Here is a 55,650-nt window from a genome sequence, read left to right as displayed (position 1 = left end):
ACCGCCGGCGCCTCTTCGAAGGTTTGCGAGGCGAAGGTTCGCACCTCGAAGCCGGCGCGCGCCAGACGCAATCCGAGATCCGCGTCCTCGGTGACGTTGAACGCGTCCCAGAAGCCGATCGCGCGCAGGGCCTCGATGCGGAAATGGTTCGACGTTCCGCCAAGGAACAACGGCATTCCCATCGATGCGAGCCCTCTGTTGTAGACGTCGAAGAGCGCCGCATATTCGAGGGCGAACATGGCGGTCATCCAATTCAGATCCCCATTGTCGATGACAAGGCTCGCCTGCAGACAGGCGACGTTCGACGGCAGGCCGGCGAAAAGCGTCGCCGCGTGGCGCAACTGGCGCGGCTCCGGCAGGTCTTCAGCGTCGAACACGGCGACGAGCGATCCGCGGGCGAGCGGCATGGCGAGGTTGAGGGCGCGCGGCTTGGTGCGCGGCGCGCCCTCCGGCGCGACGACGATCTCGTGCGGCGCGCGCGGCGCATGCGCCCGCAGCGCCGCGGCCGTGGGCTCATCATCGGCTTCGATGACGAACTTCACGTCGAGCTTCGCGCGCGGGTAATCGAGACGGTCGATCGCGCGGGCGAGTTGGCGCGCGACGGCGGCTTCCTGATAGAGCGCCAGCACAATCGTGTAGACCGGCAGCTGCGCGTCGCTGGCGAGCCGCTCGGGCTCGTCGCATCGTTGAAAGCTCGCCGCGCAGGCGAACAATCTCAGGAAAACGCCACAAAAGAAGCCGCCGGCGAGCGCCAAGGCGCTTACGAGGCGCAAAAGGAAAAAGGGCGCAAAAAGACTCGCGATCAATGCGACGAGCGCGACGAGCAGGCTCTCCACCTGTCGGCGTCGAAGCCCGCCGCGCACGCACAACTCTCGGTCGACGCGTTCGACGAGAACGGTCGCGTCGCGCGCGGCGTTGGCCGGATCGACGCGGCGCGCCGCCTTGAGAAAGCGCGTGCGCGTGGTGATGACGAACAGCGGCCGTCCTCTCGACGCGCGGCGCGCGTTCATCAAACGCGATACGCCGCCGCCGCTCGGCGCGAACAGCCAAAGAAAGCCGCTCGAAGAATCGCGGATCCGCGCATAGCCCAGCCCCGCGGTCGCGAGCCCTGACGGACAAAGGTCAATCGCCTCGTCGGCGAATTCCACGTCGAGATGCTTGGCCAGCGCGCGGTAAAACACGTCTTCGGAGACGAGTCGTTCGGCAAGCAGCGCTTCATCGGCGCAAACGCCGTGGCGGCGCGCGGTCGTCGCGGCGAAGCGCAGCACCTCCTCCGGCACGCCATGATCCGCAAGAAATGCGATTTCGACCGGAAGGGAGCGGACAGCGGCCGCGCGCGGCGGCGGCGCCCGGCGAAGCATGGGGGAGTCGACGAGCGCCCGGCGACCGACGGGCTGACGAAAATCGTCCTTGATCTGGGGAGCCGACGAAGCGACACTATCGATTGGAATAAAATTCATGCAATAAATCCGGCAAGCGCAAGCAGCCTGCGAGCGACTATCGACCTCAAGCAAGGGCCACGCAATAATTTTATGCGCCGTATGAAAAAGCCGCGCCGCTTCGCTTCGCTTCGCGCGGCGCTCGCCGCATTGTTCCTGACGTCTGGCCTCGCAGGTGCGGCGGCCGACAACGCGCCGACTCCCGGCGCGCCCCAAGCGCAAAGCCCGGCTGTGGCGACGACGCCGTCATTCTGGGATCCGAACCGCACGCCGGAAAAGCCGGATCTCTCGGGATTGCGTCAGATCCGCTTCCTGACGGAGGACGACTATCCCCCGTTCAACTTCCTGCTGTCCGACGGACAGGTTGCCGGGTTCAACATCGATCTCGCCCGAGCGATCTGCGTCGAGCTGGATATCGCCTGCACCATCCAGAGAAGGCGGTGGGATCTGCTCATTCCCGCGCTCAACGACAATAGCGGCGACGCGATCATCGCTTCGCTGGCGATCAACGATGAGACTCGCGGCCAGGTCGATTTTTCCGGCCCCTACATGCTGACGCCGGGCCGCTTCGCCATGCAGACGGACACGACCCTGAAGTCCGCCTCTCCCGCCGCCCTTGCCGACCGCCCGGTCGCCGTCGTCGCCGGCTCCCGCCACGAAGCCTTCCTGAAGGCGTTCTACCCGCGCTCGACCCTGGTGACGTTCGAGACGCCCGCCCTGGCCCGCAATGCGCTCAAGAACGGCCGGGTCCAGGCGCTGTTCGGGGATGCGATCTCCCTCTCCTACTGGCTGAACGGCGCAGAGGCGGCGGGCTGCTGCGCCTTTCGCGACGGCCCCTTCACCGATCCGAAATATTTTGGCGAAGGCGTCGGCATCGCTGTGAAAAAAGGCAATGCGCCGCTCCGCCACGCGCTCGACTATGCGCTGGCCCGCCTCGCCCAGCGGGGCGTCTTCGGCGAGCTTTACTTAAAATATTTCCCGGTCGGACCGTTCTGATCTCGCGCCGCTCAGAAGCAGAGCGATCGCGCCGCGCGCCCGTCCGATGGCGGCGTCGAGACTGCGCGCCAGATTGACCGCGCTCGGATCCCCGGCGCGGAGCGCCTCTTCATAGGACTCGGCCGCCCGCCCGACCTCAAAGGCGCCGACCGCGCGCGCCGAACCCTTGATCGTATGCGCCAGACCGATGCGCCAGTCGGCGTCGCCGAATGCGGCGGGCGCCCGCAAACGCTCCGCGAATTGCCCCGCCTGCGCCTCGAACAGCCCCAGCAGCTCGCATTCGAGCTCATGGTCGCCGAAGGTCTGGCGCGACAGATGGACCAAGTCGATCGGCGGCTCCGCATCGACGCTGGAAAACGGCTGCGTTTGAGCTTCGCAGTTGAGAAACGTCGATTCCGCCAGTTTCGCCATCCCCATTCCTAATTCCCCTGATATTTACCGCATCATCGACCGTTTTGAAGGTCGTCGGATATGCCGGCCGAACGGCCCCTAACGTGGAGACTGGCGCTTCGAACCTGAAGGGAGCGTTAACGAAGTTTCCCAATACGACTCCCGCGCATGTTTCAATTGCCCGGGAGGGGCTGTAAAGTTTGGTTAATCTTTACTCACCGGCGGTCGCTGAGCGGCGGGCCGTGGAATCGGCCGGACGACACGCGTCCGCGCCGGCTGGAGAGGGCGAATGGCGACATCGGGAAAGATTCAGGACGCGGCGTCCGCCGCTCTGACGGCGATGGAGGAGGCGCTCGATCTTGGCGCCATGCCGGACGCCGCCGGGGCCGCGGATGAGGCGAACGATCGATCCGGCCCGGGCCAGAGCCAGAAAGCGGACGCGCATGCCGGAGACCACCGGAAGTCGGCGCTCGGCGAGCAGCCGAACCGGGCTCAGCAGCAGCACGGCGCCATCGCGCCCGCCTTTGCGCCCGCAAACGACGACCGGCGCACGGTCGGCGAGTTGCGGCAGGCGCTGCAGATCAAGCCGAGCGGCTCGATCATGGCGGTCACCTTTGCTTCGATGGCGCTCTGGACCGCCTGTTGGGCGCTCTACGCCTTTTTCCATCAGGGCGAGATTCTCGACGCCGACGCCTCGATGCTGGCGCCGAAGCCGGTTTTGACTTTCGCCGCGCTGATCGCGCCCCTCGTCTTTCTCTTCCTCACCGGCTTGATGGCGCGCCGCGCCCATGAGATGCGGCTCATCGCCAACTCCATGACGGAAGTGGCCATTCGCCTCATCGAACCGGAGACGGTGGCCACGGAGCAGGTCGTCTCGCTCTCTCAGGCGATCCGGCGGGAAGCCGCCTCCATGGGAGACGGCATTGAACGCGCCCTGGCGCGCGCCGGCGAGCTCGAAGTGATCGTGCGCACCGAGGTCACGAATCTCGAACGCTCCTACACCGAGAATGAACGGCGCATTCGGCTGCTCATCGACGAGCTGACGCGCGAACGCGAAGCCATCGTCGTCAACGCCGATAACGCGCGGACGGCGCTGTTTGGCGCGCGCGAGGCGCTGTCTCAGGAGCTCGCCACGACTTCGGTTCACCTTGCTGAAGCGGTAAGCCAGGCGGGCGCGCGCGTCGCCTCCTCGCTCGGCTCCAAAGGCGAAGAAATCCGGGGCGTCCTCGAAGAGGCGGGCGACGCCTTCGAGTCGACTCTGGCGAGCCACGGCGAGCGCGTGCTGATCGCGCTCAATCAGACGGGCGACGAAGTCGCGCAGAAAGTGTCCGGCGCGAGCGACGACGTCAGCCGCCGTTTCGCCGACGGAATCGAAGAGGTCGGCCGCAAGCTGGAAACCGCCGGCGACGCCATCGCGAGCGATTTCGGCGCGCGCAGCGCCGAAATGCTCGAACGCTTCGAAGAGCTCGGCGCCGGCCTCTCCGACGCGGTTGGCGGCCAGGGAGAGCGGATCGTCGCGCAGCTCGCCGAGACCGGCTGCGCAATTCGCGAAACGATCGAAACGCAGGGCGGCGCTTTTGAGCGCTCCGTCGCGGAAACCCAGGAACGTCTCCAGGCGAGAGTCACCGAGCATGTCGAAAACGCCAAATCGACGTTCGAAACTGCGGAAACCCGCATCGTCAGCCTGCTCGAAGACACGCATCACAAGGCGCAGAACGAATTCGAGGTGCGCGGGCAAACGCTTCATGACGCGATCTCGCGCAGCCTGAGCCAGAGCTCGGCGCAACTCGTCGATCAGGTCGACGCCTTGCAGGAACGCTTCGTCTCCCTGGCCAGCGAAGCCGTGTCGGCGATCGGTCAGCACGGCGACCGCGTCAACGAAACCCTTGCGGAGAACTTTCACGCGTTCGAACAGACGGTGCTCGGACAGGGCGGCGACATCGCGCAGCGCATCGCCGAACGAGGGCTGCAGATCGAGACAACTCTCGCAGAGCGCCTCGCCGCCTTCGAGGACGCCGTCGTGCGCAACAGTTCGGAAGCGGCCATGCGCGTCGCCGAACATGGCGACCACGTCAGCTCCGTGATGTTGGACGGTCTCGCCGCCTTCGAGGAGACATTTGCGCGCCAAGGCACGGACGTCGCCTCGCAGGTCGCCGAGCACAGCGAGCGCGCCGCGAGCAAGGTCACGGCCCAGCTCGCCGCCTTCGAAAGCGCGATCGCCCAGCGCAGCCAGGAGATCGCCCAGCGGAGCCAGGAGATCGCCCAGAGCGTTGACGAAAACAGCGAGCGCGTCACGTCGGCGATCTCCGCGCAGCTTTCCGCATTCGAAGAATCCGTCAATCGTCGCAGCGACGAAGTCGCCGAGCGGGTCGGCGAGCAAAGCGAACGCGCGACCACGACATTGTCGGCGCAGCTCGCCGCCTTCGAGGAAGCGGTCACGCAGCATAGCGACGACGTCGCCGCGCGCGTCAGCGAACATGGCGAACACGCGACGTCGACCATCGCCGCCCAGCTGGCCGCCTTCGAGGAGACCGTTGCGCGGCACAGCGACCAGGTCGCCGCGCGCGTCGACGAACATGGCGAACGCGCGACGTCGGCGCTTACCTCGCAGCTTGCGGCCTTCGAGGACGCGGTCGTGCGCCACAGCGACGACGTCGCCCATCGCGTGAGCGAAGAGAACGAACGCGCGACATCGACTCTGGCCGCTCAGCTGGCCTCCTTCGAAGACGCCGTCACGCGGCGCGGAGAACAGCTCGCGCAGCGCGTGGGCGAGCAAGGCGAACGCGCGACGGCGACGCTCACGGCGCAACTCGCCGCCTTTGAAGAGGCGGTCATTCGCCAAGGCGACGACATCGCGGAACGGGTCGGCGAACGCGGGGAACGCGCCGCCTCGGGCCTTTCGGCGCAACTCGCCGCCTTCGGAGACGCCGTCACCCGGCATAGCGAGGAAATCGCGCATCGCGTCGGCGAACACAGCGAACGCGCGACGGCGGCTTTTTCGCAAGGGCTCTCGACCTTGGAAGACGCGGTCGCGCGGCAGGGCGAAGAATTGGCCTCGCGGGTCGCCGCGCGCACCGAGCGCGCCGCCGAGGACCTTGGCGACAAGCTCGCCGCCTTCGAAGACGCCGTCGCGCGCAACAGCGGACAAGTCAGCGACTCTGTCGCACAGAGTCTCGAGGCGATTGAGAACGTGCTCGTGCGGCAGGGCGGCGAGATCGCGCAACGCCTGGCGACGCATGCGGACAGCGCAGAACTCGGCCTCACCGACAAGCTCGGCGCCTTCGAAGACGCCATCAAGCGTCACAGCGAAAGCGTGGCGTCGGTGGTCGGCGAACATGCGACGCGCGTCGACGAATTGCTCGACGAGCGGCTCAATGCGCTCGAGACGGCGGGCATGCTCGTCGCCAAGACCATGGAGACGACGCGCGAGCTGGCGCTGCAGGAATTCGAGACGCACGGCGCGGCGTTGAGCGACAAGCTGCGCCAAACGGTGGCCGACGCTTCTTCAGCGCTCACCGAAAACGCCGCGACCATGCATGATCGTTTCGCAAATACGGCGAGCGACGCCGTGCTGGCGATCGCGACCCAAGGCGAACGGCTGCACGAACTGCTGGACGATCGGTTCGGCGCCTTTGAGGACGCCGTCCTGTCGGAAAGCAAGCAAGTCGTGAATTCGCTCGCCAACCATGGCCAGCGCATCGCGGCCACGCTCGGCGAGCAGCTGACGCAATTCGAGAATGCGCTGCTGCGCGACGGCGGCGAACTCGCCGACCGGGTCGGCGGCCACGCCGAACGGCTCAGCGCCGAACTCACGCAGCGCCTGGCGGTCGTCGAGGGCGTGAGCGGCGGCCTAGGCGGTCAGCTCGTCGACAATCTGACGACGCAGGCGGTGGATGCGGCGGCCCGTTTCGACGCGCAGGCGCAGAAGATCGCCCATGACATCGACGACCGGCTGCAGTCGCTCGATGAAACCATTCGCATGCAGGGCGGCGCGCTCGTCGACCGGCTCTCGGCGCAGGTCGAGCACTACAACGACCGTATTGGCCACAACTCTCGCCATTTCGCTGACGAGATCGACGCCAGACTGGCCCACATCGACGACACGATCGAGAGCAAGGGCGGCCATCTCGTCGAAAAGCTCAGCGTGCGCGCAGTCGACATCGCTTCGACGATGTCGACCAAGATCGACGCCTTCGAAAGCGTCGCCAACGCGCGGACGATGGAAGCGGCGGAGCGCATCGACCAGCTTGTCGGACGCGTTGACGCCGGCCTCGGCATGGGCGGCCAGTTGCTCCAGGAGGCGCTCGCCAAGCACGCGTCTGAAGTGGCGCGGGTGATGGAAGACGGCGGACGCCAAGTCATGCAGGCTCTGGACGCCAAGATTAAGGACGTCGACTGGGTGCTGCTGTCCCGCTCCAGCGAACTCGCTCAGACATTGGCGGTGAAGACGGAGGAGATCAACGAGACTCTGGGAGGCCAGGCCAAGGAGCTGGAGTCGACTCTCGACAATCGCATCGAGCTTTTCGAGACCAATGTCGTCAGCCGGCTGAGCGCTGTGTCTTCGGAGATCGACGAACGCGGCCGACTGGTCGTCGACACGATCAGCGCGAGGCTGCAGGACATCAAGGACATCATGGCCGGCGCGCGGCACGAGTTCGATACGGCTCTCCATGCGCAGTCCGACGATCTCGGACAGTCGCTCGCCGAACGAATTGCGGAAATCAGCAACCTGCTCGATGCGCGTCTCACGCAGATGCATTCGGTGCTCGACGCGCGCGGCGGCGCCGTTGCGCAAGAATTGACGACGATCGGCGATCTTGTGACGAGCGCCGTCGAGAACAGCAGCGCCGCGCTTGTCTCAAGCCTCGGCGTCAAGCGCGACGAGCTTGCGGACGCGCTCGACGCCTCCCGCGAGGCGCTGGCGCTGACATTGGAAACGAGCGCGCAGACCTCGGTTGCGGCCCTGCTCGAGACCAATGACCGGATTCGCGACGAGCTGCCGACCCTGCTCGACTCGCTTGGTCAGACGAACGCCTCGCTGCACGCCATCATCGGCAAGGCCGGCGGCAATCTCGCCACGCTCGAAGAGGAGCTCGGCAAGCGCATCGCGGAATTCCATGGCGCGATGAACGAAGCCTCGGCGCAGGTCGAGCATGTCAGCGCGGTGGCCGGCGACTCGATGCGCGACGCCTCCGCCATCGTCGACGCGTTGGACGAACGGCAACACACGCTGGCGCAGAGCGCGGAGAAACTGGCGCAAAGCCAGCAGGCGCTCGACGCGGTCCTGGCGTCCCGCCGACATTCGCTCGAAGAGCTGATGAGTCTCGTCGAGGGTCGCCGCGCCGAACTCGAAAACGCGACGACGAAGTTCGGGGAGCTGATGGATCGTTCGTTCCGCTCGATCGAAGAGCGTTCGCGCGATCTTGGAGGCGCGCTGAGCGAAACGTCACGGCAGACCGCCGATCTGATCGAGGCGCGCTTCGCGGCGGTGCGCGCCGCCGCGGAAGGCGAACGCGAGCAGACGTCGGAAGCGCTGCGCGCCGCCTTCTCGCAAGCCAATGACGAGATCGTCCGTCTGTTCGGCGACGCGCGCTCGAAATTCGACGCCGCGACAGACGAGATTCGCGGCCTCGCGCGCGACATCCATCGCGAGATCGAGGAAACGCGTGAGGAAGTGCGCCGCGGCGCGACCGAACTGCCGCGCGAAACCGCCGAACAAGCGGCGGCGCTGCGACGAGTCGTGGGCGATCAGGTGAAGGCGCTGAACGAACTCACCGACATCGTTGCGCGTTCGGGCAGAGTCTATGACATCGCCGAACAAAGCGCGCCGCCGCGACGCGCTAGCGCCGATCAGACGGCGCGCCCCGAGGCCGCGCCGGCGCGCGCCGCGCAGAATTCAGCAAGCGCGCGGGAGCCGCACGGAGGCTGGCTGAGCAATCTCCTCGAGCGCGCGTCCCTCGACGACGCGCCGCAACAGCCGCGCGCGGCGCGGTCGCTGGCGACGGCGGGCGCGCTCGACAGTCTGACGCTCGACATCGCGCGCATGGTCGACAACGCCGCCGTCGCGGAGCTGTGGCGCCGCTATCAGCGCGGCGAGAAAAACGGGCTTTTCGGCCGGCGTCTGTATACAGCGCAGGGCCATCAGACGTTCGAGGAAATCCGTTGCCGCTATCGCGTCGATCAGGAATTCCGCACGACCGCCGATCGCTACATCGCGCATTTCGAGGATCTGCTCGTCGAGACAAGCCGCGACGATCGCGACGGCTCGAAATCGCTCGACCTGCTGACGGCCGACGCGGGCAAGGTGTACACAATGCTCAGCCACGCGTCCGGACGATTCGAATAGCCTCTAGCTCATTCGAAGTCTTCCGGCGGCGCGGCGCCGATGCGCGCTTCAAAGGCGGATTCGGCGCGAAGATTTTCCAGGTCGCGGCCGATGGTCGCGACGGCCAGCAGCCGGTCGCCCGTGAAGTAAGACGCCATGCAATCGGCCGCGGCCGGATCGCCTGAAAGCTCCAGCCGATCCCACGATGCGGCGTGTCCGACATAGGCGATCGCCTGATCGTAATGCTGGCTCCAGAAGAAGGGCGCGGCGTCGAATTTTTCTTTGCGTCCGAGGATATTGCGCGCGGCGGTCTGCCCCTGACGCTCGGCGACCACCCAATGTTCGACGCGAATCCGCTCGCCGGTGATTTTGTCGGGCCAGCTCGCGATGTCGCCCGCAGCGTAGATATCCGGCGCGCTGGTCAGCAGATAGTCGTCGACGAGCACGCCGCGATCCACGGCGAGGCCTGCGGACTGCGCCAGCGCGAGATCCGGCTTCACGCCGACGCCGATGACGACGAGATCGGCGTCCAGGGTCGCGCCGCTCTTCAGATTAAGCGTCCGCGGGCCGATTTCGGTCGCCGTATCCTCGAGATGGAACACGACGCCGTGGCTCTCATGCAGCTTTTTCACATGCGCGCCGAGTTCGGGGCCGAGAATGCGCGCCATCGGTATGGCTTCCGGCGCGATGACATGCACGTCAAGATCGCGCGCGCGCAGCGCCGCCGCCACTTCGAGGCCGATGAAGCTTGCGCCGATGACGGCGATGCGTCGCGCGCTTGCGCAGGCGGCGATGATCCGGTCGGCGTCGGCCCGCGAGCGCAGATAATGGACATGGCTCCGTTCGGCGCCCGGAATCGGCAGCTTTACCGGAAACGCGCCCGTCGCGAGAAGCAGCGCGTCATAGGTGAGCGCCGATCCATCCGCCAGCGTCAGGCGCTTACTGGCCGGCTCGAGCAATTCGACGCGCTGTCCCAGACGCAGTTGGACGCCGTTGTCGCGATACCAGGAGGGATCGCGCAGCGGCAGCCAGTCGGGCTGAGCGGTTCCCGCCAGGTAGTCCTTGGAGAGATTGGGACGATCGTAAGGTTCGGCCGAATCGGCGCTGATCAGATCCAGAATTCCGTCATAGCCTTCGGCCCTCAGCATCTGTGCGGCGGCGAAACCCGCCGCGCCGCCGCCGACGATCACGACGCCCCGCGGTTCAACCGCGCCCTTCCGTTTCGCCGGCTCCACCTGAGGGATCTTTTCGCGGGCGAATATCTTTCCGTCGGCGCGCTCGACGCGCCATCGCGGCAGCGGATCAAAGGCCGGCGCGCGCAGGGCGCGCCCGCTGCGCAGACTGAAACAGGCATGATGCCAGGGACATCGAACCGAGCCGCCGACCACGAGCCCGTCCGCCAAAGGCCCGTGGTAATGCGTGCAATGTGCGCCGAGGACGAAGAACTCGTCGCCGTGTCGCGCCATTATGGCGTGCTCGCCCGTCACATGCCCCGGCAAGGGACGGTCCTGGGGCACATCATCGGGAGCGACGCCCTGCGCAAAGTCAAGGCCCTCGGGGTGACTGCGCCCCTCTTCCGCCATGTCGCTCTCCTGTCACGGTCAGCGGCGCATCTGCGCGCCGGACTATTGTCACGCTTCCCTACAAAGGGCGGCGCTCGAGGACGGACAAGCCCGGGTCAGGGATCGATTCGGATGCTGATTCGATGGAAAGGAGACACGGATTGTTGCCTTCCACACATTAGACCCTCGCGAATTCAAGGGAAGGACCGCTGGCGCCTTAAAAAATTGTGACATTGCCGCCACACTGATTAGAACAATTTTTCGTCAGGGGCGATTTTGCCTAGCAATTGGGCATTTGCGCGGACCTTGGACTTGAACGGAACTTCGCTCGCGAGTGATATCAAAGCAGATTTCGCCTCCAGACGGAGTTCCCAGCAATGAAGTGGTACTATCTCTCGACCGTGGCTGCTCTCTCGTTAGCAACCAGCATCACGAGCACAGCTCACGCTCAGTCGAAGCTGATGGAGGTCGATCCGACTCTTATTGAAGAAAATCAGCCCGCGCCGCCGCCCGCGCCCAGGACCGCGACCAACGGCAAGATTGTCAAAGGCCCGGCCGTTCCCCCGCCCCCGCCAGCCTGGATCGACACTTTGACGGTCGACGGCTACATCGAGGCCGGCATTCCGATCAACTTCAATCAGCCGTTCAACAAGATCAACTGGGGGCACCTCTATACGGACCGCGCCAACTGGCCGACGTTCAACGGCGCGGTGTTGACGATTCAGCGTCCGCTCGACCCCAAGGCCGAGGACTATGACTTCGGCTTTAAGTTCCAGGGCATGGTCGGCGAGGACATGCGCTACAACCACTACCTCGGCGTTCTCGATTATGCGATCGCCTCGCGCACGCAGATCGGACCGATCGAAGCCAATGTTCTGGCGCATCTTCCGTGGGTTACCCCGCTCAGCGAGGGCGGCATCGACCTCAAGGTGGGCATGTTCCCGACCTATAACGGCGCCGAGCTCATCTACGCCAAGGACAATCTCTTTTACAGCCACTCCTATATCTTCAACTTCGGTCCGTTCATTCACACCGGCGCGATGGTCACCACACACGTCAAGCCCTGGCTCGACGTCTATACCGGCGTGACCAGCGGCGTGAACACGACCATCGGCTGGCCCGGCGACAACAACGCCGCCGCGTCCTTCCACGGAGGCCTCGGCTTCAACTTCCTCGACGGCGATCTGACGATCATGGCGATCGTCCATCACGGGCCGGAGAATCCCAAGCAGCTCGACCCGCTGAACGTTGGCTGGCCGAACACGCCGCTGGCCTGCGCATGTAACCCGAATACCACCAACCGCACCTTCACCAATCTGACGACGACCTGGAAGGCGACCGAAGATCTCACCTTCATCACGGACATCGCCTATAACCGGGAAAGCGGCTGGAACACGATCTCGACAACCGGCCTGCCGGATCAGACGATCGCCGACCTCGACGGCAATTTTGGCACCAATCTCGCCGCGTTCCCCTACAAGCCTCAGGGCGCGGACGCCTATGCGATCGCGCAGTACATCTCCTATAAGGTCAACGACCTGTTCACGATGAATGGTCGTGTGGAATATTACCGCGACAACAAGAACTTCTTCGTCGCGGCCTTCCCCGGCTTCTTCGACGCGGCAAACACTTTCCACGGCTTTCCCTGCCCGTCCTGCATCTTCCAGCCGGGCGGCGTCGGCACGAGCTACCTGGGGCTGACCGCCGGCGTGACGATTACGCCTGAACTCCCCAAGCTGCCCTACATCACCGGGTTGATCATCCGTCCGGAACTGCGCTGGGATACGTCGCTCACCGGCGCCACCCCCTTCTTCAGAAGCGGCGGCAACGGTCTCAGCAAGTCCCAGGGCATGTTCAATATGGACGTGATCATCCCCTTCTCGATCCTCTAAACCCCAGTTTTCAAGCGCGTCCCAAGCGCGTCTCAAGCCAGCCGCCCGGTCCGCCGGGCGGCTGTTTCATTGTGGACGTTCGTCCTCGGCATGATTGCGCGGCTGATCGCGCATCAGAATTTCAACATCCGCGTCCCGCGTCGACTGCACGCGAAACGTCCCCTGGTAGGTTTTGCCCTCGTGGCGCGCGATGGCGACATATTCGCCTTCGGCGAGCACGAGCGACGGAAAGGCGCCGATCAGCTCGCGGATGACGTCGCCGCCCGGCGTGAGCACCGAGAAGCTCGTATTCGCGAGCGCCTCGCCGCCCGGCTGCTTGACGAGCTTCAAGGTCATGATCGCCGCGCGATGGCGCAGGGTCGCTTCGATGAGCTTGCCGGCCGGAACTTTCAGATCCGCCGTCACCACGGAGTTGGTCTGGTTCTGTGCGCCCTGACCGGTGTCGAGCAAGGTGGAGACGACGTGATAGGCGCCTTCGGGGAGGCAGATCACTTCGTCCGACTTGGCGTTGGCGAGAATGAGCTTCGCTTCGGCGTTGCCGCGTTCCGGCACATAGATCGAAATCGAAAGCCGTTGCGCAGGGATTTGCGCGTCGCCCAGCTTGTCGATGAGCTTCAGCCCCCCGGCGTTCAGAACGACCCGCTCGGAGACATTGCTCCCCTCGATGGCGACGCGGCGCGTGACGCCCGCAAGGCCATAGGCGGCGTGTACGATATAGGCGCCGTCGCGCAGCGGCACGGTCGGCGTCGCCTCCTCGGACTGCGTGACGAGCTTATGCGACCCATCCGGCTGGGCGCTCTCCTCGAAGACCCGCCAGATCAGGCCAGAGCGCACCGGCTCATGGTCATTGGCGGCGAGCATGGCGCTCAGCCGCAGCGTGGACAGTTTCTCAGCCTCCGGCTCAGCCGGGGCGGCCGACTCGCTGGCCTCATGCGGCGGATGGGGTTGGCCCGGCGGCTGTTGCTGCGCGGCGCCAGGCTCAGGGAGAAGCGCTACGCCGGCGAGCGCCGCCGCGGCGACTCGGGAAAGCGCGTCCGATCGGACCCTTTTCATCGGTCTGTCTATGCCGACGATTGCGCGCTTTGTCGATTCTCCCCCGCCGGGAAGACCTGATGGATGCGCGCCACCTGTCCCGGACGCAGCGCTATCGCGCCTGTGAATCCCTCCAGGCGCGCGGCGGCGTAGGCGGCCGCGTCGCCGGCCTCGACAGGCGGCGCGAGCCCCGGAACGCCGGCCGAAGCCGCCGCCAGGATCGCCAGCGCGCGCGCCGTCTCGACGACCGCGCCGCCGGTTTGGGGAAGCCCGAGCGCCACGCATAGCGACGCTTCGTCGAAGGCGAGCGCGGCAAGGCGGGGCGCCGCGCCGGCGAAGCTTCGCAACGCCAGAACGCCCGCAGGATCGCCGCCCACGAAGGCGCCGATCCTGGTCGCGCCGTCTGCGAGGCCGGCCTGCGCCTCGCGTACCGCGAGTTTCACGGCCATGCGCTGCAGGACGGCGGCGCCGTCGCAGGCGGGAAGAAAGACGCCGTCGGGCCCGGGGCCGAAGAGCGCGTCGAGATCGGCCTCGACCCGATCGCTTCCGACAGGCGCGACTTCCACGAAGAGCTTCACGGCGCCGCTCTCCCGCCGCGCGGCGGCGATTATCGCGCAGGCGCGCGCGCGGGCGCGGCGTCGCGCGTCATCTTCCGCGCAGGGGCCAAGACGCAGCAGCAACGCATCGGCGCCGCTGGCGAAAGCCGCCGCGACATCGTCGTCGCTGGCGTCCGGGCCAAAGATCAAACAAGAGCGCATGCAACCGAACGTCGTGTCGAGGAACGCGCCGAACGTCCACCATATGGCCGCCCGCCCCGCTGCTGATCAGTCCTCAGTCTCGATCGCCTCAAGAACGAAGCGGACCAGCTCGTCGGCCGAAGAATAGCTGATCCATTCGCCGCCAGGGTAGACGACGGCGACAGGCCCGTGCTCGCACTGGCCGAGGCAGCCCGACTGCGACAGCCGCACGCCTTCGCGCTTGGCGTAAGGCAACGCCTTTACCGCCTCCTTCGCCTTCGCCAGCGCCTCCTTCGCGCCGTGATCCTCGCATGCGGAGCGCCCGTCGCGTTTGTTGACGCAGACGAAGACATGGCGACGAAAAGGTTTGATGTCCGACTCTGGCATTCAATATCCGAACTGCTCGCGCAGGATCCGTTCTTCCAGCGAATGGCCGGGATCGTGCAGCAGGACCAGCCTCGTGGCGTGATCCATCTCGACATCCACATAAGCGAGATCGCGGAATTCGTCATGGTCGGCGACGACGGAAACTGGTCGCTTCGCTGCCTCCAGGACTTCGATGCGCACTTTGGCCGCATCCGGCAGCAGCGCCCCGTGCCAGCGTCGCGGGCGGAAGGCGGAGATGGGCGTCAGGGCCATCAGCGGCGCGTCGAGCGGCAGGATCGGCCCATTGGCGGACAGATTGTAGGCCGTCGACCCTGCGGGGGTCGACACCAGCACCCCGTCGGTGATGAGTTCGGGCATGCGCTCCTGCCCGTTGACCAGAATGCGCAGCTTGGCGATCTGCGAGGTCTGGCGCAGCAGCGACACTTCATTGATGGCGTGCGCCGAGAATTCGTCGCCGCGCACATTGACCGCGTGCATCAGCAGCGGATGAACGATCGACGGCTTCGCTTCGGCAATCCGCTTGCGCAGCCCCGACTCTCGATACTGGTTCATCAGAAAGCCGACCGACCCGCGGTTCATGCCATAGATCGGCTTGCCGGCGTCCATGAAGCGGTGCAGCGTGCGCAGCATCAGCCCGTCGCCCCCGAGCGCGACGATGCAATCGGCCTCCTCGGGCGGCGTGTCGCCATATTTCTCGACGAGGCGCAGGCGCGCCTCTTCCGCTTCCGGCGCGCCAGAGGCGAGGAAAGCCAGTTTGGGGAAAGGCTTTTTCCCGTTGTTGGGGTCTCCGGCGGCGCCCATCGCAACTCCCCTCGCCTACGCCCGCAGCCGTCACGCGTTCTTCGCATACACCGGCCGGAGACCGGAGGGAACGGCGCCGGCGCGACGCGCGCGGCGGCGGGGTCGAAATCACGCGATCTCGTCGACGCTCCACAACCACGCCGCGCCGCGCACGCCGCCCGAGTCGCCATGGACGTTCGGCAGGATCTTCGTGTCGCAAGAGTCGGTAAAGGCGTTTTCGCCGACGCGCGCCGCGAGTCCCTCATAGAGCCACGAAATATTGGAGACGCCGCCGCCCAGCGCGATCACGTCAGGATCGATCAGATCGACGACGATCGCCAGCGCCCGCGCGAGACGGTCCTGAAAGGCCTCGAGGCTCGCCTGCGCGGCGGGTTCGCCGGCCTTGGCGCGCGCCACGATTTCGATCGCAGGCCGATGCGCGCCCGAGCGCTTCTCATAGTCGCGCGCAAGCCCGGAGCCGCACAGGAAGGTCTCGATGCAGCCGCGATGTCCGCAAAAGCAGGGTTCGCCGGGATATTCCTCCGGAGTCATCCATGGCAGCGGCGTATGGCCCCATTCGCCGGCGACGTGATTGCGCCCCTCGACGATCTTGCCGTCTACGATGACGCCGCCGCCGACGCCCGTGCCAAGAATGACGCCGAACACCACGCGGGCGCCGCGCCCGGCGCCGTCGATCGCCTCCGACAGCGCGAAACAATTCGCGTCGTTGGCGACTCGCACCGGACGCTGCAGCGCCCGCGTGAGATCGACGTCGAGCGGTCTGCCGTTGACCACGGCGGTGTTGGAGTTTTTCACAAGCCCCGTGTGGGTCGAAATTGCGCCGGGCGCGCCGACGCCGACGCAGCCGCGCTGGCCAGCCTCAGACTCGATGTCGCGCACGAGAGTCGCAACCGCCTGCACAATCTCCTGATAATCATGCACGGGCGTCGCAATGCGACGGCGGGCCAGCGTCTCGCCGGCGGCGTCGAGCGCGATCGCCTCGATCTTCGTGCCGCCAAGATCGACGCCGATGCGAATGATCCGTGTATCGTGGCTTTCCAATCTCCAACATCCTCGAAGCGTGTGGTTTCACGTTCTGACGCCTGGTCAGGTTGGAATCGCTATTTTACCGGAAAGTCGAAATAGGTGTCCGGATAAGGCTCGTCAGCAAGCGTAAAGTGCCACCATTCGTATGGATATGGCTTGAAGCCATGAAGCTGCATGAGGCTGGACAGAAGCAAACGATTGGCGCGCGCTTGCGCGGGTTGCTCGAGATCGTCCGGCCAGGAGCGGCGCGAGAAGAAATCGAATCCGGTTCCCATGTAAACGTCGATCTTGGCCGGCAAGACGACGAGCGTCAGATCGGCCGTCGATCCACGCGAATGGCTGGATTTTTCCGCGATATAGCCCTGCGGGAACAGTTGGCTCTTGTCGAGTTCGGGATAAAACTCAGCTTTCATCCGAGTGTCCTGCAAATCCTTCGCCCAGCGGACAAATTCTGCCACCGCTCTCGTCGGGCGATAGCAATCGTACATTTTTAGGCCGAGGCCGACGGGCTTGAGCGCAGCCTGCACCCGAGCCAGCGCCTCGGCGGCTTTGCGCGTCAGGAGACAGACCGGCGCTTCATATCCCGCGATCGGATGGCCGACGAAGTTGAAATAGCCGGCGTAACGCGCGTCGACGACGACGCCCGGCACAACATCGGCGACATTGACGACGTCCGCAGGCCGACGTGTCGTCGTCTGTGTTTGCGTAGCCCGCTCCGAGGCGCTGGGCGCGGCCGTCTTGCCGGTTTTTGCGTTGGCGGCGACTGCACATGCGACGACAAGGAGAACGATCGCGGCGGGAATCGCGCTGCGGTTTATGAGGCTCGGCATCAAGAGCGTCCTTGCAACGTTCAACGAACGTCGCCCGCTTGCGATGCGAAGCGAAGCGTCCAAGGCCGAGCGCTCAATCACTGCCAACTCATTTTTGGCGGATGTCGCTCGCCGCTCCAGTGACAGAGAAATTCCCTAAACGTCATGATCCTGCGATCTCTCACAGTAAACACGTGAGCCCATCGATTCTCAAAGCGCTCGCCCGAAGATCGATCCGTTCCGGACTCTTCTCCAAGAACGACAACCTTATCGCCGCCGCTGATAAATTCACGAGGCATGAAGAAGCTGAACGCCCATGATCGATCCAGAATCGAAAGAAAATCGCGGACCCCTTCAACGCCATGAAAGGATCTGCACTTTTCCAACGTGGCGGGGCCATTGACGACCCATTCAATATCGGCGGCGCACAGCTTGAGAAAACCATCAATATCGCTTTCAAAAAAGCGTTGATAAATTTCTCTTACGACGCCTTCCGTCATTCTCGTCCTCGTTTGACGCGAAACATCAAGATCGCTTGACGGCGCGCATTTTGGCGGCGGAGCTTCCAGCGAAACTCAATTCGCTCTGCTGGACTTGGCAGTTTCGCGCCGCGCTGGATGAAATCTGCGGACGACGCCGCCCGCGCCTAGAAGCCCTCGATCGCCTTGGCCATATCTTCCCACTTGAGCGCGGGCGCATCATAGACGAGCGCGCCCGTGGCCCGGATCAGCGGTTCATGAATCCTGACGAGGTCTGGCAGTTCCTTGACGTCATAAAACACGTAAGCGCAGCGCATCCCATCTTCCATCGCGAAGTAAGCGGCTTCGGGATTCAGCTGTTCCTTCAGAAGCTGGAACGCCTTCGCCATCGAACCGTCCTGAGCGGCGCGGTTGCCGCTCTCGGGCGGAATTTTGATCTTCAGCATCATTCGCATAGGCGTCACCCTCCCCTCGTGCGCTGTCCGTCACAGGACGTCGCGAGTCATTTCATGCGGGCGCGATCCATGTTCTGCGCGCCTGCAAGCGCGGCACCGGCCAAGGCGTCGATCTGCGCGGAATCAAGGTCGAGTCCTTCAGTCTTTGCGCCGGTCCAGTTTGCGCCGGTCAAATCCGCGCCGGCGGCGTCGGCGCCCTCCAGATTCGCGTCGGAGAAATCTGCGCCCGCGGCGCGCGCGAAACGCAGATCGGCGCTCGCCAGATTGGCGTTGCGAAAACGCGCGCCCTCCAGCACAGCCGAGCGCAGCACCGCGCGCATCAGACCCATCGACTGGTTCTTCATGTCGGCGGAAAGATCCGCTCCGCTGAAATTGGCGTTTCGCGCCGAGGCCCCCGTCAGATCGCCGGCGAGACGCGCCTGAGCGAAATCGGCGCCGTCGGCCTTCATACGCTGCATTTGCGAAGCGAAGGCGTGCGCGCCCTTCAGCGATGCGCCGGTCAGGTCGGCTTCGATGAGCCAAGCCTGATCGAGTATCGCGCCGTCGAGGCGCGCGCCGGCAAGCGAAGTCTTGTTCATGCGGGCCGCGCGAAAGTCGACTCCACGCAGATCGAGCCCCGACAGATCGAGCCCGTTGAGACTTTTCTGGGAGAGATCGACGTTACGCCCGTTCTCGCGATGCTGGAGCGCCGCTTCGACGTCGGCGCGCGTCAGTTCAGCCTTGGAATAGGCGGGCTGCGCGAGATCGACGCCCTGCAGCATGTCCTGCGCGCGCAGGCTATGAACCTGCAGCGAGGCCATGCAGACGAGTACGACGCTCAGAACTCTACGCTTGCACACGAACGCGCCCCTCACTCCGCGCGCTACGCCGCATCGGCGCTGCGATCACGCTGAGCGCCGCCGCTCAACGCTTGCGCCTGTTCGACCCAGCCGTTGCGCTTCACCCGGCCCGCCGCGCCGATCGCGCCATCGATCCATTTGACGTTGTCGTCGCTCCAGCCGGCGATCTGATCATAGTGGAAAACGCCGAGCGCGTGCAGCTTCTCGACGCTCTTCGGCCCGACGCCCTTGATCCTGGCGAGATCGTCCGCCGCGCCGTTGCGCGGCGCCGTCAGCGTCGCGGGACGTTCGCCAGATTCGGTCTTGGCGCCCGATGCGCGCATTTGCGCGGCTTTTTCGTTCAACGCTCTGGCCCCCGACGCCGCCGCCTCCAGCGCCGGTTCGACGCCCGCCTGCATTGCGGGCTCCGCGGCCTCCGCGATCTGTTCTTCGGGTTCGAGCGCCGGCGCGCGCGTCGGTTCGGCGGTTTCCGCAGCAACCCCGCGCAGAACGACCCTCGGCGTCCTGGCTGCGCGAGCGGGCGCCGTTGCGCCGGCTGTCTTGAGCGCGACGCCGAGCGGCAGACCCGCGAAATAGGCGACGGCCGCGATCAGGACGATGTCCAACGCCAGCGCTGCGCGGCCGTCAAGAAGTTCGAGCCAGGAGGCGCCGGCGCCGGCGCCCAGCGCCGCAGCGATTACGACAATGTTCCAGCCGGGCGCCGCCGGGGCGCCCTTCGCCTGCGTCGTCGTCGCATAGCCGAACAGCGCGCCGAGCGCGCAGGCGGCGGCGAACCACGGCCAGCCGAGCGTCAGGATATAAGACATCTGCTTCTCCTTCTCTGACGCTTACTTGACAAGGATTTCGACACGACGATTGCGCGCGCGGTTGTCGTCGCCGTCATTGGGCGCGATCGGATGTTCGCCGCCATAGCCGACCGCGCTGATCCGGAACGGATCGACTCCGGCCTTCAGCAAGCGTTCGACGACCGCCTGCGCGCGACGCTTGCTTCGCCCAAGATTGACTTCCGCGATTCCGATATTGTCGGTGTGCGCGGCGACTTCGAGACTCGCGCCCTGGCAGCGCAGCGCCGTCGCGGCGACCGCATCGATCAACGGCGCGGATTCGGGCGCGATCGCCGCGTCATCCGCCGCAAAGACGATCGGGGCTTTGGCGAGGAGCTCGGCAAGCGCGGCGCCGCATTGAGCGGCGTCGAGCGTCGACCCCACAATGCGCGTCGAGAGCTGCGCATCCCCGCGGAAGCTCTGCGGAAGCGCTTCGGAAAACGCCGCTGCGATATCGGACCGCGCGCCCTGGTGTCGCGCAACGCCCGCGAGCGAAACATTCGAGTCGCTGATCGCAAGCTTGCCGTCTTCGAGCCGCGCGAGCGCGGCGAGCGAATGATCCGTCGCTTCCGCAAAGTTCTGCGGCGCGCCCTTCGCAATGACGAGCCGGTCGACAACCGTCGCATCAAAGAAATTCCGGCGCGCGGTTTCGACGAGGCGATTGCGGATCGTCTCGTCCGGCGCATAGCCGGCAAGCGTCACCTCGCCGCCGGCGCGCTGCGCGCTGAACACGTATGGCGCAATCGGACCCGCCGTAACGTCAAGCCGCGCAACCTCATAGCCGGCGGGCAGTCGGGCTTTGGCGTCGGCCTGGATCGTATCGCTCAATATGTTTTCGCGCCCCTGCCCTTCGATGACGACTGTGCCGTCCGAAACGACGACTTTGCCTTGCAACAATTTGCCGAGCTCGCCGACCGCAAAGGCAAGCGCTCCGGCGAAATCCCCGGAGGGCGCGCCCGCCCCGAGCTGAGTCGCGTCGCTGACCGCCGCGCCGGCCCCGGCGACGGCCGCCATGGCGACGACCTCTTTACGCAGCGCGTCGCTCGGCAGGTGGCCGGACAGGCTTACAAAGCCGTCGCGCAACGCCGCTGAAAACACGTAAGGAGAAACGCGCGGCGGCGACACGTCCGCCTTGATCGCGGTCTCGCCGAACGGCGACGCCTTCAGCGCCGCAAGCGCCTTGTCGTAATCGGCGGCGCTACGCGCTTCGCCTGTGACGGCGATGGTCGCGTCTGTGATCGTCGTCGTCGCGGGATCGAGTTCAGCGAGACGGCGCGCCGCGAAGGACGCAAGATCGGCGAAGGATTGCGGCGCGCCATCGGCATAGGCGGCGTCATCCGTCACTTCCAGTCCCAGGGCGGCGATCTCCGCGCGCAGCTTTTCGCGCGCGCCGGTCGGCGGGACATTCCCCGAAATCGTCGCCTTGCCGCCGTGACGCTCGAGTCGCAGCACGAAAGGCTCCGCAAGAGACAGAGGCTGAGTCGCGTCGATGATTCGCCGCGCGGGCGTTTCAACGCCGAGCGCCGTGAGAAGACGCGCTTTCACGTCAGGCGACAGCGAAATGCCGGCGAGGACCACGTCGCGGCCCGCGATGCGAATCTCCGGCTTCTCGACCGCGTCGGGCGATCGCGCGACGCGAGAAAGGACAGCGGCGCGCAGCTCGTTTTCAAGACGAGGCGCCAGCGAATCCTGCGCAAAATAGGCGAGTCCGATCAGGACCGGCAGCCCAATCCACCATTTTCTGGGAAGGTGCATCGACGTCTTTGCCCTCCGTCTAAGAGAGAATCAGCGAAGACGCGCTAACTTTAACTGCACAGGGCTCCATTGCGCAGCGTCATGTCAATATGATGGCCAAAGCAGAATGGATGAGCCTCAAAAGCAAAATGGGGAACGCGGCCGCGCCACGCTCCCCAGAGGCGAAGAAGAGTCCTGGTGCACTGTGAGATAGGGTCTGCCGGTTTTTCGACAAGGCTATTTGGAGGACGCGCGCGCGCTTGCGGGCGGCCTCCCGGGGAGAAAAGGCGCCATGCCGGCGCGCGCCAATTCGTCGGCGCGCTCATTCATATCGTGGCCCGAATGGCCTTTGACCCAATGCCAATCGACATCATGCCGCTCGGCGGCGGCTTCGAGCCTTTGCCATAGATCGACGTTCTTCACAGGCTTACGGTCGGCGGTGCGCCAACCGCGCGCTTTCCAGCCGGCGATCCACAACGTCACGCCGCCGCGCAGATATTGCGAATCGGTATGAAGATCGACGACGCACGGCCGAGTCAGAGTCTCGAGCGCCACGATCGCCGCCATCAACTCCATGCGGTTGTTCGTGGTGAGCGGCTCGCCGCCATTGATCTCTTTTTCGCGATCGCCAAACCGCAGGATCGCGCCCCAGCCGCCCGGTCCCGGATTTCCCGAGCAGGCGCCGTCGGTCCAGATCTCGACGCCGCGCGTCATGGCGCCAGGCCGTAGATCCGCGCGTCAGCGGCGGACTCGTGAAACTGCAGCTTGGCGAGATATTCGCGCGGATCCTTGGGACGCACCAGCGCGCCAGCCGGCACGTTGAGCCAGTCGACGTAGCGCGTCAGCAGAAAGCGCAGCGCGGCGCCGCGCGCGAGCGTGGGAAATGCGGCGATCTCGGCGGCGGAAAGCGGACGCAGACGCCGATAGGCGTCGAGCAGCGCGGCGCCCTTCTCCGGCTGATAGCGATGCGCGGCGTCGAAGCACCAGGCGTTGAGGCAGATCGCCAGATCGTAGGCGTAGGCGTCGGTGCAGGCGAAATAGAAATCGATCAGGCCGGAGATGCGCTCGCCGAGAAAGAAAACATTGTCGGGAAAAAGATCGGCGTGGATGACGCCGCTCGGCAGATCGCGCGGCCAGTTCCTCTCGAGATGGTCGAGCTCCGAGTCGACGAGCGCGCGCAACCCCGCCGCCACTTCCTCTGCGCGCGACGCGCAGGGCGAAAAAAGCGGCCGCCATCCCGCAACCGAAAGCGCGTTGTCGCGCCGCTGCGCGAAATCCGCTCCCGCAAGGTGCAGTTGCGCCAGCGTCGCGCCAAGCGCCGCGCAATGCGCGGCTTCGGGATGATGGACGGAATAGCCGTCGAGAAAGGTGACGATGACGGCCGGCCGGCCGGCGAGTCGGCCCAACGCGGCGCCGGCGCGATTCTTCACCGGCAGCGGGCAGGTCACGCCCCGCGCCGCGAGATGCTCCATGAGGTTCAGAAAGAACGGCAGATCGGCTTCCGCGACGCGCTTCTCGTAAAGCGTCAGAATGAAACTGCCGGCGCCGGTATGAAGATAGTAGTTCGAATTCTCGACGCCCTCGGCGATGCCCTTGCAGGACAGCAATTCGCCGAGATCATAGGCGGCGAGAAAAGCGATCAACTCCTCGTCGTCGACCTGAGTATAGACGGCCATGAGCGCCGACCGTTCACTGCAGGCCGCGCCCTCAGGCGATCGCCCGCAGCTCCTTGGGCAAGGGGAAGGACACGTTCTCGTCGGCGCTGGAGATTGTTTCGACGACAATGTCGTAGCGTTCGGCGAACGCGTCCATGATCTCCTCGACCAGAACTTCGGGCGCGGACGCTCCGGCCGTGATGCCGAGCGACGTAATGCTGCCGAAAATCTCCCAGTCGATCTCGCCGCGGCCCTGCACGAGTTGCGCGGGCGCGCCGGCGCGCTCGGCCACTTCGCGCAACCGCTGCGAATTCGACGAATTCGGCGAACCGACGACAATCACCGCTTGGACATGCGGCGCAACCTCCTTCACCGCAGCCTGGCGATTCGTCGTCGCGTAGCAAATGTCCTCTTTGTGCGGACCGATGATGCTGGGAAAGCGCTGCATCAGGGCATTGACGATCTCGCGCGAGTCGTCGAGCGACAGAGTCGTTTGCGTCACATAGGCGAGATTGGTCTCGTCGTCGAATTTCAATCGATCGATGTCCTCCGTGGACTCGACCAGCACCACCGCCCCTTCCGGCAGCTGTCCCATGGTGCCGACGACTTCGGGATGGCCCGAATGTCCGACGAGCAACACGCGCCGCCCGCGGCGCCAATGGATTTCCGCCTCCCGATGCACTTTCGTGACGAGCGGACAGGTGGCGTCGATGGCGAGAAGCCCGCGCTCCGCCGCTGCGGCGGAAACCGATTTGGCGACGCCATGCGCCGAGAAGATCACCGGCGCGTTCTTGTTCGGGATTTCGTCGAGCTCCTCGACGAAGATCGCGCCCTTCGCCTTGAGGGATTCGACGACATATCGATTGTGCACGATCTCGTGGCGCACATAGACGGGCGGGCCGAACTTGGCCAACGCCCGTTCGACGGCGTCGATCGCGCGCACCACACCCGCGCAAAATCCGCGCGGCGAGCAGAGGAGGATCTTGAGCGGCGGCTTCGTGGGACGGGGGTGAACGTTCATCTTCGCTTTCGCGCCTTTGGCGGAGGCGGCGCGCGGGCGAGTCGCTCAAGCGCCGAACGCGGCCATCCGGACCGGCCGGACTGAACGCCGGGAAGGAATGTCGCGCATGCGCGACGGTGTCAAGCCGCCCCGGCCGGCGCCGCGCAGCCGCAAAACGCTGTCCGCGCGGCGCGCCAGGGCGTTGCAAACCGTTTATCCGCCCCCAAATGGTCTTCCGAACTCGCCGTCGATTGGCGTCGCTCCAGGACTGTGACACCATGACCTCGGGACGGGAGTGAACGGAGCTGGGCGCATGTCGTATCTCGACGAGATTTTGCAGTCGGCGCAGGGCGGTCAATTGATCGCAAATCTCGCGCAAAGCTTTGGTCTGACCGAGGAGCAGATCGGCCGCGCCATCGACGCGCTCGCCCCTGCGATCGAAGTCGGACTGAGCAACGCCGCCGAGGAGCCGCAGCTGTTGGAAAAACTGCTGAGCGACGTCGCTTCTCCGCAGCGCGCGGCCGCGTTTGACGACCCCGGCGCCGCGCAGGACATCGACGCGATGGCGCAGTCGCGACAGCTGCTGGACGATCTCTACGGCTCTCCCGCGGGCGCCGGGCAGGTCCTGCAGGTCGCCGCCCGCGAGTCCGGGCTGCGGCCAGACATTCTGTCGCAGCTCCTGCCCGTGCTCATATCGGTGCTACTCGGCGGATTGTTCAAGAAAATGAACAATTCCGGTCTCGGCGGGGTGCTCGGGCAGCTCATCAATTCGGGCGCGCTCGGCTCCATTCTGGAGCAGATGCTCGGCGGCGGCCGCGCGCCGCCGCAGCGCCAGCCGATGCCGCCGCAGCGCGAACCAATGCCTACGCCACAGGGCGGCGGCCTCATTGGCGGCATACTGAGCTCCATTCTTGGATCGCTGCTCGGCGGCGGCGGCCGCCCGGCGCCCGGTCCCTATGGCGGCCCGGCGGACGACCCGTTGGGCGGCGGCTACAGCCGCGGCGGCCCGATCGATACAGGCGGACGCCCCCAGGGCCTGCCGGACACCATGGATCAGGCCTCGATCGAGCAGGCGATCGAGGAGGTCAAGAAAACGCTGCAGGTCGGGCGCGGCGGCTCCGGACAAAGCGCCGGCGCGCGATCGGACTTCGAAAGCATCCTCGGCCAGATGTTCGGCAAGCGCTGAGGCGCTCGGCCGAACAGCGTTAGGCCAAGTCGGCGTTAGGCCCCAAGTCGGCGTTAGGCCAAGTCGCCTGCCCGGTCGGCGCGGCGGCGGCGCGGAGGCTTGCGCCGCGCCCGCTTTCCTGCAATCCATCGGCGCGACTCCTCCAAAGCGCGACGCGGTTCACGCTGCGACTCGCGCGCCTCCTCGAATATGGACAGTTCCCCCTAGATGGCTCGCGACGTATCCGACACGACGCCGATCACGTCGCGTAACATGCTGGTCGAATGGCTGGAAATCGGTAGCAAGACCGACGGGACCCCTCTGCGCATCGGCACCGAGCACGAGAAGATCCCCTTCTACGCCGCCGATCATGCGCCGGTGCCCTATGAGGGCTCGGCCGGCCGCGGCGGCGTTCGCGCGCTGCTCGAAGGTTTGGGCGACGCGCTCGGCTGGGCGCCGATCCTCGACCGAGACGCGCTGATCGGCCTGTATCAGCCCGATGGCGGCGGCGCGATTTCACTTGAGCCCGGCGGACAATTCGAACTTTCCGGCGCGCCGCTGCCCGACGTTCACGCCACGCAGGACGAGCTTGACGCGCATTTTGCGGCGCTCGCGCCCGTGGCGCGCGCGCTCGGCGTGCGCTTCCTCGATCTCGGCTGCAGTCCGAAATGGTCGCGGGCGGAGACGCCTCTGATGCCCAAGCAGCGCTACGACATCATGCGGGCCTACATGCCGAAAGTCGGCGGGCGCGGGCTCGACATGATGTTTCGGACCGCCACCGTGCAGGTCAACGTGGACTTCGTCGACGAAGCCGACATGGTGCAGAAGATGCGGGTCGGCCTGGCCCTGCAGCCGCTCTTTACGGCTTTTTTCGCCAACTCGCCGTTTCTGGACGGCAGACCCACCGGCAGGCTCTCGGAGCGCTCCTACATCTGGCGCGACACCGATCCGGACCGCACCGGCATGCTGCCCTTCGCCTTCGAGGAGGGCTTCGGCTTCGAAGCCTATGTCGATTACGCGCTCGACGTGCCGATGTATTTCGTGAAGCGCGGCGACGTCTATCACGACGTGACGGGCGCAAGCTTCCGGGACCTCTTGGAGGGCCGCCTGCCGCAACTGCCCGGCGAACGCGCGACCATGTCCGACTGGGCCAACCACCTCTCGACGATCTTTCCGGAGGTGAGGCTGAAAACCTATCTCGAGATGCGCGGCGCCGACGCCGGCCCGCGCGCCCATCTCACAGCCCTTCCCGCGCTTTGCGCCGGCCTGTTGTATGACGCTGCGGCGCTCGATCAGGCGCGCCAGCTGACGAAGGATTGGACCGCCCCGGCGCGTCAGGCGCTGTGCGACGATGCGCCCGTTCTGGCGCTCGACGCGCAGATCGGCGGCCGCAGTCTGCGCGACGTCGGGCGCGAGGTTCTGGCGCTGTCGAAAAGCGGATTGCGCCGGCGCGCGCGTCTTGATGCGCAAGGGCGCGACGAAAGCGTCTATCTCGCGCCGCTGGAGGAGATTCTCGAAGAAGGACGCACCCTGGCTCAGCGACGGCTGGACGCCTATTGCGGCGCCTGGGAACGCTCGATCGAACCCGTCTTCACGGATTGCGTCCTGCCGCTATAGGCGTTGTTGACGCCGAGCGCGTCTATTCAGCGCGGGAAAAGGTCGTGCAGACCGAAGGGCGCCATCGGGGGCAGCGCGGACCGCGCGGCGGCATGCTGCATCCCGTCGCGGCGCATTTCGGCATAGCCCATGGGCGCGACCGGGGTGCGCGGCATCGCGACGCGAACGTGTCCGCCAAGCCGAACACACCCATTAGACCCAGCGACCGCGACGTAATCCGCGCCATAGCGCGCGCATTGGCTGACATTCTCGGCCCGAGCCGGCGCGACGGCGAGCGCTGTCAGCGCGATGACGCCAAAAGCGCGCCCAATAAACAAACGGTCGCTGCGGCTGATGATGTCTAGGATCATGAGTTTTTGGCCTCACCTCCGAAAATTCGCGCAGGCCGCGCGAGATTTCAGGAGCCGTACAGTCCCAATGATGTCTCGATACGCCATAGACGCCAACGGGACGATGAGCTGGTCGCTCGCTTCGAACCAACGCTCCGTACCGCCTGCCCTAACTAGAGCCAAACATCGTGGCAGGATCGTGTCTTTGACGCTCTCTGACGGGATCTGTCGACGCCACGCATGAACTACGCTTTATTTTCTATTTATTTATTTTCAGTTTAGACGTCGGCCGCGCCCTGCGCTCGCCAGTCGCCGAATGCGGCCTGAACGATCGCCAGCGCCGCCACCGCGGCGGTGTCGGCGCGCAGCACGCGCGGCCCGAGCGAAATGGGCGCGACGTTCGGCAGACGCATGAGCGCCGCCCGTTCAGCGTCGTCGAACCCGCCTTCCGGGCCGATCAGCACGCTCACGCCCGCTTGCGCCGGGCGGCCGGCGAGCGCATCGAACGGATTGGCGCAGGCGGCGCGTTCGTCGCAAAAGACCAGAAGCCGCTCCGCCGGCAAACGCGCCAGAAAATCGTCGAGTTCGACGGCCGGCGCGATTTCGGGCACGGCCAGCACGCCGCATTGCTCGGCGGCCTCGATCACATTGGCCTGAAGCCGCGCCGCATTGAGGCGGCGCGCCTGCGTGCGACGCGTGATCACCGGCACAAGCCGACCGGCGCCCATCTCGACGGCCTTCTGCGCCATATAGTCGAGCCGCGCCTGTTTCAGGGGCGCGAAACAATAGTCGAGATCCGCCAGTCCGGTCTGCGCGCGCAGCCGCTCGGCGACGCGCAGCTTTGCGGAGCGACGCGAAACGTCAAAGAGCGTCGCGCGATATTCGCCGTCGCGGCCGTTGAACAGATGAATCGCGGCCCCTTCGCGCATGCGAAGAACGTTCAGTAGATAATTCGAGGCTTCGGATGACGGCGCGATTTCGACGCCCATCGCAAGATCGTCGCGAACGAACAGGCGCTGCGCGGAAAAATCGTAAGTCGTCACAATTGCTTCCCAGCTGGGGCGCAAGCGCAGCGCGCGCTTTGCCATGAAGACGCCGCTTTGTTGCGCGCAGGTACGCCAAAACTTGCGTCGCCGGCAAGCCTGCTGGTAATGCTGCAAGCCTGATGAGCGGACAACAAGACATGATCATCGGCGCTGTCGTTTTTTCTCGCGCTGCCGCGCGGCTTTCGCTCTTTGCGATGTTCCTCGCCGCGAGCGGCGCCAGTGCGCAAACCTGTCAGGAAGATTTTCAAAAGCTCACCGAGAAGCGCATGGCGGGAATTCAGGCGCTGAACAATCTCGGCAAGGCCGGCAAGGGCAAGATGGACCCCGAAGCCGCCTGCCCCGCAGCGCGCCGCCTCGTCGCCGTCGAGACCGAGATGATGAATTACCTCAGCAAAAACAAGGAATGGTGCAACATTCCGGACACGGTCGTCGACGGATTTAAGGAAGCGCGCACCAAAACTCAGGGCTTCGCCTCGCAGGCTTGCGCAGCGGCGGCGAAGATGAAGGAAATGCGCGATCAGGCGGCCGCCGGCGGCGGCCTGATGGCGCCACCGAAATTGCCCGCCGGACCGCTGTGAGCATAAGGCCAAGCGGCGATTCATCGGGCGCGGCCGCGCTCCCCGACGCGAGCGCCGACCATCCCTTGCTGCGCTGCGCGCCTCCCGCGCTCCTGCCTTTTATCCAGCTCGCGCGACTCGACCGGCCGATCGGCTGGTGGCTGCTGCTCCTGCCCTGCTGGGAGTCGAGCGCGCTCGCCGCAGCGGCGCTCCGCCAAGGCCCAAATCTTTGGCACCTGACGCTGTTCTTCATTGGCGCCGTCGCCATGCGCGGCGCAGGCTCGACCTACAACGACTATGTCGATCGCGAGATCGACGCCAAGGTCGAGCGCACGCGCCTGCGCCCGCTCGCGAGCGGCCGCGTGACGCCCAGGGCGGCGATCGGCTTTCTCGTCGCTCAGTGCCTCGTCGGGCTCGCGGTGCTTCTGTCGTTCAACGGGCTGACGATCGCGCTCGGACTGCTGTCTCCGCTGATCGTGCTGATCTACCCCTTCGCCAAACGCTTCACGTCCTGGCCTCAGGCGATTCTCGGATTGGCCTTCGCCTATGGCGCGCTGCTCGGCTGGACCGCGCTCGCCGGCGCGCTCGGCCCGCCGGCGCTTTTTCTCTATGCGGCGGCGATCTCGTGGACCATTGGCTTCGATACGATCTACGCGCTGCAGGACATGCGTGACGACGCCATCGTCGGCGTGCGCTCCACGGCGCGGCTGTTCGGTCCGCGGGTGCAATTGGCGGTCGGCGCGCTTTACGCGATGTCCGTCGCGAGCGCCGCCGTCGCCGTCTGGCTCGCCGGCGGCGGTTGGCTCGCCTATCTCGGAGTCGCCGCCTATGCGGCGCATTTGGCCTGGCAGACCGCGCAGACGAGAGAGGACGTCGCGCCGGCGACCGCCCTGCGCCTGTTCCGCTCGAATCGCGACGCCGGGCTGTTGCTGTTCGCAGGCTTTCTGGCGCAGAGCCTCGCTTATCTGTTTTGAGCGGCGACGCGCGCCAGGCGCGATCCGCAACCGCGCCTATTTCTCAAGCTCTTTTTTCCGATCGATGCAGGAGTCGATCTCTTTTTTGTCCAGCTCCCAGAAGGAGCCGCCGCACAGCGCCTGATAGCGGCTGCTGACGAAGAACGACCAGACGTAATAGCCGGTCAGCAGAATCGCCGCGAGCGCGGCGATCCTCACGATCATGTTGAACCGCTTTTCAGGGTCTTGCGTCTCGGGCATGGCTTGTCTCCAGGCCAATGTTTAGGCCGCCGAGAATCGCGCCGTCAACGTCAGTCCAGCGTCTGCCGGAATCGAAACACCGCGACGCTCATCGCGACCAGCGCGAAGGCCGCAAGCGCGCTGGCGTCGACAGCGAGATCGCTGAAACTGGCCCCCTTCAACATCACCGAGCGCACGATGCGCAGATAATGCGTCAGCGGCATCACTTCGCCGATATATTGCGCCCAGGTCGGCATTCCGTAGAAGGGAAACAGGAAGCCCGACAGAAGCATGCTCGGCAGAAAGAAGAAGAATGTCATCTGCATCGCCTGCAGCTGATTCACCGCGACCGTCGAGAACGTGTATCCCACCGACAGATTGGCGACGATAAAAAGCAGAGTCAGCGCGGTGAGCGTGAAAAGCGAACCGACCACGGGCACATGAAACAGCAGCGAGGCGACAATCAGGATCGTCGACATCTGCACGGCGCCGACGACCACATAGGGAGCGATCTTGCCGAGCATGATCTCGACCGGCCGCACCGGCATGGCGAGCAGCGCCTCCATCGTTCCGCGCTCGATTTCGCGCGTCACCGACAGGGCCGTGTAGATCAGCATGGTCATGGTGAGGATCGTGCCGATCAGCCCGGGCACGATGTTGCGGCGCGTCTCTCCCGCCGGATTGTAGCGACGATGGACCCGAATCTCGTAAGGCGGCGCATTCTGGACCAGCGATGCCAGCGGTCCGGTCAATTCACGGTCGAGCGCCTGACCGGCGGCGCCGAGCGCGGCGGCGACGGCGCCCGAGGTCGCCGTCGGGTCCGTGGCGTCGGCGATGAGCAGCAGCCCGGGTTTTTCGCCGCGGACGAGCTGGCGAGAGAAGTCCGGCGGAATCTGAATGACGAACTGCACCTTGTTCGACAGAATCAATTTGTCCGCATCCGCCTCGCCGCGCGCGATATATTTGATGTTGAAATAATCGGTGGCGCGCAAAGCGCCGATCAGCGCGCGCGCAATCGGACTGTCGTCGCTTGTCAGCACCGCCGTCGGCAGATGTTTGGGATCCGTGTTGATCGCATATCCGAAAAGCAACAGCTGAATGATCGGAATGCCGACGATCATGGCGAATGTCGGCCGGTCGCGCCGAAGCTGAATGAACTCCTTGACGAACATGGCGACAAAACGCTGCCAGGATTGCGCAAGCGCGCCGCGCCGCGCCGGACGGACGACGGCGTTCGGCCGGCCCGGCTCTGGGCTCACTGGTCAGCTCCGGCGCGCATCATAAGATCGATGAACACGTCTTCGAGCGACGGCTCATCCCGCCTCCAACGATGAACGCCTTTCGCGCTATAGCGCTGCGCGACGCGCTCCATCGCCGCTTCATCGCGTCCGCCGACATGCAGCGCCGAGCCGAAGCGCGCGACGATGTCGACGCCGGGCTGCCGCTTCAGTTCGCTGGCGAGCGGATCGAGGCCTTCGCCGGTCACGACCCATGTCGAAAGATGCGCGCTTTCGATGATCTCCGGAATTGTTCCTGACGCAAGGAGTCGTCCATTGGCGATATAGGCGATCTGGTGACAGCGCTCCGCTTCGTCCATGTAATGCGTCGAAACGAGCACCGTTAAGCCTTGCGTCGCCAGATGATGGATCTCGTCCCAGAAGTCGCGGCGCGCCTTGGGGTCGACGCCCGCCGTCGGCTCATCGAGCAGGAGCAATGACGGCCCCGGCAGGATGCATGCGCCAAGCGCCAGCCGCTGCTTCCAGCCGCCGGAAAGTTCGCCGGCCAGCTGATCGGCGCGCGCGACGAGACCCAGACGCTCGAGTGCGCCCTGCGCCGCGTCCTCCGGCTCTTCGAGACCATAGACGCGCGCGACGAATTCCAGATTTTCGCGAATGGTGAGATCGCGATAGAGCGAAAAGCCCTGCGTCATGTAGCCGACGTAGCGCTTGATCTCCTCCTGCTGTCGCCGGATGTCGTAGCCGAGACATCTCCCCTCGCCGGAATCCGGCGTCAGCAGCCCGCAGAGCATGCGGATCGTGGTGGTCTTGCCGCTGCCGTTCGGGCCAAGAAAGCCCTGGATGTTGCCGCGCGCCACCTGCAGCGAAAAATTGTCGACGACTTTTTTCGCGCCGAAAGATTTGGTCAGGCCGCGCACGTCGATCGCGATGTCGCTGTCGACGCTCACGGCGCCGGTCCTGTCGCGTCAGGCGCCGGCGTCACGCTGACCGGCATGCCGAGCGGCAGCGCGCGCGCCGCGCCCTCCAAACGCGCTTCGACCTTGAAGACCAGTTTCGCGCGCTCCTTGTCGCTGAAGATAACGGGCGGCGTATATTCCTGGCGACCCGCAATATAGCTGACGCGTCCATAAAGATCGTCCGCGCAGCCGTCGCAGGAGACTCGCACGCGTTCGCCCAGCGAAATTTTCGGAAACTCCGGTTCGGAGACATAGAAGCGCACCTTGCGGTTTTCCGGCGGCAGCAGCGCCAAGACCGGCTGGCCGGCGTTGACGATCTCTCCCGGCCGGAAATAGACGTCCTGCACGACGCCGTCCGCCGGCGCGACGACGCTCTGGCGCTTGATGCGGATGTTCAATCCATCGAGTTGCGCGCGCGCCTGCTTCAAATTCGCCTCGGCGGCTTCGATCTCCTGCGAACGGCTCGCCATGCGCGACGCGTCGACCTGCCGACGCGCTTCCTCCACGCTCGCCTCGTCACGCGACAGCGCCATCTTGGCGCGATCGAGCGCCGCCTTGGCGACATGGCCCTTGGCGTAAAGCGTGCGCTGTCGGTCGTAGTCGGCGCGGGACAATTGCAGCGCCGCCTCGGCGCGCTCGAGCGCGGCCTGCAGAACGGCGATCTGCTCCGGCCGATTCATCGCCGCCTGCAGATTTTCGACTTGCGCCTCGAGTTGCGCCATCCGCGCCGACGCTTCGTCGCGCGCGCGATCGAGAAGCGTCGTCGACATGGTAAACAGCGGGTCGCCCTTTTTGACCTCGGCGCCGGCGGCGACCGCGAGGTTCGCAACTCTCTCGGTCTCATAGGGGCCGATGTAGAGCATGTCGCCTTCGACATAGCCGAGAAAAACATCATCCGGGTTCGCCGGGCGTTCGACGACGCGCCAAACGACGACGGCCAGGAGCGCCAGCGCAATGAAGAAGGCGAGACGCTTCATGCGGCGGGAGCGTAAACTGGATCGAGCATGGCCTGACTATGCACCTCTCCCGCCGCGCGGCGAAACCGGCGAGCCGACCCGAACGGAGTCTTCCCGGACGGCGAAACTCCTTTTGCCGCGGCGGCGGCAAAAAGGCTAGAATGCCTCCAAGAAAGGCAAAAGGGATTGAAAATGGCTGAAGATACGGAGCTGCCGCCGCGGGAATCGATGGAATATGACGTCGTTGTGGTCGGCGCAGGACCAGCAGGCCTCGCCGCGGCGATTCGCCTGAAGCAAGTCGCGCCGGATCTTTCAGTCGTCGTCATCGAGAAAGGCTCCGAGCCCGGCGCGCATATTCTCTCCGGCGCGGTGATCGATCCGATCGGCCTCGATCGGCTGCTGCCCGAATGGCGCACGCGCGACGACGCGCCGCTGAAAACTGAAGTGCATGAGGACCATTTCCTGCTGCTTTCGGAAAAGGGCGGATTGCGCATTCCTAATGTGGTGATGCCGCGGCTGATGAACAATCACGGCAATTTCATCGGCTCGCTCGGCAATGTCGTTCGCTTTCTCGCGTCGGAAGCCGAGAATCTCGGCGTGGAGATCTATCCAGGCTTCGCCGGCGCCGAAGTTCTCTACGGCGACAGGGGCGAAATCGTCGGCGTCGCCACGGGCGACATGGGCGTCGGCCGCGACGGCGAACCAAAAGACAGCTTCACCCGCGGGATGGAGCTCAAAGGCAAATATACGATCTTCGCCGAAGGCGCGCGCGGCTCGCTGACCAAGCAGCTGCTGGCGAAATACGACCTTTCCGCAAACAGCGAGCCGCAGAAGTTCGGCATCGGCTTCAAGGAGCTTTGGCGCATCCCCAAGGACAAGCATCACGACGGGCTTGTGCAGCATTCCTTCGGATGGCCGCTTGCGTCCGACACCGGCGGCGGATCGTTCCTCTATCATTTCGACGACGATCTCGTGTCGATCGGTTTCGTCGTGCATCTCAACTATTCAAATCCGACGCTCTCGCCCTTCGACGAGTTTCAGCGCTTCAAGACGCATCCGATGATCGCGCCCACGCTCGAAGGCGGCGAACGCCTGTCCTATGGCGCGCGCGCGTTGACGGAAGGGGGCTGGCAGAGCGTGCCGAAGCTCGTGATGCCCGGCGGCGCGCTGGTCGGCTGCGCGGCCGGCTTCATGAACGTCCCGCGCATCAAGGGCTCGCACAACGCCATGCTCTCGGGGATTCTCTGCGCCGATCATGTCGCGGCGGCGGTCGCGGAAGGGCGCGCGCATGACGAGGTCAGCGCTTATGACGCCGCCTGGCGCGCGTCCGACATTGGCCGCGATCTGAAGCCGGTGCGCAACGTCAAGCCGCTCTGGTCGAAATACGGCACCTATGTCGGCGCGCCGCTCTTTGGACTCGACATGTGGACGAATGCGCTGTTCGGCTTTTCCTTCTTCGGCACGCTCAAGCACGGCAAGGCGGATTACGAAACATTGAAGCCGGTCTCGGAAGTCACGCCGATCGTCTATCCGAAGCGCGCAAGCCAAGTCGTGTTCGACAAGCTGTCGTCGGTGTTCGTCTCCAACACCAATCACGAGGAGGATCAGCCGGTTCATCTGAAACTCGCCGATCCGGCGATTCCGATCACGCGCAATCTGCCGATCTACGGCGAACCTGCGCGGCTCTACTGCCCGGCCGGCGTCTATGAAGTGGTCTATGCCGATGAGGAGACGCGCCGCGATCCGCGCTTCGTGATCAACGCGCAGAACTGCGTCCACTGCAAGACATGCGACATCAAGGACCCGGCGCAGAACATCACCTGGGTTCCGCCGGAAGGCGGCGGCGGACCGAACTATCCGAATATGTGACCTGACGCGGCGAGGCCGGCGTCGCGCGCAGCGCACAGCTGTTGCGCGAACGCCGCGCCGTGCGCGCGCCACTTATGCGCCAAGGAGTCGCATGCGCTGATGTTCGTTCTGGCGCCGGTTCACTTGTTCATCTTCGTCGCCGTCATCGGCGCCCTGCTGCTGTTCACGCGCTGGGATGGCTGGGGGCGCGCGCTCTCGATCACGAGCGCGTTCGCCCTGCTGCTGATGGCCTTCGGACCGCTCGGCGGCCTGCTGACAGGTCCGCTCGAGGCGCGCTTTCCGCCGCCGCCCGACGACATGCCGGCGCCCGACGGCGTCATCGTGCTCGGCGGCGCGATCGACGAGCGGCTGAGCGCCAGCCGCAACCGCCCGACAGTGGTCGACGCCGCTGAACGCCTCACCGCGCCGATTGCGCTCAAGCGCAAATATCCGAATGCGCGACTGGTCTTCACTGGCGGCTCGGCCGCGCAGCGCGACGCGGCCTATGCCGAAGCCGACGCCGTCCAGCGTTTCTGGCGCGAACTCGGACTCGATCAGGGGGATGTTCTATATGAACGCCGCTCGCGCAACACATATGAGAACGCCGTTTTCACGCGCGACCTGCTGCGCCCGAAGCCGGGCGAGCGCTGGCTGCTCATCACCTCGGCTATTCACATGCCGCGCGCCATCGGCGCGTTTCGGCAGGCGGGCTTCGACGTGATCGCCTATCCCGTCGATTACCGCACCAGCGGCGAATCTGTTCTTGAGCTTCCGCGGTTCGCCACGAGAGCGCTCGGCCTCGTGGAATTCGCCGCGCATGAATGGGCGGGCCTCGTCGCCTATCGCCTGTCCGGCAAAAGCGACGCGTTGTTTCCGGCGCCTTAGACGCGCGGGCTAGTCGATACGATTACGGCGACCGCGCGAGGAGCCCGCGGGCTCCATGCTGCGTCCGCCCGCTCCGCCCGGATATCCGCCATGCTTCATCTCTAGGAAAAGCGCGATCGCCTGGGCGCGATTGCGCACCTCGAGCTTCTCGAAAAGATTGCGCAGGTGGAATTTGATCGTGTTGATCGAGACCCCGAAATCCTTGGCGAGCTGACTGTTGGTGTGGCCCGAGCCGAGCGCCGACAGCAGGCTTCGCTCGCGCAGCGTCAGATTTTCCAGCGGGTCGCTGCGCATCTTTCTTATGTCGACGAAGGGAAACACCATGTCGCCCGCCGCCACCGCGGCGAGCACATCCAGGAGCCGCTCCGGCGGCGCGCGTTTGGAGACGAAGCCGGCGCCGCCCAGCTGAAGAGTCTCGGCGGGGGCGGCGGGATCGTTGGTGCCGCTGTATACGACGATCTTGGGCGCGGCGACCTGACGCGACAGGGCGCGCAAGACGTCGCGCGCGTGCAGGGTCGGCAACTGCCAGCCGATGACCGCGATCGCGAACTTCTGTTGACGCGCCGCTTCAAGGAACTCCTCGCCGTCGGTCAGCTTGGCGACGAGATTGAACCGGCGATCATCCGACAGCAGCTTGTCCAGACCCGCGAGAATCAGCGGACTCTTGTCCGCGATGGCGACGTCGATGCGTTCCGCCTCCGCCGCCGGCTGCGCGCCATTGGCGCCGTTCGGCCGCGCCGCGCGCGAGCCATCCTTCTGGTCATTCGCGGCCCTGATCGAAGAGGTAGGAGCCATTCAGCCTCCGCCGCCGCGCGGACCGCAGCGCAACAACTTGAATATCCGACGATGTCCGCCGCTGCGGGAAAAATCCTCGCCCGGCGGGTCGTCCCGCCCTGCCCGTTAGAGGTGGGGCGTTAAGGCACAATACCGCAGGCGCCGACGGATGCAAGTGGGTTCGCGCGCGGCGCCGACGCGCCGCAAACGCAAAAAAACGGCGCGCTGGCCGAGCCAGCGCGCCGCGCATAAAGCCTTGTGAGGCTTGCTTAGTCGCTGAACACCCAGCGAGCGGCAAAATAAGCGGCCGCGCCGATGGCGATGATCGCGATCATGCCGAACGGGGTCGCTGCATAGCTGGTAAGTTCGAGAATAGCGCCCATAGTTTCCTCCTTCTATCACACACTACTGTCGGTTTCGCCACAAGCCGAGATCCACGCTGCAATCCGCGACAGCGGCGTTGCGTCCGGCGTTGAATTGGTCAAGTGGATCGCGTGGCTGACGCCGCCCCACCTCGGTCTAAATTCAACGTCGACCTCACCTAGGCGGGAACGCGTCTGCATCGCTTTTTTCGGCCCTAGCCGCGCCCGGAGAGCCATAATGCTCGCAGCTCTCGGCCGCGGTTCCGAATTGCGGTCGTTTCGAAGTATTGCAGACATGGACGGCTGTCAAGCGACTGACATCGTCGCCGCTGCGCTGCATCGCCGCATGTACGCATGTCTCAAAGCGCAGTTTGCGCTTGGCGCCGCGGCGGCCGCGCGACTATCTATCTGGACGCGGCGCCTTTCCATCTTTCCGAGCGTGCAGTCCGATGTTCAAGTTTGTCATCATCGCCGTCGCCATCGTCGCCGCAGGGTTTTCAGCCTTTTATGCGTTGCGGCGCACGCCTGTCTGTTTGGCCGACGGCAAATATATGGCGACGCAGAGCGACTGCGAAGCCTGGGGCTTCAACGCCGACGTCTGCAAGCAGGCCATCGAGGACGCGCGCGCCGTCGTCGCGCGGGCGGCGCCGAAAAGCGAGACGATGTTTCAGTGCGAGGTGCGCTTCTCGGATTGCTTCGAGACGCCGGAGGGAGGCTTCGCCCCGCGCCCGTCATTCTGTCTGCGTCCGGACAAGGGCGCCGCGCCTCTCGAAGTCAGATATCTGGAATATGAGTCCGACCGCAGGAATCGCAAGCAGACCAAGGAAGTCCGCGTCAACTGAGCGTAAGCCGTTCAGCGCCTGAAGTCGGCGCGGCGCTGATCGATCTGGAACTCGGCGGCGTCGATCACCAGCTTGCCGGCGGCGGTGCCGATCGCGATGTGGATCGGCACGACCACATGCGCCTCGGGAAGCGGCGCAAGCCAGACGCTGATGTCGTGATTATTCGCCATATAACGGGTCGAGGAACTGTCCGGCCGATGCCCGGCGATCGGCGTATAGCGCGCCGAACATACGGTGACGGGGCCGTCATAGCCTCTGGTCTGCGCGACATGGGCCCCGGCGTAGGCGAGCTCCACGTCGAAACGCGTCACCCCGTCAAAAACCGAAATCGTCCGGTTGCACGCTGCGGGACCGGTGAGCTCCTCTCCCTGCGGAACGCGCATGATTAGCGCGCTGACAGGATCGACGATGTGGCGTTTGGCGCTTTCGGTCACCGGGATCCGCGCTTCGGCGTCCCAGGGCGCCGGCCTGACTTCGACCGTTCGCACTGAATTGCCGCCGAGCGACATGCGAACGGTGCGCGTCTCGTCGCTGTTCGACGTGGTGTTGGCGTAGCTTGCCGGCGACGGCCCGGCGGCGGTCAGTCCGCCGCTCGCGCTCGCGGCGCCCTTGGTGTTGTTGATGAGATTGGCGAGGCCCGTCGTTCGCATCGAGATCTCGACGCGATAATTACGCGCGTCCACCACGCCCGACGCCGATGCGCTGCCGATTGAAAGCCCCATGAGGCTCAGCGCGTAATAGGCCCGCAGCGCTTCGGCAGCCGCGGGCGCGCAAAGCGCAAGCGACGTCGCGACGGCGACGCCGCCGCGGCACGCCAAACGGCTCCATCGGCGGCCCATCGCTCTCATGGCCCCGGCGCGCCGTTCGGCGCGGGCGATCGCCCGGTCGAACGCATGATAGTCGCAGTTCTTTTGAGGCTCAGGCCCATTCTTGCCAATGTCCGTCCTCGAAAATGCGCCATGACCGCAACCCCGCCTTCGCGACCACGAGCCGTCCCGCCTTGGCCTCGGCGACGAGATGCCTGAATACGAGAGGATTGCGCCATGAAAACGGCTTTTCCGGGTCGCAGACCGCGTGATACTCGTCGCTGTCCGGGTCGTCCATCAGCAAGGCGCCGACACGGTCGGGCCGCAGCTGCGTCGAGAAGCTGCGCTCCTCCTTCCACCGGCAGTAGTAATCGCGGCAGACCTGCGGACGCGTTTCATAGACGCCGCAGCCGCCGGTCCGCGCGCAGTGCTCGCAGAGCTTTCCGGCCGGCTTTTTGAATTCTTCAATTTCAAGGACCTTGCAGCAGAAGAAACAGGAGCCGCAGGCCTTGCCTGGAATGTCGAGCATGTCGGTCGGGCGCCGATGGCGTGAGAATCGAATCGGCGTATTGTGAACGCCGGACGGCCGGATGCAAGCAGCGTCAGGCGCGCAACGAGCGGAGCCATGACGCGCAGAATCGATCCCGAAACGCTTTTCGTCTCTCCCGGGCGGCTCGCCGAGCGTCTCGATGCGCCGGATCTTGTCGTCTTTGACGCCTCCTGGCACATGCCCGCCGCGGCGCGCGACGCCCGCGCCGAATTTCTCGCGGGGCATATTCCCGGCGCGCAGTTCTTCGACATCGACGCGATCGCCGATCATTCCACCGACCTGCCGCATATGCTGCCGAAGCCTGAAATCTTCGCCGCGGAGATGCGCCGGTGCGGATTCGGAGACGGGATGCAGGCCGTCGTCTACGACAGCCTCGGCCTGTTCTCGGCGGCGCGCCTGTGGTGGATGCTGACCATCTTTGGCGCGGAACGGGCGTCAATTCTTGCGGGCGGCCTGCCCGCCTGGAAGGCCGAGGACCGGCCGCTCGAACAGGGCGAGGCGCGCGTCAGGGCGCCGGCGGACTTCACGCCGCGTTTCGACGCAAGCCTCGTCGCCGACGCCGAGGCGGTGCGGCGCGCGCTCGATTCCGGCGGGCCGCAAGTGGTCGACGCGCGCGGCGCAGAGCGTTTCCACGGATGGGGCGCGGAGCCGCGTCCAGGGCTGCGCGCCGGCCATATGCCGGGCGCGCGAAATCTCCCGTTCAGCAACCTCCTGGAAAACGGACGGATGAAGGACCACGCGGGACTGGAAAGCGCGTTTCGCGCTGCGGGCGTCGATCCCGACGCGCCTGTCATCGCGACCTGCGGCTCCGGGCTCACGGCTTGCATCATCAGTCTCGCGCGCACGGCGACGGGCCGCCCGCCGGCGACGGTCTATGACGGCTCCTGGTCCGAATGGGGCGCGCGGGACGACTTGCCCGCGATCATCGACGATCGAAACGCCTAGAAATTAGGCTGATCGATTAATAAAAGCGCATACCGTATATCAAACAGGCGCCCAACATAGTTTGGCGCCGGAACTTTGGCCATGGCGCGACCAACGCGGCAATGTTAGAAGCTCGGCGGCTCTTCAGCCGAGCCAAAGTCGCTAGCGGGCCGGGGCTTAAGCTAAGCGCGCGGGGGATTTAATGAAAAAGGTCGAGGCGATCATCAAGCCGTTCAAGCTCGATGAGGTAAAGGAAGCGCTGCAGGCGGCGGGGCTTCAAGGCATTACGGTCACCGAAGCAAAGGGCTTTGGCCGGCAGAAGGGTCATACCGAGCTCTACCGCGGCGCCGAATATGTCGTTGATTTTCTTCCGAAAGTCAAAATCGAGATCGTTCTGGCGGATGACGCCGTGGAGCGCGCCGTCGAGGCCATTCGCACGGCGGCGCAAACCGGCCGCATCGGCGATGGCAAGATTTTTGTTTCTAACGTCGAAGGCGCGATCCGCATTCGCACCGGCGAGACCGGCGCGGACGCCATCTAGCACTGAGCCCCCGCCACATGAGCTTTTTCGCGAAAATCTTCAGACGCTCCGGCGCGCCCAATACGAAAACGGCTAAACACCAAGATCAGCAAAGAGAGGCATCAAACCACATGACGACGGCCAAGGACGTACTCAAGCAGATCAAGGATAACGACGTTAAATTCGTCGATTTCCGTTTTACCGACCCGCGCGGCAAGTGGCAGCATGTGACGTTCGACGTTTCGATTGTCGATGAGGAGGCCTTGACCGAAGGCATCATGTTCGACGGCTCGTCGATCGCCGGCTGGAAAGCGATCAATGAATCGGACATGACGCTGCTTCCCGATCTGGAATCGACGGCCATCGATCCTTTCTTCGCGGCGTCGACGCTGTCGATCGTCTGCGACGTCATGGAGCCCTCGACCGGGCAGCCCTATAACCGCGATCCGCGCGGCATCGCCAAGAAGGCGATGGCCCATATCAAGACCGCCGGCGTCGGCGACACCGCCTTTTTCGGTCCTGAAGCCGAATTCTTCGTCTTCGACGACGTGCGTTTTTCGACCGAACCCTACGACACTGGCTTCACGCTCGACTCGACCGAGCTGCCCTCCAACTCCGGCACCGCTTACGAGGGCGGCAATCTCGGCCATCGCGTGCGCACCAAGGGCGGCTATTTCCCGGTGCCGCCGGTCGACTCGGCGCAGGACATGCGCAGCGAGATGCTCGCCGCCATGGCGGCGATGGGCGTCAAGGTCGAAAAGCACCATCACGAAGTCGCCTCGGCGCAGCACGAACTTGGTCTGAAGTTCGAGACGCTGGTCACCGTCGCCGATCATTTGCAGATCTACAAATACGCGATCCATCAGGTGGCGCATTCCTACGGCAAGTCGGCGACCTTCATGCCGAAGCCGGTCTATGGCGACAATGGCTCGGGCATGCACGTCCACCAGTCGATCTGGAAGGACGGCAAGCCGGTCTTCGCGGGCGACAAATACGCCGGCCTCTCTCAGGAGTGCCTGTGGTATATCGGCGGCATCATCAAGCACGCCAAGTCGCTGAACGCCTTCACCAACCCGTCGACCAACTCCTATAAGCGTCTGGTCCCGGGCTTCGAGGCGCCGGTCCTGCTCGCCTATTCGTCGCGCAACCGCTCGGCGTCGTGCCGCATCCCCTTCAGCTCCAGCCCGAAGGCGAAGCGCGTCGAGGTTCGCTTCCCGGACCCGACCGCCAACCCCTATCTCGCCTTCGCCGCCATGCTGATGGCCGGCCTCGACGGCATCGCCAACAAGATCGATCCGGGCGGACCGTCCGACAAGGACCTCTACGACCTTCCGCCGGAAGAGTTGAAGGCGATCCCGACCGTCTGCGGCAGCTTGCGTGAAGCGCTCGAGAGCCTCAATGCCGACCATGCCTATCTGACCGTCGGCGGCGTCTTCGATAAGGACTTCATCGAGTCCTATATCGACCTCAAGATGCAGGACGTGATGCGCTTCGAAATGACGCCGCATCCGGTCGAGTTCGACATGTATTATTCCTACTGACGAACAGACGCGGCCGTCTCGGCCGCCGTCATGCCTGCAATCTGGGAGGCGCCAGTCGCCTCCCAGATTTTTTTTGCGCGCGATTTACCGAGTCGCCCCGGCGCTGTCGCGCAGACGTCATGCGCTTGTCATTGGGCCGCGTGACATTGCGACGAAAGCGAGAGCGCCTCGCAGAACGCTCCCCCCAGAGCCTACCCCAAGCCGTTCCGCGTCGATCGCGCGCTCGTCGAAGCGGATGGTTTCGGCGACGTCGATTTGACGCAACGGAGAGAACCATGAAATTGCGCGCCTTCTCCGCCGCCGTCGCCGCGCTCGCGGTATTGACCGTCGGCGCGGCTGCGCTCGATATGGAGCTTTCTCCCTATAAGCCGGTCAGCGCGCTGTCGGGCCGGCTGAAGTCGGTCGGGTCCGACACGATGCTTCATGAGATGGAGCTGTGGGCGGAGGGCTTCCGCTCAATTTACCCGAACGTCTCGATCGAGATCGAAGGCAAGGGGTCGAACACGGCGCCCCCCGCCCTGCTCTCCGGAACGTCCCAGCTCGGTCCCATGTCGCGACAAATGACGCCGGACGAGGTCGGCGCCTTCGAAGCGAAATTCGGCTACAAGCCGATGGCGGTTCTGGTCGCGATCGACGCGCTGGCGATCTATGTCCACAAGGACAATCCGCTGCGATGCATCAACATGGAGCAGTTGGATCGCGTGTTCGCCGCCGACCCGAAAAGCGGCGGCGGCAGAAGCATCCGCAGCTGGGGCGAACTTGGCCTGACCGGCGAATGGGCGGCCAAACCGATCACGATGTATAGCCGCAACACGCTCTCAGGCACCTACAAATTTTTCAAACAGCATGTCATGGGCGGCGGCGACTTCAAGGACGACATCAACATGCAGGTCGGATCGGAAGCTGTCGTCAGCGCAGTCGGCGGCGATAAATTCGCGATCGGCTATTCAGGCATCGGCTACAAAACCGGCGCCGTGCGCGCGGTTCCGGTGGGGACGCCCGGCAAGAGCTGCCATGACGCCTCTTTCGACAACACCTATTCCCGCAAATATCCGCTGGCGCGGGGCCTTTACATCTATCTGCTGAAGGATCCCAGGAAGCCGATGGACGCGCTGAGCGGCGAGTTCGTCAAATATGTGCTTTCCAGAGACGGCCAGATGCAAGCGAAGCAAGGCGGGTATTATCCGATCACCCGCAACATCCGCGAGCACGAACTGACCCGGCTCGGTCTGCTTGCCTCGGCGCGGTAGGAAGCCGCCAGGCGGGAACGGGCCGGCGTCGCCGAATCGCTCCGGCGACGATCAACCCTGTCGCGCGGCTCAGGGCTCCAGCGTAACGAGCGTGCCTTCGTCGGTCTCGACTTGAACATAGCGCGGACCGAAGGATCGGTGGCGGCCGCTCGCGATCGTTACGAACTCGCAAAGCGGCAGCTCCATCGCGTCCTCGGCGGGACGCGAAATGTAAAGATCCGCATGATAGAGGCCCTCTGTCTCCAGGCCATGCGTATCCTTGCCAAGCGCCGCCAAAGTCTGCAGCGTATGTTCGAATTCGTCGCAGTTTCGGAAGCGCCGCTGGATGAAGGTGGCGCCGTCCAAACGTTCCGTAACGTAGCCATGCTCGTTGAGCGCCTGCGCGACTCCTTCGAAAGGAAACATGCGCAGCACGAACGAGACCACCCACGGACGACGATCCATGCTCGCGAGCAGCTTGCGGAACGTGGTCTCGCCCAGATAGCCAATGCAGCCGGTGGAAAGAATGACGTCCGCGCGGGAGATGATGCGGGCGGCCTCCGGAGTCAGATCATTCTCTTCGAGATCGGCGACGACGCCATCAGCGATCAGACCAACACGCTTGGCGTAGCGGATTGCAGGCTCCGAGATGTCCAGGCCAATAAAATTCGCAAGGCCGCGATCCGGCCAAGCGGCGAAAAAATGCGCGTCCAGCCGCAACAGATCGTCAGACGACAATTCCACCAGCTCGCGCCGAGCGTAGCGACGCCTCAGCGTATCGAAGCTGAGCGGAAAACGGTGCACTGCTGCATTGATGCCGTAAGAACAGCCAATGTCGAGAACGGTCGGCTTGTCCCCAACGGAAGCCTTCGCCGCGAGCACCTGTCGGATGACGGGCTCCGCAACATCGGGAATCATGTAGTCCAAGCCGCCGAGGACAGAATAGTACGACCTCGGGTCGTCCATCATGTAGATTTCGTCGAAGTTCGCCTTGGCCGTGTTGATCCGGCCATAGTCATCTATCACGATCCCAAGCCTCCTTATGTGAGTCATCCGGGGCGGCAACGCTGCGCTTTTCGCGGCGTTTCGCGCCGGCGCGTTGGTCTGTGTCGTGCAGGATAAGCGGCATCTTAACGCTTCATGCCGAGAAGTTCCATGTTTTTCGGTTACTGGCAGATTCGATAGGCGTCGCTTGAGCCGTGTCGCTCGATGTCGAAGTGAAGATGGGTCGCGTGATAGGGGTCAGATCCGGGCCCGAGAACCGTCGTGAACCAGCCGCAAGCCGCCGTTCTCAGGGATTTCACATAGGCCGTTGATTGAGAGTCGGGCTGAGCGTCAACGGCGATCTTGCGCCCGTCGGACAAGACAAACCCGCTCACGTCGATGGCCATGCCTTTCGCATGCGCGCTCAATTTGGCTTCGGCGCGGTGATTGCGACTGCGGCATTGGTAGCCCGGACCTGTGTCGATCGCCGCGATCGGCGCATTCAGGGCGCTGGAGCCGAGCGGCGCGAGCAGGTTTTTCACGAAATCGGAAAATCGCAGCGCAAACGCGCAACTGAGCAGCGGCTTCGCATTGAGCGCGATCCGGCGCTTGTCGACGGTGATCGCAGAAAGACGCACGGGCGCATCGAGCGCGCAGCCGCCGTGTCCGCCGGGCGGCGCGTCGGCCTTGTCGAACACAACTCCGGCCCCTTGCAGATCCGTCATGCAATCCGATTGCGGCGGCGCATGCGCTTGCGGCGATGTCTCGACCGCCGGCGGCTTGGCGTCGGGAGCGGCCTTCTGAAAATCCGGACGTCGCGGCGGCGTCGGCGCGTCGATCGCCGTTGCAAACGTCGCGATAACGCTCATCCATGACGCGAGCGCAGCCTTAAGCGTCTTTCGAATCCGCCCTGGAGAACTCATCGTCGTCGCCTTTAGCCGCGCCGTTCTTCTCATCGCGCAGGGGCGCGCCTACATTGGGGCGAGGTGGAGGAAGCCAGATGTCGAACGCCATTACCGTAACCGTGCCGCACACTCTCAGCGTGGAGGCGGCGAAAGCCCGCATCTCCGAACAGCTGACGAAGATGCAGCGCGAATATATCGACAAGGTCGCGCATTCCGAAGTCACATGGGCGGGCGATGTCGCGACGGTTCGCGTGTCGGCGCTCGGCCAGGCGGCGTCGGCGCAAATCACGGTGCTGAAAGATCTGCTGCGCATCGACGTTCAACTGCCCTGGCTCCTCGCCGCGCTCTCCGGAACGGTGCAGCAGGTCATCTCGCGCAACGCCAGTGACGCCTTGCGGATCAGTCACGCCTCGAAAGACGACTCTAGCGGCGCGCGTAAAACACCGTGAACCGATGGCGTTTCCAGCCAATGTCCGCATAGCGGAAGCCCGCAGCTTCGAGCCAGGCGATCTGATCGGCGAAGGTCGCGCTGCGATCGAGCGCGGCGCGCCGTTTCGCCGCCGCAAAATCGTCGTCCGCGATTCCGGAGCGTCGGACGTCCGCCTCCCAGCGACGCTGATAAGCGTCCTCGACGTCTTGCGTCGCGCCGAGCGACTGGTCGGCGTTGACGAAAACGCCGCCGGGCCGCAACGCATCATGAATCCGCTGGAAAAGGCGACGTTTCGCCTCGTCGTCGAGATGGTGGATGGACAGCGCCGAGACGACGGCGTCGAGCGGGGCCGGAAGCGGCGCGGCCGCATAATCGGCGACCGACAGGCGCACGCGCGCGCCATAGACCGCAAGCCGCGCGCGCGCGGCGTCGAGCATTTTCGGCGCCATATCGACGCCTTCGACCTGCGCGCCGGGAAACCGCGCGAGAATCATCTCCGACAAAAGACCGGTGCCGACGCCGAGATCGACGCATCGGAATCCGCCCGCGCCGACGCTCTCCTCGAGAAGGTCGAGCGCGGTCCCGTAGAAGGCGTCGAAATGCGGAATGAGCTGACGCCGCAGCCCATCATAGCTTGGAACGGCGTTATCGAAGGCGGAGCGCAGCGCGTCGGAATAAGGTTTGGTCATTCGTGATTCCAGCAGACCGTCGGTGGAAAAAGACGCTCACCGTCCCTCCGCGCGTCGCCCGAAATCCGGCGCGGCGGTGTCCTGGCCTTGCTCGATGATCGAGCGGCGGATCTCGCGCGTGCGCGCGAAAAACTCCAGCAGCCCCTCCCCGTCGCCGCGTCTGATCATCCGCTGCAGCGCGCTCAAATCCTCATTGAAGCGTCCGAGCATTTGCAGAACGGCGTCCTTGTTTGCGAGAAAAATATCGCGCCACATGATTGGGTCGGACGCTGCGATACGCGTGAAATCGCGAAAGCCTGACGCCGAGAATTTGATGACTTCGGAGCGCGTCTCGTCGCCGAAATCATCGGCGGTGCCGACGATGTTATAGGCGATGAGATGCGGCAGATGGCTGGTGAGCGCGAGCACGGCGTCATGATGCGCGACGCTCATCGTCTCGACATTCGCGCCCAGGCGCGTCCAGAATTCCGTGAGTTTCTCAATCGCGCCCGCGTCGGCGTTCTCGGGCGGCGTGAGAATGCACCAGCGATTCCGAAACAGCGTCGCGAACCCTGCGTCGGGCCCGGAAAATTCCGTGCCGGCGATTGGATGCGCGGGAATGAAGCGCGCAGGTTCGGGGAGATGCGGCGTCATCTGCGCGACGACTGCGCCCTTCACCGAGCCGACATCGGAAACGAGCGCGCCTTTTTGAAGATGCGGCGCGATGGTCTGCGCGACCGCGCCGCATGCGCCGACGGGCGTGCACACGATGACGAGATCGGCGCCGGCGAGCGCCTGCGCATGATCCTGCGTCGCCAGATCGGCGATGCCGAGTTCGCTGGCGCGTTGGACGATCTGCGGCGATGCGTCCATCACGGCGATGCGCCGCGCCGCGCCAAATTCACGCGCCGCGCGCGCGATCGACGAGCCGATGAGGCCGACGCCAATCAACGCAAGGCTTTCGCATACGGCGTCAGCCATGAACGTCCGCTTGCGCATTTTGCCGCGAATCGGCGCTCTGCATGAAGGCGGCGAGCGCTTCGACGACGCGTTCATTCGCCTCCTGCGCGCCAACGGTGAGGCGCAGGAACTCGCCCATCCCATAGGCGCCGATCGCGCGCAGCACCAGACCGCGCGAGGTAAGGAAACGATCGGCGTCCACAGCCGTCAATCCCTGCGCTTCGGGGAAACGGATGGCGATGAAATTGGCGACGCTCGGCAGAACGTCCAGGCCGAGCGCCGAGATTTCGCGCGTCAGCCAGGGCAGCCAGCGTTCATTATGCGCAATCGCCGCGTCGAGATGGGCGCGGTCCGCCAGCGCGGCGATCGCCGCCGCCGAACCGGCGCTCGAGACATTGAACGGCGAGCGGATTCTATTCAGCGCATCGATCACATGCGCCGGCCCATACGCCCAGCCGACGCGCAGACCCGCAAGGCCGTATATTTTCGAGAAGGTGCGAGTCATCACGACATTGTCATGCGCGTCGACAAGCGCGGCGCCCGCCTCGTAATCCGCGCGCAGGACATATTCGGCGTAGGCGGCGTCAAGCACGAGCAGCACATGCGACGGCAGGGCGCGCGCCAGGCGGGAGACGTCGTTCGCAGGAAGATAGGCGCCGGTCGGATTATTCGGATTGGCGAGAAAAACAATCTTTGTTCTTTCGTTCACGCAGGCAAGCAGCGCGTCGACCTGCGCCGTGTAGTTCTTCTCGGGGGCGACGACAGGCGCGCCCCCAGCGGCCTGCGTGACGATCTTGTATTCGAGGAACCCGTACTGACTGTAGACGCCCTCGTCGCCCGGCCCAATATAGGCGAGCGCAAGCAGCTCCAGAATATTGTCCGAGCCCGCGCCGGCGATGATCCGCTCCGGATCCAGCGCGTAGCGCGCGCCGATCGCCTCGCGCAGGGCGCGCGCGGACCCTTCCGGATAAAGCGCAATGTCGGCGGCGATCCCGCGCACGGCCTCTATGGCGCGCGGAGAAGGTCCGAGCGGCGTCTCATTGGCCGATAATTTGAACACGCGGGCTGCGCCCGGCGCGGCGCTTTTACCGGGCACGTAAGCGTCGATCGCCAGGACGCTTGGACGGGGAGCGGGTTTGGCCATTTCTCTTTTCGGCGGCGAGACGGGAGGGGATCTCTCATAAGCCCTGGCGCACCGAGCGCAAAGTTTTTAGAGGCGCCTCTTGACATACACAGTGTTTATTTTAAAAAACACACACTAGTTGAAAGGAGAATGCAAATGTCCAAATACGAGCCCTTGACCGCCTATCTGCGCAAACAGCCCTGTCGAGAAGTCAGACTAGGTTTTGGCGATTTGGAGAAAATTCTTGGCTTCAAGCTTCCATCTTCGGCAGGCCAGCACCGGGCTTGGTGGTCCAACAACGGCTCCAACAATGTGATGACGAAAGCGTGGTTGAGCGCTGGCTTTCGCACGCGCGACGTCGATATGGAGAAAGAGCGCCTGACCTTCGAACGCGTCGGCCCTGGCGATCCTGAAACACCGCCAACGGCGCCTTTGCCCCAACTGCCGGACGATCTCACGTTGGTCCAGCGAGTCCTCGAGGTTCTGCGCGGCGATGACGAAGAGCGAGCGCAGAAACTCCGCTGCGCGATCGTCGCTGCGCTGACGGCGCCAAAAGCCCAATCGGTTCTCGATATTTTTGCCTCCGACCTGCCGGACGACGCTTTCGACGGAGTCTTTCGGCATAGACGCGAGAAAGGCTGGCGCGAGATCGATCTATGAAATTTCTGCTCGACACGAATGTCATTTCGGAATTGCGGAAAGGAACGCGCGCAGATCCCAGCGTCGCCGCCTGGGCGCAATCCGTCGATCCACGCGATCTGGCAACAAGCGTCATCGTGCTGGCCGAGATTCGACGGGGCGTCGAGTTGAAGCGGTTGAAGGACCCGGCGCAAGCCGATCAGCTCGACGCATGGTTCGAACGGATGCGCGAAAGATTGGAGGACCGCGTCCTTCCCGTCGACGAAGCCATCGCCAATTGCTGGGCGCGGCTGAATATTCCGAATCCATTGCCCTTCATCGATGGACTATTGGCGGCGACGGCGCTGACGCGCGGACTCGTTCTCGTGACGCGCAACATACGCGACGTCGCCGTCACAGGCGTAGAAGTCTTGGATCCTTTTAGGAATTTAGACCCTCAATCAGGGATCTAAGGCGCAAAGACGCCACTGCGCGCGTCGGTGAGCTGGAAGCGCATCGCGTGGCTGCCGATCACGTCGACGCGTGCGCCCTCGACGCCCGCCTCCGCCATCGCTTTCGCAAAGGATTGTGCGTCGGCGTCGCCGGCCGCCGCGACAAGCAGCGCCAGACCTTCCGGATGCGGCGCGCTCGCGAGGATTTCGCCCTTGAGCGTCTGAAAGGCGGCCGGCAGCGCGTGCGTCCAGCGCGCGAGGCCGACCGCGTAGAGCGTCACGCCCTGCGCCATCGCGTCGGGCGCGAGCTGCGCGACGACGAACACCGGCAGACCCGCCGGATGATGGGGCCGCTCGACGAAAGGCAGGCGCGCGATGATCTTCGGCGCATCCTCGCCGACCAGGCGCATCCACCAGGCGCCGTCCGAAAGTCCGCCGGTCGCGCGCAAGATCCCCAGATCGCCGGGCGATGCGGCGACCGCCTCGATCACCGCGCCAGCGCCGTGATGCGCGACATAAGGCACGGTGAAGCCGAAATGGAACCGCGCGGAATCTCTGATCTGCGCGTCGCCGCCGCTGTCGTCGGCGTGCACTGAATAATTCGCCTGCACATAGGTGAAGGTCGAGACGATGACGCGCCAAACGCCCTCGACGGCGTCGAGCGGCAAAATCCCCTCGTGGCGTTCGACCAGCGCGCGCATCATCTGCGCCTCGCGATCGGGCCGAAATGCGCAGCCGCCGCCTTGCGCGCGCTTTGCCGCGATCAGCCGGTCGATGGTCTTCCCGCGCTGCATCAAGAGTTGATGCATCTCGCGATCGATCCGGTCGATCTCGCCGCGCAGTTCGGCAAGCGTGTCCGCGGCGGGCTTGAGCAAAGGCGCATTCTGCATGGCGCTCTCTCATAGGCCAGCGGGGGGCAGGAGGCAACGAAGGCGGTCGCCGTCGGCGGCGATCAGCCCGCCCCTTCCAGCAGCCGCGCCGCCGCTGCACGCGCCTCTTCGGTGATCGCGGCGCCCGACAGCATGCGTGCGATCTCCTCGCGCCGCTCGCCCTCGGCAAGCACGGCGACGCGCGTCGCCACGCGTCTCTCTTTCCCGGCCTTCGCCGGGGGCGCGCCCTTGCTGATCCGCAGATGCTGGCCGGCGCGTGCGGCGACCTGCGGCGCATGGGTGACGGCGAGCACCTGGGCGCGCGCCGCGAGACGCGCCAGTCTCTGGCCGATGGCGTCCGCCACAGCGCCGCCGACGCCCGTGTCGATCTCGTCGAAGACCAGCGTCGGCGCGGAGCGATCGGCGAGAACGACCTTCAGCGCCAGCATGAAGCGCGCGAGTTCGCCGCCCGACGCGACTTTCGTCAACGGCCCCGGGCGCGATCCGGGGTTGGTCTGCACCCAAAATTCGACGCGATCGATCCCTTCCGGCCCCCCAGACTCGGTGTCGCTTGTCACCTGAGTCGAAAAATGCGCGCCCTCGAGCCGTAACGGCTTCAACTCCGCGTCGACCAGCGCATCGAGCTTTCGCGCCGCTGACCTTCGCGCATCGGAAAGCGCCGCGGCGGCCTTGTCGTAAGACTGCTTCGAATCGGCAAGCGCGCGTTCGAGCGCGACGAGCCGCGCTTCCGAAGCGTCGAGCGACGCAATGTCCTCGGCGAATTTCTCCGCAAGCCGCGTCAGATCGGCGACCGCGACCTGATGCTTGCGCGCGACGCCGCGCAGAGCGAACAGCCGCTCCTCGATGCGCTCCAGTTCGGCCGGATCGAATTTCGTTTCTGCAAGCGCCTGTTCAAGCGCTTCCTCGGCGATTCCCAGCGCATCCACAGCCTGCGTCAGCGCGCGCGCCGAAGCGTCCAGCACTTGCGGCGCCTGCGGCAGTCGCCGCTCCAGCCGACGCGCGGTCTGAGCGATTTCCCTGGCCGGCGACCCGTCATTTGAAAAAGCCGCCAGCGCATCGCGGATGTCCGCGGCGACCTTTTCGGCGCGCTGCATGAAGAGTCGGCGTTCGGCGAGCACGTCTTCCTCGCCCTCCTGCGGCGCGAGTTCGGAGAGCTCGGCGTGCGCATGGCGCAAATATTCGGCGTCGGCGCGCGCCTTGGCGACGCGCGATTCTTCTTCAGCAAGCGCGCGGCGCGCCGCCTGCCACGCGCCGTAGCGCGCGCGCACCTCATTGGCCTGCGCCACAAGACCGCCATGCGCGTCGACGAGCGCGCGATGCGCGCCAGGATCGACAAGCGCGCGTTCGTCGTGCTGACAATGAATCTCGACGAGTTCCCGGCCGATGGCCCGCAGCGCCTGCGCCGTCGCCGGCTGGTCGTTCACGAAAGCGCGGGTGCGGCCGTCGGCGGCCTGCACGCGGCGCAACACCAGTTCGTTGTCGCTCGCCAGCCCGAACTCGCGCGCCGCAAGATGGGCGGGATGATTCGCGGGCGTATCGAAGACCGCCGTCACTTGCCCCTGCTCGCAGCCGGCGCGCACGAGCGATGCGTCGCCGCGTCCTCCGAGCGCCAACACGAAGGCGTCGAGCAGGATCGATTTTCCCGCGCCAGTCTCTCCGGTGAGCGTCGTCAGACCCGGGGCGAATTCCAGGTCGAGCGCGTCGATCAGCACGATGTCGCGAATCGAAAGACGAACCAGCATGAGGCTCTGCTCAAACGCCCTGGGCGCGCACATGCGGCGGAAGCCGCGCCGGCGACGCATGGACGCGCCTGGATTATAGTCGCGCGCGCCTTTTTCCAAACGGAGATTTTATGGCCGACCTCGGCGTCGACGATATTCGCGCCCTGCTGAGCGCGCAACCGCGCCCCGTCGGCTGGCCCGCGCGCCGCGCCCGCATCGAGGACGTCGGCGCCGTTTGGCCGACGGCGCCGGATATCTCCCTGGAGCCGGCGTCGATCGACGGCGTCGCCGCCGAATGGTCTTGCGCGCCAGCAAGCGATTCATCGCGTGCGCTTCTGTTCTTCCACGGCGGCGGCTATTGCTCCGGCTCGATTGTCAGCCACCGCCGAATGGCGACGGAGGCCGGACGGGCCGCCCGCGCCCGCACGCTTGCCGTCGGCTTCCGACTCGCGCCCGAGCATCCATTTCCCGCCGCCTATGACGATGCGCTTGCGGCCTGGCGATTCCTGCGGGACCAGGGATTTCCCGCTGAACGGATTGCGATCGGCGGCGACAGCGCCGGCGGCGGACTGACGCTCGCCTTGCTCATGCGCCTGCGCGACCTCGGCGAGGCGCTCCCCGCCTGCGCCTGGCTCGTCTCGCCTTGGACCGATCTCACGCTCTCGGGCGAGACGCTGACGACGAAGGACGGGCTCGATCCTCTGATTCACCAGCCCTATCTCGAGGAGCTTGCGCAGGCTTACGTCCCGGCCGGCGTGGATCGCCGAGACCCGCGCGTCTCCCCGCTGTTCGGCGATCTCAGGGGCCTGCCCCCGATCCTGATTCAGGTCGGCTCGAACGAAACGCTGCTCGCAGATTCGACGCGCCTCGCCGCGGCGTCCGGCGCGGCCGACGTCTCGGTCACATTGGAGATCTGGCCGCGCATGATCCATGCGTGGCCCTTATGGAATGCGCGGCTCGAGGATGGACGGCGCGCGCTCGCGCACGCCGGAGCCTTCATACAGGCGCGCTTCGAGACAGACGGCTAAATCGCGTGCAGCGTCTTGCCAATCTTCGACAGCCAGGAGTCGGTATGCTCATGCGGCTCAAGGCCATCGCTCTGCAACAGCGCGTGGGCGTCCTTGTACCACTGTGAGTCCGGGAAATTATGCCCGAGGATGGCGGCGGCGGTCTGCGCTTCGTTGGTGACGCCCATCGCGAGATAGGCTTCGGTGAGACGATAGAGCGCCTCTTCCGTATGACGCGTCATCTGATATTTGCCGAGAACGTCGTGGAAGCGATTGATCGCGGCGGGATAATTCTTGCGGATGAGATAAAAACGCCCGACGTTCATCTCCTTGGCGGCGAGCTGGTCGCGCGTCACCTGCATCTTGTAGCGGGCGTCGTTCACATATTCCGATTTGGGGAATTTCTGAATGAGTTGCGAAAAGACCTCCAGCGCCTTCTCGGCCGACTGCTGGTCGCGCATGACGTCCGGCACCTGACTGTAGAAGGACATGCCGGCGAGATAGTAGACGTATGGCGTGTCGGGCGAATTCGGATAAAGGCCGATGTATCTCTGCGCCGACTGAATCGCATCGTCGTATTTCGGCTGCTCGAACTGAGCAAAGGTCGTCATCAGCAGGCCTTTGCGGGCCCAATCCGATTGAGGATATTGCTTTTCCAATTCGCCGAATTTCTTGGCGGCGCCCTCGTAATCCTTGGCCTTCAGCCGCGCGAGTCCCGCGTTGTAGAGATCGTCGGCCGGAATATCCGGCGTGATTTCCGTCTGATATTTCGTGCCGCCGCTTCCGAAGAGGCCGAAACCGCTCTTGATCGAGTCCATAATGTCGGCGCGGGCCGGCGCAGCGCCGATGACGAGCGCCGACGCCAAGGCCAACACGCTGAATAAACGTGCGAAAACAGACATTTGGTGCCCCATTGCGGCGCTGCGCGACGCTCACGGCGTCCCGAGGCCTTGCCACTTTCAATCAGCAAATTCGCCGCCGCAGGACGCCCCCCGCCCTGCGCCTAAACAGCGTGGCGTCGCGCTGATCCCGCAATTGCGGTCGCCTGAAAGAAGAATCTTGATCTGGCGAGATTATGGCGACGCGTTCCGGCTTGCCCTGGCCGCGCTTTCGTCGCCCGCGCTCGCGAATTCGGGCGCCAGCGCGCCGGAGCGCGCCGCCGCTTCGAGCAGCGCGAGATTGAGCCCGTGTCCGCCGCGATAGGAACGGAAGGCGCCGATGATCGGCGCCCCCGCCAGCGCCAGATCGCCGACGACGTCGAGCATCTTGTGACGAACGCATTCGTCGGCGAAGCGCAGCCCCAGCGGATTGACGGCGCCGCAGGCGTCAAAGACAATCGTATTGTCGAGATCCGAGCCAAGCGCCAGACCCTCGCGCCAAAGCCGCTCCGCATCGTGCAGAAAGCCGAAACTGCGGGCGCCGGCCAGTTCGCGCCGGAACGTCTGGGGAGTCAGATCGAGCGCCAGGCGCTGACAGCCGACCGGGTCGGCAAAGGCGATTTCCACGTCGAGATGAAGGCCGGACTTCGCCGGCCGCAGTTCCGCCCAGCCGGCGCCGTCGGCCACGCGCGCGGATTTGACGACCCGCCAGCAGCGGCGCGGCGCAGACATCGGCATGACGCCGGCCTCGTCGATCGCCGAAACGAAGTCGCGGGCCGAGCCGTCCATCGCCGGAAGCTCTGCGCCGTCGAGGAAAACGAGCGCGTTGTCGATGTGAAGCGCCGACAGCGCGGCCATGAGGTGTTCGACGGTGGACGCGCTGGCGCGGCGGTTGGCGAGCCGCGTGCGCAATTTCGACGCGTCGACGCGCGACCAATGCGCCTCGATTTCCACGCCGTCGACGCTGAAGACGACGCCGGCGTCAGCCCCGGCGGGAGCGAGAGTCGCCGCGGCGGGACGACCGCTGTGGACGCCTTTCCCGGACAGCGTGACGCTCCGGGCGATCGTCTGCTGAACTGCTGCGGCGGCGCTTCCAGGAAGCGCGGCGCGGCGCGCATGCGACGCGCGTCGGCGAGAAACCAAGCGAATGACGCAACCCTCCCCCTATAGCCAAGGCAGAACATAGCAAATTCGTGCGCCCGCGCTCCAGTCACGGTTTCTTACAGTTTGTGACAGAGCGCTACGGCGAAAAGAAAAGGCCCGCGCGAGACGGGCCTTTTCCGGAAGCGCTTGG

General features: G+C 65.0%; 53 protein-coding genes (1 of these 53 only partly in view). 19 read left to right on the top strand and 34 right to left on the bottom strand.

Going from position 1 to position 55,650, the window contains the following annotated elements:
• A protein-coding gene (locus AB7F41_RS06315) for a glycosyltransferase (RefSeq protein WP_428383806.1) crosses the window boundary here: on the bottom strand, positions 1-1,460 show its 5' portion. Its footprint begins 247 nt before the window's first position; 1,460 of the gene's 1,707 nt are visible here — the first part of the coding sequence; it begins with the start codon at positions 1,458-1,460; its stop codon lies beyond the left edge, outside the window.
• Between the two features lie 72 nt (positions 1,461-1,532).
• Between AB7F41_RS06315 and AB7F41_RS06310 the strand changes: the two genes are divergently transcribed.
• Positions 1,533-2,435: a transporter substrate-binding domain-containing protein gene (locus AB7F41_RS06310; RefSeq protein ID WP_428383808.1), complete on the top strand. Its 903-nt coding sequence runs from the start codon at positions 1,533-1,535 to the stop codon at positions 2,433-2,435.
• Here the strand turns inward: AB7F41_RS06310 and AB7F41_RS06305 are convergent.
• Positions 2,406-2,846: an Hpt domain-containing protein gene (locus tag AB7F41_RS06305; protein ID WP_428383810.1), complete on the bottom strand. Its 441-nt coding sequence runs from the start codon at positions 2,844-2,846 to the stop codon at positions 2,406-2,408. The genes AB7F41_RS06310 and AB7F41_RS06305 overlap by 30 nt on opposite strands.
• 268 nt (positions 2,847-3,114) lie before the next feature.
• Here AB7F41_RS06305 and AB7F41_RS06300 point away from each other — a divergent pair, with 268 nt between their 5' ends.
• Positions 3,115-9,171 (top strand): apolipoprotein acyltransferase, encoded by a 6,057-nt coding sequence (locus AB7F41_RS06300; RefSeq protein WP_428406458.1) that lies wholly within the window; start codon positions 3,115-3,117, stop codon positions 9,169-9,171.
• An 8-nt stretch (positions 9,172-9,179) separates the two neighbouring features.
• On the opposite strand, the gene AB7F41_RS06295 is transcribed toward AB7F41_RS06300, so the two are convergent.
• A complete protein-coding gene (locus AB7F41_RS06295) occupies positions 9,180-10,733 on the bottom strand; it encodes an FAD-dependent oxidoreductase (protein ID WP_428383814.1) in 1,554 nt (517 codons plus the stop codon).
• Positions 10,734-11,089: 356 nt separating this feature from the next.
• On the opposite strand from AB7F41_RS06295, the gene AB7F41_RS06290 reads away from it, so the two are divergent.
• Positions 11,090-12,604 (top strand): outer membrane beta-barrel protein, encoded by a 1,515-nt coding sequence (locus AB7F41_RS06290; RefSeq protein ID WP_428383816.1) that lies wholly within the window; start codon positions 11,090-11,092, stop codon positions 12,602-12,604.
• Positions 12,605-12,670: 66 nt separating this feature from the next.
• Here the strand turns inward: AB7F41_RS06290 and AB7F41_RS06285 are convergent, their stop codons facing one another.
• The 14 genes from AB7F41_RS06285 to ispH all read right to left on the bottom strand — a co-directional run bounded on the left by AB7F41_RS06285 (position 12,671) and on the right by ispH (position 24,403).
• A complete protein-coding gene (locus AB7F41_RS06285) occupies positions 12,671-13,657 on the bottom strand; it encodes a hypothetical protein (RefSeq protein WP_428383818.1) in 987 nt (328 codons plus the stop codon).
• 8 nt (positions 13,658-13,665) lie between these two features.
• Entirely contained in the window at positions 13,666-14,394 is a 729-nt protein-coding gene (locus AB7F41_RS06280) for an aldolase/citrate lyase family protein (RefSeq protein WP_428383820.1), read from the bottom strand.
• Between the two features lie 66 nt (positions 14,395-14,460).
• Entirely contained in the window at positions 14,461-14,760 is a 300-nt protein-coding gene (locus AB7F41_RS06275) for a (2Fe-2S) ferredoxin domain-containing protein (RefSeq protein WP_428383822.1), read from the bottom strand.
• Positions 14,761-15,561: an NAD kinase gene (locus tag AB7F41_RS06270; RefSeq protein ID WP_428383824.1), complete on the bottom strand. Its 801-nt coding sequence runs from the start codon at positions 15,559-15,561 to the stop codon at positions 14,761-14,763.
• Positions 15,562-15,669: 108 nt separating this feature from the next.
• On the bottom strand, positions 15,670-16,602 hold the full coding sequence (locus AB7F41_RS06265) for an ROK family protein (RefSeq protein WP_428383826.1): 933 nt from the start codon (positions 16,600-16,602) through the stop codon (positions 15,670-15,672).
• 59 nt (positions 16,603-16,661) lie between these two features.
• Positions 16,662-17,417, bottom strand: a complete 756-nt coding sequence (locus AB7F41_RS06260; protein WP_428383828.1) for a M15 family metallopeptidase — start codon at positions 17,415-17,417, stop codon at positions 16,662-16,664.
• Between the two features lie 77 nt (positions 17,418-17,494).
• The gene (locus AB7F41_RS06255) at positions 17,495-17,896 is read right to left on the bottom strand and encodes a nuclear transport factor 2 family protein (protein WP_428383830.1); all 402 of its coding nucleotides are present in this window, start codon (positions 17,894-17,896) and stop codon (positions 17,495-17,497) included.
• A gap of 146 nt (positions 17,897-18,042) precedes the next feature.
• Positions 18,043-18,339 (bottom strand): hypothetical protein, encoded by a 297-nt coding sequence (locus AB7F41_RS06250; RefSeq protein WP_428383832.1) that lies wholly within the window; start codon positions 18,337-18,339, stop codon positions 18,043-18,045.
• Between the two features lie 38 nt (positions 18,340-18,377).
• Positions 18,378-19,130 (bottom strand): pentapeptide repeat-containing protein, encoded by a 753-nt coding sequence (locus AB7F41_RS06245; RefSeq protein WP_428383865.1) that lies wholly within the window; start codon positions 19,128-19,130, stop codon positions 18,378-18,380.
• Positions 19,131-19,192: 62 nt separating this feature from the next.
• Complete coding sequence (locus AB7F41_RS06240) at positions 19,193-19,975, bottom strand: hypothetical protein (protein ID WP_428383834.1); 783 nt, start codon at positions 19,973-19,975, stop codon at positions 19,193-19,195.
• Between the two features lie 21 nt (positions 19,976-19,996).
• The gene (locus AB7F41_RS06235) at positions 19,997-21,748 is read right to left on the bottom strand and encodes an OmpA family protein (protein ID WP_428383836.1); all 1,752 of its coding nucleotides are present in this window, start codon (positions 21,746-21,748) and stop codon (positions 19,997-19,999) included.
• Between the two features lie 216 nt (positions 21,749-21,964).
• Positions 21,965-22,441: a ribonuclease HI gene (gene rnhA, locus AB7F41_RS06230; protein WP_428383838.1), complete on the bottom strand. Its 477-nt coding sequence runs from the start codon at positions 22,439-22,441 to the stop codon at positions 21,965-21,967.
• Entirely contained in the window at positions 22,438-23,403 is a 966-nt protein-coding gene (gene thrB, locus AB7F41_RS06225; protein ID WP_428383840.1) for a homoserine kinase, read from the bottom strand. Before thrB ends, rnhA begins: the two co-directional genes overlap by 4 nt.
• A gap of 31 nt (positions 23,404-23,434) precedes the next feature.
• Positions 23,435-24,403: a 4-hydroxy-3-methylbut-2-enyl diphosphate reductase gene (gene ispH, locus AB7F41_RS06220; protein ID WP_428383841.1), complete on the bottom strand. Its 969-nt coding sequence runs from the start codon at positions 24,401-24,403 to the stop codon at positions 23,435-23,437.
• A 292-nt stretch (positions 24,404-24,695) separates the two neighbouring features.
• Between ispH and AB7F41_RS06215 the strand changes: the two genes are divergently transcribed.
• The 3 genes from AB7F41_RS06215 (at position 24,696) to AB7F41_RS06205 (ending at position 27,508) form a co-directional block, all read left to right on the top strand.
• Positions 24,696-25,568, top strand: coding sequence for a DUF937 domain-containing protein (locus tag AB7F41_RS06215; RefSeq protein ID WP_428383843.1), 873 nt, complete (start codon positions 24,696-24,698; stop codon positions 25,566-25,568).
• Between the two features lie 207 nt (positions 25,569-25,775).
• On the top strand, positions 25,776-27,164 hold the full coding sequence (locus AB7F41_RS06210; protein ID WP_428383845.1) for a glutamate--cysteine ligase: 1,389 nt from the start codon (positions 25,776-25,778) through the stop codon (positions 27,162-27,164).
• 92 nt (positions 27,165-27,256) lie between these two features.
• On the top strand, positions 27,257-27,508 hold the full coding sequence (locus AB7F41_RS06205; protein ID WP_428383847.1) for a hypothetical protein: 252 nt from the start codon (positions 27,257-27,259) through the stop codon (positions 27,506-27,508).
• Positions 27,509-27,771: 263 nt separating this feature from the next.
• Here AB7F41_RS06205 and AB7F41_RS06200 read toward each other — a convergent pair whose 3' ends face one another.
• Positions 27,772-28,536, bottom strand: a complete 765-nt coding sequence (locus tag AB7F41_RS06200; protein WP_428383848.1) for a 16S rRNA (uracil(1498)-N(3))-methyltransferase — start codon at positions 28,534-28,536, stop codon at positions 27,772-27,774.
• A gap of 122 nt (positions 28,537-28,658) precedes the next feature.
• Here AB7F41_RS06200 and AB7F41_RS06195 point away from each other — a divergent pair, with 122 nt between their 5' ends.
• Both AB7F41_RS06195 and ubiA read left to right on the top strand, forming a co-directional pair.
• The gene (locus AB7F41_RS06195) at positions 28,659-29,117 is read left to right on the top strand and encodes a hypothetical protein (RefSeq protein ID WP_428383850.1); all 459 of its coding nucleotides are present in this window, start codon (positions 28,659-28,661) and stop codon (positions 29,115-29,117) included.
• Positions 29,114-30,070, top strand: coding sequence for a 4-hydroxybenzoate octaprenyltransferase (gene ubiA / locus AB7F41_RS06190; protein WP_428383852.1), 957 nt, complete (start codon positions 29,114-29,116; stop codon positions 30,068-30,070). The genes AB7F41_RS06195 and ubiA overlap by 4 nt, the downstream gene beginning before the upstream one ends.
• 36 nt (positions 30,071-30,106) lie before the next feature.
• Here ubiA and AB7F41_RS06185 read toward each other — a convergent pair whose 3' ends face one another.
• The 4 genes from AB7F41_RS06185 to AB7F41_RS06170 form a co-directional block, all read right to left on the bottom strand.
• Positions 30,107-30,310 (bottom strand): hypothetical protein, encoded by a 204-nt coding sequence (locus AB7F41_RS06185; RefSeq protein WP_428383854.1) that lies wholly within the window; start codon positions 30,308-30,310, stop codon positions 30,107-30,109.
• A 50-nt stretch (positions 30,311-30,360) separates the two neighbouring features.
• Positions 30,361-31,461, bottom strand: coding sequence for an ABC transporter permease (locus AB7F41_RS06180; RefSeq protein ID WP_428383867.1), 1,101 nt, complete (start codon positions 31,459-31,461; stop codon positions 30,361-30,363).
• An 83-nt stretch (positions 31,462-31,544) separates the two neighbouring features.
• Positions 31,545-32,474 carry an ATP-binding cassette domain-containing protein gene (locus AB7F41_RS06175; RefSeq protein WP_428383856.1) on the bottom strand — a complete coding sequence of 310 codons (930 nt, stop codon included), beginning with the start codon at positions 32,472-32,474 and terminating at the stop codon, positions 31,545-31,547.
• On the bottom strand, positions 32,471-33,460 hold the full coding sequence (locus AB7F41_RS06170) for an HlyD family secretion protein (RefSeq protein ID WP_428383858.1): 990 nt from the start codon (positions 33,458-33,460) through the stop codon (positions 32,471-32,473). The genes AB7F41_RS06175 and AB7F41_RS06170 overlap by 4 nt, the downstream gene beginning before the upstream one ends.
• Before the next feature lie 171 nt (positions 33,461-33,631).
• On the opposite strand from AB7F41_RS06170, the gene AB7F41_RS06165 reads away from it, so the two are divergent.
• Positions 33,632-35,308, top strand: coding sequence for an electron transfer flavoprotein-ubiquinone oxidoreductase (locus AB7F41_RS06165; RefSeq protein ID WP_428383860.1), 1,677 nt, complete (start codon positions 33,632-33,634; stop codon positions 35,306-35,308).
• A gap of 99 nt (positions 35,309-35,407) precedes the next feature.
• Positions 35,408-36,172, top strand: coding sequence for a YdcF family protein (locus AB7F41_RS06160; protein WP_428383862.1), 765 nt, complete (start codon positions 35,408-35,410; stop codon positions 36,170-36,172).
• 9 nt (positions 36,173-36,181) lie between these two features.
• Here AB7F41_RS06160 and AB7F41_RS06155 read toward each other — a convergent pair whose 3' ends face one another.
• Positions 36,182-36,967: a LuxR C-terminal-related transcriptional regulator gene (locus tag AB7F41_RS06155; RefSeq protein ID WP_428383864.1), complete on the bottom strand. Its 786-nt coding sequence runs from the start codon at positions 36,965-36,967 to the stop codon at positions 36,182-36,184.
• Positions 36,968-37,757: 790 nt separating this feature from the next.
• On the opposite strand from AB7F41_RS06155, the gene AB7F41_RS06150 reads away from it, so the two are divergent.
• On the top strand, positions 37,758-38,150 hold the full coding sequence (locus AB7F41_RS06150; RefSeq protein ID WP_428381336.1) for a hypothetical protein: 393 nt from the start codon (positions 37,758-37,760) through the stop codon (positions 38,148-38,150).
• An 11-nt stretch (positions 38,151-38,161) separates the two neighbouring features.
• Here AB7F41_RS06150 and AB7F41_RS06145 read toward each other — a convergent pair whose 3' ends face one another.
• Positions 38,162-38,998 carry a DUF3108 domain-containing protein gene (locus AB7F41_RS06145; RefSeq protein ID WP_428381334.1) on the bottom strand — a complete coding sequence of 279 codons (837 nt, stop codon included), beginning with the start codon at positions 38,996-38,998 and terminating at the stop codon, positions 38,162-38,164.
• A gap of 70 nt (positions 38,999-39,068) precedes the next feature.
• Entirely contained in the window at positions 39,069-39,485 is a 417-nt protein-coding gene (locus tag AB7F41_RS06140) for a hypothetical protein (protein WP_428381332.1), read from the bottom strand.
• A 96-nt stretch (positions 39,486-39,581) separates the two neighbouring features.
• Between AB7F41_RS06140 and sseA the strand changes: the two genes are divergently transcribed.
• The 4 genes from sseA (at position 39,582) to AB7F41_RS06120 (ending at position 43,741) form a co-directional block, all read left to right on the top strand.
• Entirely contained in the window at positions 39,582-40,451 is an 870-nt protein-coding gene (gene sseA / locus AB7F41_RS06135) for a 3-mercaptopyruvate sulfurtransferase (protein ID WP_428381331.1), read from the top strand.
• Between the two features lie 181 nt (positions 40,452-40,632).
• Positions 40,633-40,971 carry a P-II family nitrogen regulator gene (locus AB7F41_RS06130; protein WP_014890136.1) on the top strand — a complete coding sequence of 113 codons (339 nt, stop codon included), beginning with the start codon at positions 40,633-40,635 and terminating at the stop codon, positions 40,969-40,971.
• 110 nt (positions 40,972-41,081) lie between these two features.
• Positions 41,082-42,491 (top strand): type I glutamate--ammonia ligase, encoded by a 1,410-nt coding sequence (glnA, locus tag AB7F41_RS06125; protein ID WP_428381328.1) that lies wholly within the window; start codon positions 41,082-41,084, stop codon positions 42,489-42,491.
• A 275-nt stretch (positions 42,492-42,766) separates the two neighbouring features.
• Positions 42,767-43,741: a PstS family phosphate ABC transporter substrate-binding protein gene (locus AB7F41_RS06120; protein WP_428381327.1), complete on the top strand. Its 975-nt coding sequence runs from the start codon at positions 42,767-42,769 to the stop codon at positions 43,739-43,741.
• A gap of 69 nt (positions 43,742-43,810) precedes the next feature.
• On the opposite strand, the gene AB7F41_RS06115 is transcribed toward AB7F41_RS06120, so the two are convergent.
• On the bottom strand, positions 43,811-44,689 hold the full coding sequence (locus AB7F41_RS06115; protein ID WP_428381342.1) for a class I SAM-dependent methyltransferase: 879 nt from the start codon (positions 44,687-44,689) through the stop codon (positions 43,811-43,813).
• A gap of 197 nt (positions 44,690-44,886) precedes the next feature.
• The gene (locus AB7F41_RS06110; RefSeq protein WP_428381326.1) at positions 44,887-45,573 is read right to left on the bottom strand and encodes an extensin family protein; all 687 of its coding nucleotides are present in this window, start codon (positions 45,571-45,573) and stop codon (positions 44,887-44,889) included.
• Between the two features lie 131 nt (positions 45,574-45,704).
• Between AB7F41_RS06110 and AB7F41_RS06105 the strand changes: the two genes are divergently transcribed.
• Positions 45,705-46,058: a polyhydroxyalkanoic acid system family protein gene (locus tag AB7F41_RS06105; RefSeq protein WP_428381324.1), complete on the top strand. Its 354-nt coding sequence runs from the start codon at positions 45,705-45,707 to the stop codon at positions 46,056-46,058.
• Here the strand turns inward: AB7F41_RS06105 and AB7F41_RS06100 are convergent.
• Genes AB7F41_RS06100 through hisC form a run of 3 tightly spaced genes read right to left on the bottom strand, consistent with a single transcriptional unit; the run spans position 46,033 to position 48,811 of the window.
• On the bottom strand, positions 46,033-46,728 hold the full coding sequence (locus AB7F41_RS06100; protein WP_428381322.1) for a class I SAM-dependent methyltransferase: 696 nt from the start codon (positions 46,726-46,728) through the stop codon (positions 46,033-46,035). The genes AB7F41_RS06105 and AB7F41_RS06100 overlap by 26 nt on opposite strands.
• Before the next feature lie 36 nt (positions 46,729-46,764).
• Positions 46,765-47,688, bottom strand: a complete 924-nt coding sequence (locus AB7F41_RS06095; protein WP_428381320.1) for a prephenate/arogenate dehydrogenase family protein — start codon at positions 47,686-47,688, stop codon at positions 46,765-46,767.
• Positions 47,681-48,811: a histidinol-phosphate transaminase gene (gene hisC / locus AB7F41_RS06090; RefSeq protein WP_428381318.1), complete on the bottom strand. Its 1,131-nt coding sequence runs from the start codon at positions 48,809-48,811 to the stop codon at positions 47,681-47,683. Before hisC ends, AB7F41_RS06095 begins: the two co-directional genes overlap by 8 nt.
• 135 nt (positions 48,812-48,946) lie before the next feature.
• Between hisC and AB7F41_RS06085 the strand changes: the two genes are divergently transcribed.
• Complete coding sequence (locus AB7F41_RS06085; protein WP_428381316.1) at positions 48,947-49,450, top strand: DUF7662 domain-containing protein; 504 nt, start codon at positions 48,947-48,949, stop codon at positions 49,448-49,450.
• Positions 49,447-49,881 carry a type II toxin-antitoxin system VapC family toxin gene (locus AB7F41_RS06080; RefSeq protein ID WP_428381315.1) on the top strand — a complete coding sequence of 145 codons (435 nt, stop codon included), beginning with the start codon at positions 49,447-49,449 and terminating at the stop codon, positions 49,879-49,881. The genes AB7F41_RS06085 and AB7F41_RS06080 overlap by 4 nt, the downstream gene beginning before the upstream one ends.
• Here the strand turns inward: AB7F41_RS06080 and AB7F41_RS06075 are convergent.
• Both AB7F41_RS06075 and recN read right to left on the bottom strand, forming a co-directional pair.
• Positions 49,878-50,750: a chorismate mutase gene (locus AB7F41_RS06075; protein WP_428381314.1), complete on the bottom strand. Its 873-nt coding sequence runs from the start codon at positions 50,748-50,750 to the stop codon at positions 49,878-49,880. The two genes, AB7F41_RS06080 and AB7F41_RS06075, sit on opposite strands and share 4 nt — an antisense overlap.
• A gap of 62 nt (positions 50,751-50,812) precedes the next feature.
• Positions 50,813-52,492, bottom strand: a complete 1,680-nt coding sequence (gene recN, locus AB7F41_RS06070) for a DNA repair protein RecN (RefSeq protein ID WP_428381312.1) — start codon at positions 52,490-52,492, stop codon at positions 50,813-50,815.
• 110 nt (positions 52,493-52,602) lie between these two features.
• Here recN and AB7F41_RS06065 point away from each other — a divergent pair, with 110 nt between their 5' ends.
• Entirely contained in the window at positions 52,603-53,499 is an 897-nt protein-coding gene (locus AB7F41_RS06065; RefSeq protein WP_428381310.1) for an alpha/beta hydrolase, read from the top strand.
• On the opposite strand, the gene AB7F41_RS06060 is transcribed toward AB7F41_RS06065, so the two are convergent.
• Positions 53,496-54,380: an outer membrane protein assembly factor BamD gene (locus AB7F41_RS06060; RefSeq protein WP_428381308.1), complete on the bottom strand. Its 885-nt coding sequence runs from the start codon at positions 54,378-54,380 to the stop codon at positions 53,496-53,498. The two genes, AB7F41_RS06065 and AB7F41_RS06060, sit on opposite strands and share 4 nt — an antisense overlap.
• Before the next feature lie 171 nt (positions 54,381-54,551).
• Entirely contained in the window at positions 54,552-55,499 is a 948-nt protein-coding gene (lpxC, locus tag AB7F41_RS06055; protein WP_428406457.1) for a UDP-3-O-acyl-N-acetylglucosamine deacetylase, read from the bottom strand.
• Positions 55,500-55,650: the final 151 nt, after the last annotated feature.

The organism is Methylocystis sp. (genome assembly GCF_050251305.1).
GTDB lineage: Bacteria > Pseudomonadota > Alphaproteobacteria > Rhizobiales > Beijerinckiaceae > Methylocystis.
This window is presented reverse-complemented; position numbering and strand designations above follow the sequence as displayed.

Excerpts from the sequence above, each read along its gene's own strand:
- AB7F41_RS06155 (WP_428383864.1), bottom strand. The coding sequence starts at position 36,967 with ATGGCTCCTACCTCTTCGATCAGGGCCGCGAATGACCAGAAGGATGGC.
- AB7F41_RS06100 (WP_428381322.1), bottom strand. The coding sequence starts at position 46,728 with ATGACCAAACCTTATTCCGACGCGCTGCGCTCCGCCTTCGATAACGCC.
- hisC (WP_428381318.1), bottom strand. The coding sequence starts at position 48,811 with ATGGCCAAACCCGCTCCCCGTCCAAGCGTCCTGGCGATCGACGCTTAC.
- AB7F41_RS06165 (WP_428383860.1), top strand. The coding sequence starts at position 33,632 with ATGGCTGAAGATACGGAGCTGCCGCCGCGGGAATCGATGGAATATGAC.
- AB7F41_RS06215 (WP_428383843.1), top strand. The coding sequence starts at position 24,696 with ATGTCGTATCTCGACGAGATTTTGCAGTCGGCGCAGGGCGGTCAATTG.
- AB7F41_RS06065 (WP_428381310.1), top strand. The coding sequence starts at position 52,603 with ATGGCCGACCTCGGCGTCGACGATATTCGCGCCCTGCTGAGCGCGCAA.
- AB7F41_RS06115 (WP_428381342.1), bottom strand. The coding sequence starts at position 44,689 with ATGATGGACGACCCGAGGTCGTACTATTCTGTCCTCGGCGGCTTGGAC.
- AB7F41_RS06275 (WP_428383822.1), bottom strand. The coding sequence starts at position 14,760 with ATGCCAGAGTCGGACATCAAACCTTTTCGTCGCCATGTCTTCGTCTGC.
- AB7F41_RS06235 (WP_428383836.1), bottom strand. The coding sequence starts at position 21,748 with ATGCACCTTCCCAGAAAATGGTGGATTGGGCTGCCGGTCCTGATCGGA.
- AB7F41_RS06300 (WP_428406458.1), top strand. The coding sequence starts at position 3,115 with ATGGCGACATCGGGAAAGATTCAGGACGCGGCGTCCGCCGCTCTGACG.
- AB7F41_RS06140 (WP_428381332.1), bottom strand. The coding sequence starts at position 39,485 with ATGCTCGACATTCCAGGCAAGGCCTGCGGCTCCTGTTTCTTCTGCTGC.
- AB7F41_RS06145 (WP_428381334.1), bottom strand. The coding sequence starts at position 38,998 with ATGAGAGCGATGGGCCGCCGATGGAGCCGTTTGGCGTGCCGCGGCGGC.
- rnhA (WP_428383838.1), bottom strand. The coding sequence starts at position 22,441 with ATGACGCGCGGCGTCGAGATCTGGACCGACGGCGCCTGCTCGGGAAAT.
- recN (WP_428381312.1), bottom strand. The coding sequence starts at position 52,492 with ATGCTGGTTCGTCTTTCGATTCGCGACATCGTGCTGATCGACGCGCTC.
- AB7F41_RS06290 (WP_428383816.1), top strand. The coding sequence starts at position 11,090 with ATGAAGTGGTACTATCTCTCGACCGTGGCTGCTCTCTCGTTAGCAACC.
- AB7F41_RS06305 (WP_428383810.1), bottom strand. The coding sequence starts at position 2,846 with ATGGCGAAACTGGCGGAATCGACGTTTCTCAACTGCGAAGCTCAAACG.
- AB7F41_RS06160 (WP_428383862.1), top strand. The coding sequence starts at position 35,408 with ATGTTCGTTCTGGCGCCGGTTCACTTGTTCATCTTCGTCGCCGTCATC.
- AB7F41_RS06130 (WP_014890136.1), top strand. The coding sequence starts at position 40,633 with ATGAAAAAGGTCGAGGCGATCATCAAGCCGTTCAAGCTCGATGAGGTA.
- AB7F41_RS06205 (WP_428383847.1), top strand. The coding sequence starts at position 27,257 with ATGCTGCATCCCGTCGCGGCGCATTTCGGCATAGCCCATGGGCGCGAC.
- AB7F41_RS06170 (WP_428383858.1), bottom strand. The coding sequence starts at position 33,460 with ATGAAGCGTCTCGCCTTCTTCATTGCGCTGGCGCTCCTGGCCGTCGTC.
- AB7F41_RS06060 (WP_428381308.1), bottom strand. The coding sequence starts at position 54,380 with ATGTCTGTTTTCGCACGTTTATTCAGCGTGTTGGCCTTGGCGTCGGCG.
- AB7F41_RS06150 (WP_428381336.1), top strand. The coding sequence starts at position 37,758 with ATGTTCAAGTTTGTCATCATCGCCGTCGCCATCGTCGCCGCAGGGTTT.
- AB7F41_RS06270 (WP_428383824.1), bottom strand. The coding sequence starts at position 15,561 with ATGGGCGCCGCCGGAGACCCCAACAACGGGAAAAAGCCTTTCCCCAAA.
- AB7F41_RS06245 (WP_428383865.1), bottom strand. The coding sequence starts at position 19,130 with ATGGCCTCGCTGCAGGTTCATAGCCTGCGCGCGCAGGACATGCTGCAG.
- AB7F41_RS06255 (WP_428383830.1), bottom strand. The coding sequence starts at position 17,896 with ATGACGGAAGGCGTCGTAAGAGAAATTTATCAACGCTTTTTTGAAAGC.
- AB7F41_RS06310 (WP_428383808.1), top strand. The coding sequence starts at position 1,533 with ATGCGCCGTATGAAAAAGCCGCGCCGCTTCGCTTCGCTTCGCGCGGCG.
- AB7F41_RS06105 (WP_428381324.1), top strand. The coding sequence starts at position 45,705 with ATGTCGAACGCCATTACCGTAACCGTGCCGCACACTCTCAGCGTGGAG.
- AB7F41_RS06185 (WP_428383854.1), bottom strand. The coding sequence starts at position 30,310 with ATGCCCGAGACGCAAGACCCTGAAAAGCGGTTCAACATGATCGTGAGG.
- thrB (WP_428383840.1), bottom strand. The coding sequence starts at position 23,403 with ATGGCCGTCTATACTCAGGTCGACGACGAGGAGTTGATCGCTTTTCTC.
- AB7F41_RS06095 (WP_428381320.1), bottom strand. The coding sequence starts at position 47,688 with ATGGCTGACGCCGTATGCGAAAGCCTTGCGTTGATTGGCGTCGGCCTC.
- ispH (WP_428383841.1), bottom strand. The coding sequence starts at position 24,403 with ATGAACGTTCACCCCCGTCCCACGAAGCCGCCGCTCAAGATCCTCCTC.
- glnA (WP_428381328.1), top strand. The coding sequence starts at position 41,082 with ATGACGACGGCCAAGGACGTACTCAAGCAGATCAAGGATAACGACGTT.
- AB7F41_RS06180 (WP_428383867.1), bottom strand. The coding sequence starts at position 31,461 with ATGTTCGTCAAGGAGTTCATTCAGCTTCGGCGCGACCGGCCGACATTC.
- AB7F41_RS06240 (WP_428383834.1), bottom strand. The coding sequence starts at position 19,975 with ATGTCTTATATCCTGACGCTCGGCTGGCCGTGGTTCGCCGCCGCCTGC.
- AB7F41_RS06120 (WP_428381327.1), top strand. The coding sequence starts at position 42,767 with ATGAAATTGCGCGCCTTCTCCGCCGCCGTCGCCGCGCTCGCGGTATTG.
- AB7F41_RS06080 (WP_428381315.1), top strand. The coding sequence starts at position 49,447 with ATGAAATTTCTGCTCGACACGAATGTCATTTCGGAATTGCGGAAAGGA.
- AB7F41_RS06195 (WP_428383850.1), top strand. The coding sequence starts at position 28,659 with ATGAGCGGACAACAAGACATGATCATCGGCGCTGTCGTTTTTTCTCGC.
- AB7F41_RS06260 (WP_428383828.1), bottom strand. The coding sequence starts at position 17,417 with ATGCCGAGCCTCATAAACCGCAGCGCGATTCCCGCCGCGATCGTTCTC.
- sseA (WP_428381331.1), top strand. The coding sequence starts at position 39,582 with ATGACGCGCAGAATCGATCCCGAAACGCTTTTCGTCTCTCCCGGGCGG.
- AB7F41_RS06085 (WP_428381316.1), top strand. The coding sequence starts at position 48,947 with ATGTCCAAATACGAGCCCTTGACCGCCTATCTGCGCAAACAGCCCTGT.
- AB7F41_RS06110 (WP_428381326.1), bottom strand. The coding sequence starts at position 45,573 with ATGAGCGTTATCGCGACGTTTGCAACGGCGATCGACGCGCCGACGCCG.
- AB7F41_RS06210 (WP_428383845.1), top strand. The coding sequence starts at position 25,776 with ATGGCTCGCGACGTATCCGACACGACGCCGATCACGTCGCGTAACATG.
- AB7F41_RS06285 (WP_428383818.1), bottom strand. The coding sequence starts at position 13,657 with ATGAAAAGGGTCCGATCGGACGCGCTTTCCCGAGTCGCCGCGGCGGCG.
- AB7F41_RS06280 (WP_428383820.1), bottom strand. The coding sequence starts at position 14,394 with ATGCGCTCTTGTTTGATCTTTGGCCCGGACGCCAGCGACGACGATGTC.
- AB7F41_RS06295 (WP_428383814.1), bottom strand. The coding sequence starts at position 10,733 with ATGGCGGAAGAGGGGCGCAGTCACCCCGAGGGCCTTGACTTTGCGCAG.
- AB7F41_RS06075 (WP_428381314.1), bottom strand. The coding sequence starts at position 50,750 with ATGCAGAATGCGCCTTTGCTCAAGCCCGCCGCGGACACGCTTGCCGAA.